Raw genomic sequence first — 56,988 nt, forward strand, 5'->3', positions numbered from 1 at the left:
CTTCACCTGCACGGCACGGCGGTGCTCGCGGGTGGTCTCGGCGCTGACGTCGATCGCAGGGCGCTCCTGGAGCTGCTGGTCCGCCAGGATCGCGCCGGCGGCGACGATCGCCTCGAGGTTGTCGAGGTGGGTGACGTGGTAGATCCGCTGCGCGGCGATGTCGACCTTCGGCAGGGGCTTCTCGCGCGCCGTGCCGCGGGCGGCGGCGCGGGCGGTGGCCGCACGGGAGGTGCCGGGCACGCGCGCGGGGGCGCGGGTGGCACGGCCGACCTGCTCGGGGAGCTTCTTGGGGGTGCAGACGTCGCAGAGCGCGATGTCGAGGCCGTGGATGCATTCGGTGGGCACTCTGGATTCCTTCTGCGCGCGGGCTCGGGGTTCCGCCGCAGGGTCGACGTTACGCGACCGGGGCCCCCGCGCGTCCCGGCGGCGGCGATCCGCGGAGCCGCGGCGCCCGCCGGGCATCCTCTGGGAGGCGCCGGAGCGCCGCTCCCCGCCGCGTAGCGTGAGCGGGATGAAGCGCGTGCCGCCCGCCGAGGGCCAGGAATCCGTCTGGGACTACCCGCGACCCCCCAGGGTCGAGACCACCACCGAGCACGTGGTCGTGCGGCTGGGCGGCGTCGTCGTCGCCGAGACCCGCGACGCGCTCCGCGTCCTCGAGACGAGCCATCCTCCCGTCTACTACCTCCCCGTGTCCTCGTTCGCGCCCGGGGCGCTCGAGCCCGCGCCGGGCCGCAGCATCTGCGAGTTCAAGGGCGCGGCCTCCTACCTCACCGTCCGCGGGGGAGGAGGAGCGGTCGCGGAGGCGGCGGGCTGGACGTACCCCGAGCCGATGGCGGGCTTCGAGGCCCTGGTCGACACGGTCGCCCTCTATCCCGGCCGGATGGACTCCTGCCTGGTCGACGGCGAGGCGGTCGAGCCGCAGCCGGGCGATTTCTACGGCGGCTGGATCACGTCGCGCGTGGTCGGGCCGTTCAAGGGCTCTCCGGGCACGATGTTCTGGTGATCCTGGCTCCGGGGGTCCGGCGGAGAGGGCTCTAGACGAGCGCCGCCCGTGCGGCGTCGAGCCCCGAGACCGCCAGCGTCCACTCCGGCCGCACCAGGGTCTCCGGGGTGACGCGGAACCGCAGCTCCTCGACCGCCGCCCCGTCCGAACCGACGATCCGGTGCGTCCCGTTCGGGCGATAGCCGAGGGCCTCCGACACCCGGATCGAGCGGGTGTTCCAGGCGAGGGCGGCGCTCTCGGCGACCTCGGCTCCGAGATGGTCGAAGGCCAGGAGGAGCACCGCGGCGCGCATCTCCTGCCCGAGGCCGCGGCCCTGCGCCGAGCGGGTGAGCCACGAGCCCGAGGTCAGGGTGCGCGTGGCGGCGAAGGACTCGGCGACCAGGTCCTGGCAGCCGACGACCCGGCCGTCCTCGACCACGGCGAACGCGACGCGCCACGACTCCCGCGTCGTCTGCGCGCGCTGCGACCAGTGGAAGCGGGCGAGCTCGCCGGGCAGGCGCTCCGCCGGCGCCTCCGCCCAGGGGGAGGGGAACGGCGAGCGGCCGCTCTCGTGCACGCCGGCGAGAGCGGCGTCGGCGAGAGGGCCGAGATCGGCGTCGCGGACCGGATGCAGCTCGAGCCGCGGCGTGCGCAGCTCCAGCGAGAACAGGGGCCAGGGGTCGGTGCTCATCCGACGACGCTAGCGAGCGGAGGCGCGCACCGCGCGACCCGGGGGTACCGGTGGTGGGACTCGAACCCACAAGCCCTCTCGGACAGAGCATTTTGAGTGCCCCGCGTCTGCCATTCCGCCACACCGGCTCAGCACCAGCCCGTCGAGAATACCGTAGGCTCATCGGCGTGACTGACCAGGAACCCTCGTCGACCGCACCCCGTCGGGTCGTCGTCGCCGAAGACGAATCCCTCATCCGCCTCGACATCGTGGAGATCCTCCGCGACAACGGCTTCGAGGTCGTCGGCGAGGCCGGCGACGGCGAGACCGCTGTGGCCCTCGCCACCGAGCTGCGCCCCGATCTCGTCATCATGGACGTCAAGATGCCCCAGCTCGATGGCATCTCGGCGGCCGAGCGCCTCTCGAAGGCGCACATCGCGCCGGTCGTCCTGCTCACCGCCTTCAGCCAGAAGGAGCTCGTCGAGCGCGCCAGCGAGGCCGGAGCACTCGCCTACGTCGTGAAGCCCTTCACGCCCAACGACCTGCTGCCCGCGATCGAGATCGCCCTCTCGCGGTACGCCCAGATCCTCACGCTCGAGGCCGAGGTCGCCGACATGGTCGAGCGCTTCGAGACCCGCAAGCTCGTCGACCGCGCCAAGGGCCTGCTCAACGAGAAGATGGGCCTCACCGAGCCCGAGGCGTTCCGCTGGATCCAGAAGGCCTCCATGGACCGCCGACTCACCATGCACGACGTCGCCCAGGCGATCATCGAGCAGCTGAGCCCGAAGAAGGCCTAGCGCGAGGTCTGGCCCGAGGGCCCACGGCCTCAGGGCCAGAGGCGGGTGCGCTCCCACGGGGAGCCGCCCGCCTCCGTCGTTCGCGGGCGGTACTCGAGACGCGTGTGGTCCTGCTCCGGCGCGGTCGAGCCCTGCCAGAACTCGATGCGCTCGGGGACGACGCGGTAGACGGCCCACTCCCGGTCGAGCGTCGCGGGCGAGCAGCCCACGGCGACGCTGGTCTGCAGCGTGACGAGGCCGAAGTCCTGCGCGCTGCGCATCGGCTCGCTCTGGCGTCCGACGAGCAGGGCGGTGCGAGCGGGCTCGGAGCGGCGGCGGAAGTCGTCGGCCGACTCCTGCGCGGAAGCGCGCTCGACTCGGCCCTCGACTCGGACCTGCCGGCCCTGGACCGGCCAGAAGAAGGTCAGCGCGGCATGCGGGTTCTCCTCCATGGCGCGTCCCTTGGGGCTGGTGGCGTGAGTGGAGAACGCCCAGCCCGCCTCGTCGATCTCGCGCAGCACGAGCACGCGCGCCGAGACGGTGCCGTCGTCGGAGGCAGTGGAGAGGGTGGCTCCGTGGGGGAGGAGCTGCCCCGCGTCCTTCGCCTCCTCGAGCCACTGCGCGAACAGCTCGAGAGGATCGGCGGGAGCCGCCTCCGCGTCGAACGACGGCAGCTCGGAGGGCATGGACGGAAGGCTCTTGAGGAGTTGGCGAAGGCTCACCCGCTCAGTGTCGCCCTTCGTGCGCCACGTGGCACAGTCGCGCGCCGTCGCTTGACAGCCCCGCTCGCTCCGGTGCAGCAAACCGTCCCGGGCCTCGCCCGGCGAGTCCGGTGTCCCCGCCCGCCCCTGTCAGCGGGCGTCGCGGATGATGTTGGTGATCCGCACGGTGGAAAGGCGGCGCCCCTCCTGATCGCGTACGACGATCTCGTGGGTGGTGAGGGTGGAGCCGAGGTGGATCGCGTCGCAGGTGGCGATCACGAAGCCGGAGTGGACCGAGCGGCTGTGGCTCGCGTTCAGCTCGATGCCCATCGCCAGCCGGCCCTCGCCGGCGTGCACGTTGGCCGCGATCGAGCCCATCGACTCGGCCAGCACGACGTGCGCGCCGCCGTGCAGGAGGCCGACCGGCTGCCGGTTGCCCTCGACGGGCATGGAGGCCACCGAGTGCTGCGGGGTGAGCTCGTGCCAGACGATCCCCATCCGCTCGGCGAGCTCGCCCATGCCGCGGCCGATCCCGGCGACCAGGTCGAGCGCGGGCGGGCGGATCCAGGCGGTCGTGGTGGGGGTCGGATCGGTCACGTCGCTCCTCGCGCTGGAGCCTCGGAGCGCCCTGACCGGCGGGCGCGAGCGGGCCGATCCGGTGTCGGAGGCGCTGTGTAGTCTGGCCCTGTGTCAGATCCGGAACAGCCTACCCTCCTGCTCGTCGACGGCCATTCCCTGGCGTTCCGGGCGTTCTACGCGCTCCCGGTCGACAGCTTCCAGACCCGCGAGGGCCAGCACACGAACGCCATCCACGGCTTCCTGTCGATGCTGATCCTGCTGCTGAAGAACGAGAAGCCGACCCACCTCGGCGTCGCGTTCGACATCTCCCGATACTCGTTCCGGACCCGCGAGTACCCGGAGTACAAGGGCACCCGCGGCGAGACGCCGCCCGAGTTCAAGGGCCAGGTCCCCCTCCTCGAGGAGGCGCTGCACGCCATGAACATCCGGACCGTCTCGAAGGAGGACTTCGAGGCCGACGACATCCTCGCGACGCTCGCGCGCCAGGGTGCCGAGGCCGGCTTCCGCGTGCTGGTCGTCTCGGGCGACCGCGACACCATCCAGCTGGTGACCCCGGACGTCACCCTGCTCTACCCCTCCACCCAGGGCGTCTCGCAGCTCACCCGCTACGACCGCGACAAGGTGTTCGAGAAGTACGGCGTCGAGCCGCACCAGTACCCCGAGATCGCCGCCCTCGTCGGCGAGACGAGCGACAACCTGCCCGGCGTCGACAAGGTCGGCCCGAAGACGGCCGCGAAGTGGGTCAACCAGTACGGCACGGTCGCCGACATCATCGCCCACGCCGACGAGATCAAGGGCGTGGTCGGCGAGAAGCTGCGCGAGCAGAAGGAGAACGCGCTCCGCAACCGCCGCCTCAACCGGCTGGTGACGGACGTGGAGCTCCCTCTCGGCCCGCACGACCTGACGCGCCGCCCGATCGATCCGGACGCGGTGCGCGAGATCTTCAGCCGCCTCGAGTTCAAGACCCTGCAGGAGCGCGTGCTCACGATCGCCGCGGAGGAGGGCGTCGACGGCGCCGCCGCGGCCCTGGCGGGAGACGTGGTCACGACCTCCGCACCCGCCGTCCGCACCCTGGTCGACGAGGAGCTCGCGCACTGGCTCGACCGGGTCTCGGCGACGGGCACCGCGCCCGTCGCCGTCCAGGTCCGGGTCGGAGCCGACGGGCTCGAGGGCGTCGGCCTCGCGGTCGAGAAGGAGACGGCGTTCGTCCCGTGGGCCGCCGAGAGGCCCGACTACACCGCGCTCGAGCAGTGGCTGGCCGGGCCCGCCCCCAAGTACTTCGCCGACGCGAAGCCCCAGATCAAGGCGCTCCGGCGAGCCGGCCTCCCCGTCGGGGGTCTCGCGTTCGACACCCGCGTCGCGTCCTGGCTGGTGCAGCCCACCGGGCATCCGGCCACGCTCGCGGCGCAGGTCGCGCAGCACCTCGACGAGACCATGGCGCAGGGCGACCCGAACCAGCTGGTCCCCACCGTCGAGCCGATGGGGCCCGCGATCGAGGCCTGGTACGCGTACCGGCTCGTCGCTCCGCTGCGCGAGCGCCTGGGCGAGGGGATGCTCTCGGTGCTCGTCGACATCGAGCTGCCGATCGTCCAGGTCCTCGCGACGATGGAGCTCACCGGCGTCGCGATCGACGCCGACGTGCTGGCGCGCCTCCGCGCCGAGCTGACCGTCTCCGCCGCCGACCTCGCGAGCCGCGCGTTCGCCGAGATCGGCCACGAGATGAACCTCGGCTCGCCGAAGCAGCTGCAGCAGGTCCTCTTCGAGGAGCTCGACATGCCGCGCACCCGGGCGACGAAGACGGGCTACACCACCGACGCCTCCGCCCTGGCCGACCTGCAGGAGTCGCACCCGCACCCGTTCCTCGGGCTGCTGCTCGAGCACCGCGACGCGACCAAGCTCAAGCAGATCATCGAGACGCTGGAGAAGTCGGTCACCGTTGACGGCCGGATCCACACCAGCTACGACCAGACCGGCACGGCCACCGGCCGCATCTCCTCCAACGACCCGAACCTGCAGAACATCCCCGTCCGCAGCGAGGTGGGCCGCCGCATCCGCACCGCCTTCGTCCACGGAGCAGAGGCGAGCACCCTCCTCACCGCCGACTACTCGCAGATCGAGATGCGGATCATGGCGCACCTCTCCGGGGACGCCGGCCTGATCGAGGCCTTCCACTCCGGCGAGGACCTGCACCGCTTCGTCGGATCGCGGATCTTCGGCGTCGATCCGGGCGACGTCACCTCGGCCATGCGCAACAAGGTCAAGGCGATGTCCTACGGCCTCGCCTACGGCCTCAGCGCCTTCGGCCTGTCGAAGCAGCTGCGCATCTCGAGCGCCGAGGCCAAGCAGCTGATGACCGATTACTTCGTGCGCTTCGGCGCGGTGCGGGACTACCTGCGCAGCGTCGTCGAGCAGGCCCGCGAGACGGGCTACACCGAGACGATCTTCGGTCGCCGGCGTCCGTTCCCCGACCTGCAGAGCGCGAACCGCGTCCTCCGCGACAACGCCGAGCGGGCGGCGCTCAACTCGCCGATCCAGGGGTCGGCCGCCGACATCATGAAGCGCGCGATGATCGGCGTGCAGGCCGACCTCGACGAGCAGGGGCTCGGCTCGCGGATGCTCCTCCAGGTGCACGACGAGCTGATCTTCGACGTCGCCCCCGGCGAGGAGGAGTCGCTCGAGGCGATCGTCCGCGGCCGGATGGCGGGGGCCGCCGACCTGAGCGTGCCGCTCGAGGTGCAGGTGGGACACGGGTCCGACTGGGACGTCGCCGCGCACTGAGCCGGCCGCAGCGCCTGGCTAGGCTCGGAGGCATGAGCACCGACCTCCCCCGCGAGCCCACCGCCGTCGACGCCGTCGCCGAGCGCTGGGTCGACACGCTCGTCGACCTCGACCCCACCCTCGGCACCGCGATCGGACGCAGCGGCGCGAACGACCGCCTGGGCGACTACTCGCCGGCCGGTCTGGAGCGCGCCCGTGCGGCGACCGCCTCGGCCCTCGCCGAGCTCGAGGCCGCCGATCCCGTGGACGAGGTCGACCGCGTCACGGTCGCCGACCTCGGCGCCGAGCTCCGGCTCTCCCTGGAGGGGCACGACGCCGGCCTGCCGCTGCGGGACCTCAACGTGATCGCGTCCCCGGCGCAGGAGCTGCGCGACGTCTTCGACCTGATGCCGACCGAGGGGGTCGCCGACTGGGAGGCGGTCGCCGAGCGGCTGCTGGCCGTGCCGGCCGCGCTCGAGGGATACGCGGAGACCCTGCGCGAGGGGATCCGCACCGGCGTGGTCCCCGCCCGCCGCCAGGTCGAGCTCGTCGCCGAGCAGGCGCGGAAGATCGCGGCTCCCCGCGGGTTCTTCGCCGAGCTGGCCGCGGAGGCCGCTCCCGCAGCGGGATCCCTGCCCGCGTCCCTCGCCCAGCGGCTGGAGGACGGCGCCCGCCGCGCCTCGGCCGCCTACGGGTCGCTCGCGCAGTTCCTCCGGGGCGAGCTCGCCCCTGCCGCGACCGAGCAGGACGCCGTCGGGCGAGAGCTGTACGCGCTGCACTCCCGCCGCTTCCTCGGCGCGGTCGTCGACCTCGACGAGACCTACGAGTGGGGGATCGAGGAGCTGGCCCGGATGACGTCCGAGCAGGAGGCGATCGCGCGGGAGATCCTGCCCGGCGCCTCCGTCGCCGAGGCGATCGCCCACCTCGAGGCCGACCCGGCCCGCACTCTGCACGGTGTCGACGCTCTGCAGGCCTGGATGCAGGAGACCAGCGACCGCTCGGTCCGCGAGCTCGCCGGCACCGCTTTCGACATCCCGGAGGAGGTGCGCCGCCTCGAGTGCCGCATCGCGCCGACCCAGGAGGGCGGCATCTACTACACCGGTCCGAGCGACGACTTCTCGCGCCCGGGGCGGATGTGGTGGTCGGTCCCGGCCGGGGTCACCGAGTTCGCCACCTGGCGCGAGCTGACCACCGTCTACCACGAGGGCGTCCCCGGCCATCACCTGCAGATCGGCCAGGCCGTGCACAACCGCGCCCGCCTCAACACCTGGCGCCGTCAGCTCGCCGGGACCTCCGGCCACGCCGAGGGCTGGGCGCTCTACGCGGAGCGCCTGATGGAGCGGTTCGGCTACCTCGACGACCCGGCCGACCGCCTGGGCATGCTCGACGGCCAGCGGATGCGCGCGGCGCGCGTCGTGCTGGACATCGGCGTGCACCTCCAGAAGCGGATGCCGGGCACCGACACCGTCTGGACCGCCGACTCCGCCCTCGACTTCATGCGCGCCAACGTGAACATGGACGACGCCTTCGTGCGCTTCGAGGTGAACCGGTACCTCGGCTGGCCGGGGCAGGCTCCGTCCTACAAGATCGGGCAGCGGATCTGGGAGCAGCTGCGCGACGAGGCGGAGGCGCGCGAGGGCGCCGCGTTCTCGCTCGCGGCTTTCCACCGGAGGGCGCTCGACCTCGGCGGAGTCGGTCTCGACACCCTCCGCTCCTCCCTCGCCGACTGACCCCGGCGCCCGCATCCGGACGGGCGCGGCGAGATTGCCGTGCGCCTCTCGGGGCGTCTAAGCTGGGGTGTCACATCTGTGGCGCCGCCGTGCCCGCGGCGCGCGAGGAAGGCCGGTCACCCGGTCGGCCGAGCGCGGCTCCCGGGCCGGAGGCACATCCCTCACCACCGCAGTGGTCACCACTCCGCCGAGCCGCGAGGCCCGCAGGCGGCCGCCGCCCGAGACCCATCCATCCTGGAGCATCCCTTAATGACAACCGCAACGACCGACAAGGCAACCAAGCAGGTCGCGATCAACGACATCGGGTCTGCTGAAGACTTTCTTGCCGCGGTCGAAAAGACTCTGAAGTTCTTCAACGACGGAGACCTCATCGAAGGCACCGTCGTGAAGATCGACCGCGACGAGGTCCTCCTCGACGTCGGCTACAAGACCGAGGGCGTCATCCCCTCGCGCGAGCTCTCCATCAAGCACGACGTCGACCCCTCCGAGGTCGTCAACGTGGGCGACAGCGTCGAGGCCCTCGTCCTCCAGAAGGAGGACAAGGAGGGTCGCCTGATCCTGTCCAAGAAGCGTGCGCAGTACGAGCGCGCGTGGGGCGACGTCGAGAAGATCAAGGAGTCGGACGGCGTCGTCACCGGCTCGGTCATCGAGGTCGTCAAGGGCGGTCTCATCGTCGACATCGGCCTCCGCGGCTTCCTCCCGGCCTCGCTCATCGAGCTGCGCCGCGTCCGCGACCTCACGCCGTACCTCGGACAGGAGATCGAGGCGAAGATCCTCGAGCTCGACAAGAACCGCAACAACGTGGTCCTGTCGCGTCGCGCGCTCCTCGAGCAGACCCAGTCCGAGAGCCGCACCACGTTCCTGAACAACCTGCACAAGGGTCAGGTCCGCAAGGGCGTCGTGTCGTCGATCGTCAACTTCGGTGCGTTCGTCGACCTCGGCGGCGTCGACGGTCTCGTCCACGTCTCCGAGCTCTCCTGGAAGCACATCGAGCACGCCTCCGAGGTCGTCGAGGTGGGCCAGGAGGTCACCGTCGAGATCCTCGAGGTCGACCTCGACCGCGAGCGCGTGTCGCTCTCGCTCAAGGCGACCCAGGAGGACCCGTGGCAGGTCTTCGCCCGCACCCACGCGATCGGACAGGTCGCGCCGGGCAAGGTCACGAAGCTGGTCCCGTTCGGTGCGTTCGTCCGTGTCGCGGACGGCATCGAGGGACTCGTCCACATCTCCGAGCTGTCGGGCAAGCACGTCGAGCTCGCCGAGCAGGTCGTGTCGGTCGGCGAAGAGGTGTTCGTCAAGGTCATCGACATCGACCTCGACCGTCGCCGCATCTCCCTCTCGCTCAAGCAGGCGAACGAGAACGTCGACCCCGAGGGCACCGAGTTCGACCCGGCGCTGTACGGCATGGCCACGGAGTACGACGACCAGGGGAACTACAAGTACCCCGAGGGCTTCGACCCCGAGACCAACGAGTGGCGCGAGGGCTTCGAGTCGCAGCGCGAGGCCTGGGAGCAGGAGTACGCCGCTGCTCAGGCGCGCTGGGAGGCCCACAAGGCCCAGGTCGCCAAGTCGCAGGAGGAGGCGGCCACCGTCTCCGAGGGCGTCTCGGTCGGCGCCGGCTTCACCAGCGAGTCGACCACCGGCGGCACCCTCGCCGACGACGAGTCGCTCGCCGCGCTCCGCGAGAAGCTGTCCTCGAACAACTGATCGCGAGCACATCGCATCGAACGGCCGGTCCCCTCGGGGGCCGGCCGTTCGGCGTTCCGGGCGACGGCGCTGGGTAGGGTGGCCGGGTGCATCTCGTCGCCCTCACCGGAGGCATCGCCTCGGGCAAGTCCACCGTCGCCCGCCGTCTCGTCGAGCGCGGAGCGGTGGTGGTCGACGCCGACGTCCTCGCGCGGCAGGTCGTCGAGCCGGGGGAGCCGGCGCTGGCGGCGATCGCCGAGCGGTTCGGCCCGGCCGTGATCCGCGCGGACGGAGCGCTCGACCGTCCGGCACTCGGCGCGATCGTCTTCTCGGATGCGGCGGCCCGCGCCGACCTCAACGCGATCACCCATCCGGCGGTGACGCTCCGCTCGCAGCGGCTGTTCGCGGCGGCCGCCGAGGCGGACCCGGACGCGGTGGTCGTCTACGACGTCCCGCTCCTGGCCGAGGGCCGCGGAGCGGGAGAGTTCGACGAGGTGGTCGTCGTGCACGCGCCGCGGCACATCCGCATCGAGCGCCTCGTCGCCCTCCGCGGAATGACCGAGGAGGAGGCGCGGGCGAGGGTCTCGTCGCAGGCGAGCGACGAGGAGCGCCTCGCCCTCGCCGACGTCGTGATCGACTCCTCCGGCACCCTGGAGGAGACGCTCGCTCGGACCGACGCGCTGTGGGAGCGGCTCGCCCGCTGACGGGCCTCCCCGGCACCCTCCCTCCGGGCGGAGCCGCCCGGTCGGGGAGCGCACCCCCGTTCGCCGCCAGCGCACGCGCCGCCCGGTGTCGGTGGTCGCGGCTACGCTTCGAACCATGGAGCCAACCCGTGCCGTGCACCCGTTCGAGGTCATCAGCGAGTACAAGCCGAGCGGTGACCAGCCCGGCGCGATCGCCGATCTGAGCGCCCGCATCAACGCCGGCGAGACCGACGTCGTCCTCCTGGGCGCCACCGGAACCGGCAAGTCCGCGACCACGGCCTGGCTCGTCGAGGCCGTGCAGCGCCCGACGCTCGTGCTCGCGCACAACAAGACCCTCGCCGCGCAGCTGGCCAACGAGTTCCGCGAGCTGTTCCCGAACAACGCCGTCGAGTACTTCGTCTCGTACTACGACTACTACCAGCCCGAGGCCTACGTCCCGCAGACGGACACCTTCATCGAGAAGGACAGCTCGGTCAACGCCGAGGTCGAGCGGTTGCGCCACTCCACCACGAACTCGCTCCTGAGTCGACGCGACGTGATCGTCGTGTCGACCGTCTCGTGCATCTACGGCCTCGGCCAGCCCGAGCAGTACCTCGAGGCGATGGTGGCGCTCCAGGTCGGCCAGCGCGTCGACCGGGACCGCCTCATCCGCAAGTTCGTGTCGATGCAGTACGCGCGCAACGACGTCGACTTCGCCCGCGGCACCTTCCGGGTGCGGGGCGACACGATCGAGATCATCCCGATGTACGAGGAGCTCGCGATCCGGATCGAGATGTTCGGCGATGAGATCGAGGCGCTCTACACGCTCCACCCGCTCACCGGCGACATCGTCCGGAAGCTCGACTCCGTGTCGGTCTTCCCCGGCTCGCACTACGTCGCGAGCCAGGACGTCATGCACCGCGCGATCGACACGATCCAGCAGGAGCTCGAGGTGCGCCTGGCCGACCTCGAGAAGCAGAACAAGCTCCTCGAGGCCCAGCGCCTGCGGATGCGCACGACCTTCGATCTGGAGATGATGCAGCAGATCGGCTTCTGCTCCGGCATCGAGAACTACTCCCGCCACATCGACGGCCGCGAGTCGGGCGAGGCACCGCACTGCCTGCTCGACTACTTCCCGGACGACTTCCTCGTCGTGATCGACGAGTCGCACGTGACGGTGCCGCAGATCGGCGCGATGTACGAGGGCGACGCGTCCCGCAAGCGCACGCTCGTCGAGCACGGCTTCCGCCTGCCCTCGGCGATGGACAACCGGCCCCTGAAGTGGGAGGAGTTCAAGTCGCGCGTCGGCCAGACCGTCTACCTCTCCGCGACCCCGGGCCGCTACGAGATGGGCATCGCCGACGGCATCGTCGAGCAGATCATCCGTCCGACCGGCCTGATCGACCCCGAGATCGTCGTCAAGCCGACGAAGGGCCAGATCGACGACCTGCTCGAGGAGATCAAGCGCCGCACCGAGCGCGACGAGCGGGTGCTCGTCACGACGCTGACGAAGCGCATGGCCGAGGAGCTCACCGACTTCCTCACGGAGGCAGGCGTCCGCGTCCGGTACCTGCACTCCGACGTCGACACCCTGCGCCGCGTCGAGCTCCTCTCGGAGCTGCGGGCCGGCGTGTACGACGTCCTGGTCGGCATCAACCTGCTGCGCGAGGGGCTCGACCTGCCCGAGGTCTCGCTCGTGGCGATCCTGGACGCCGACAAGGAGGGCTTCCTCCGCTCGTCCACGTCGCTCATCCAGACGATCGGCCGTGCGGCGCGCAACGTCTCGGGCGAGGTCCACATGTACGCCGACAAGGTGACGGACTCGATGCGGCTCGCGATCGACGAGACCGACCGCCGACGCGAGAAGCAGGTCGCCTACAACCTCGACCACGGCATCGACCCGACGCCGCTGCGGAAGAAGATCGCCGACATCACCGACGCCCTCGCCCGCGAGGGGGCCGACACCGCCAAGCTGCTCGCCGGGCGCGACTCCAAGAAGAAGAGCCCGACGCCGAACCTGCGTCGACAGGGTCTCGCCGCGAACGGCGGCAACGACCTGGAGGCGATCATCTCCGACCTCAACGGGCAGATGCTCCAGGCGGCGGGCGAGCTCAAGTTCGAGCTCGCGGCCCGCCTGCGCGACGAGGTCCAGGAGCTCAAGCGCGAGCTCCGCCAGATGGAGAAGGCCGGACACCTGTCCTGATCGGGGGCGCTGATCCGCAAGGGGAGGGGCCTGCGGATCAGCGCCCAGCGAACGCCACGGGCGATGTCGGTGGCTCCGCATACACTTTCGGAGTGTCGATCCTGAACGCCGTTACGGACCCCTCCTCCACCCCCTCTCCCTCGTTCCACCGCTTCGTCTCCTCGCTCGACGAGTCGTCCTCGAAGCTGGTGGTGAGCGGCGCGCGGGTGCACAACCTGCAGAACGTCGACCTCGAGATCCCGCGCGACTCGATGGTGGTGTTCACTGGTCTCTCGGGCTCGGGCAAGTCCTCCCTCGCCTTCGACACGATCTTCGCGGAGGGCCAGCGGCGCTACGTCGAGTCCCTCTCCGCCTACGCCCGCCAGTTCCTCGGGCAGGTGGACCGGCCGGACGTCGACTTCATCGAGGGCCTCAGCCCCGCGGTCTCGATCGATCAGAAGTCGACCAACCGCAACCCGCGCTCGACCGTCGGCACGATCACCGAGATCTTCGACTACATGCGCCTGCTCTGGGCGCGCATCGGCGTCCCGCACTGCCCCATCTGCAGCGAGCGGATCTCCGCGCAGACCGTGCAGCAGATCGCCGACCAGCTGATGGAGCTCGAGACCGGCACCCGGTACCAGATCCTCAGCCCCGTCGTCTCGCAGAAGAAGGGCGAGTTCGTCGACCTCTTCAAGGAGCTGACCGCGGGCGGCTACTCCCGCGCGATGGTGGACGGGAAGCTCATCCAGCTGAGCGAGCCGCCGGTGCTCAAGAAGCAGTACAAGCACGACATCTCCGTCGTGGTCGACCGGCTCGTCGCCGGCCCCGACATCCTCGGGCGCCTCACCGACTCGCTCGAGACGGCCCTGCGGCTCACCGACGGCATCGTGCAGATCAACTACGTCGACGGCGAGGGCGACGGCGCCTGGACCACCTACTCCGAGAAGCTGTCCTGCCCCAACAACCACCCGATCTCGCTCACCGAGATCGAGCCGCGGACCTTCTCCTTCAACGCCCCCTTCGGCGCCTGCCCGGAGTGCTCGGGCCTCGGCACCCGCATGTCGGTCGACGACGAGCTGCTGCTCGGAGACCCCGACCTGAGCATCGCCGAGGGCGTCATCATCCCCTGGACCACGCAGGGCAAGGGCCTCTTCCAGTACTACGAGAAGCTGCTCGACGGCCTCTCCCGCGACCTCGGCTTCAAGCTGACCACCCCGTGGAAGCGCCTCAGCACCGAGGTGCAGCAGGCCGTCCTCCACGGCGACAACTTCGAGGTCAAGGTCAAGTGGAAGAACCGCTACGGCCGCGAGATGAGCTACACCTCCGGCTTCGAGGGCGTCGTGCCCTACATCGAGCGCCAGTTCGTCCAGGCCGAGACCGACGTGCAGCGCACCCGCTGGTCCGAGTTCCTCCGCGAGGTGCCCTGCCCCGTGTGCAAGGGCTCCCGCCTGAAGCCCGAGGTGCTCGCTGTGCTCGTGCACGGGGCGAGCATCGCGGACGTCGCCGACCTCAGCCTCGGCGACGCCCAGGACTTCATGAGCCGGCTCGAGCTGACCGACCGCGAGGCGCACATCGCCGCGCAGGTGCTGCGCGAGATCCGCGCGCGCATCGACTTCCTCATCGAGGTCGGGCTCAACTACCTCAACCTCTCGCGCGCCGCAGCGTCCCTGTCGGGCGGCGAGGCGCAGCGCATCCGCCTGGCGACCCAGATCGGCTCCGGGCTGACCGGCGTGCTCTACGTGCTCGACGAGCCGAGCATCGGCCTGCACCAGCGCGACAACCGCCGCCTGATCGACACCCTCATCAAGCTGCGCGACCTGGGCAACACCCTGATCGTGGTCGAGCACGACGAGGACACCATCCGCACCGCCGACTGGATCGTCGACATCGGCCCGGGCGCCGGGGTCAACGGCGGCAAGGTCGTGCACTCCGGCTCCTACGAGTCGCTGCTCGAGAACACCCACTCGCTGACCGGCGACTACGTCTCGGGCCGCAAGGCGATCGAGGTCCCGAAGAAGCGGCGGAGGATCGACCGCAAGCGGATGATCAAGGTCGTCGGCGCGAACGCCAACAACCTGCGCAAGGTCGACGCGGAGTTCCCGCTCGGCACCTTCGTCGCGGTCACCGGCGTCTCCGGCTCCGGCAAGAGCACCCTCGTGAACGACATCCTCTACCGCGTGCTCGCCAACCAGCTCAACGGTGCCCGCAAGGTCCCGGGCAAGCACACCCGCGTCACCGGCCTCGAGAACCTCGACAAGGTCGTGCACGTCGACCAGAACCCGATCGGCCGCACGCCGCGCTCGAACCCCGCCACGTACACGGGCGTGTTCGACCGCATCCGCAACCTCTTCGCCGAGACCACCGAGGCGAAGGCGCGGGGCTACCTGCCCGGGCGCTTCAGCTTCAACGTCAAGGGCGGCCGCTGCGAGGCCTGCTCGGGCGACGGCACCATCAAGATCGAGATGAACTTCCTGCCCGACGTCTACGTCGCGTGCGAGGTCTGCGGGGGAGCGCGCTACAACCGCGACACCCTGACCGTGCACTACAAGGGCAAGAACATCGCGGAGGTGCTCGACATGCCGATCGCCGAGGCGGCCGACTTCTTCGAGCCGATCACGGCGATCCACCGCTTCCTCCGCACGCTGGTGGACGTGGGCCTCGGCTACGTCCGCCTCGGTCAGAGCGCGACGACGCTCTCCGGCGGCGAGGCGCAGCGCGTCAAGCTGGCCACCGAGCTCCAGCGCCGCTCCAACGGCCGCAGCGTCTACGTGCTCGACGAGCCGACGACCGGCCTGCACTTCGAGGACGTCCGCAAGCTCCTCCTGGTCCTCAACGGCCTGGTCGACAAGGGCAACACGGTGATCACCATCGAGCACAACCTCGACGTCATCAAGTCGGCCGACTGGCTGATCGACATGGGTCCCGAGGGCGGCGCCGGCGGCGGCCAGGTGGTCGCGGTGGGCACCCCCGAGCACGTGGCGAAGGTCGAGGGCAGCCACACCGGCATGTTCCTCGCCGAGATCCTCGGCTGACGCGAGCGAGAGGCATGACGCAGACAGTCGACTTCCGGCCGAAGCCGGGTGAGATCCCGACCCTCCCGGGCGTGTACCGCTTCAAAGACGCCCGGGGGCGGGTGCTCTACGTGGGCAAGGCCAAGAACCTCCGCGCGCGGCTGAGCAACTACTTCGCTCCGCTGCCGAGCCTGCATGAGCGCACCCGGCGGATGGTCACCTCGGCCTCCGGGGTCGAGTGGACCGTCGTCGGCACCGACGTCGAGGCCCTGCAGCTCGAGTTCACCTGGATCAATGAGTTCGATCCGCCCTTCAACGTCAAGTTCCGCGACGACAAGTCGTACCCCTACATGGCGGTGACGCTGGGCGACGAGGCTCCGCGGGTGATGGTCACGCGCAACGCGAAGATCCGGAAGGCCCGCTACTTCGGGCCCTACCCGAAGATCTGGGCGATCCACGAGACGATCGACCTGATGATCAAGGCGTTCCCGATCAGGACCTGCAACGACTCGAACTACAAGCGCGCGATGCAGAGCGGCAAGCCCTGCTTCGCGTCGCAGATCGGCCGCTGCGGCGGACCCTGCTCCCACCGCGTCACCTTCGCCGAGCACCGCGAGATGGTCGACCGCTTCGTGGCCTTCATGGGCAGCCACGACCGCCGGATGATCGGGGAGCTCGAGAAGGAGATGCGCGAGGCCGCCGCCGCGATGGAGTACGAGCGCGCGGGCAAGCTGCGCGATCAGGCCGCCGCCCTCGACGCCGTCCTCGCCAAGAGCGCGGTCGTGCTCAAGGACAACGTGGACGTCGACCTCTACGCGATCGTCCACGACGAGCTCGCCGCCTCCGTTCAGCAGTTCCGGGTCCGCGGCGGGCGCATCCGCGGCGAGCGGGGCTGGGTCGTCGACAAGGAGCTCGACATGAGCACGGCGGAGCTCGTCGACACGGCCCTCCAGGCCGCCTACGAGACCGGCGACGTCCCGCCCCGGGAGGTCGTCGTGCCGGAGCTGCCCGAGGACACCGAGGCGCTCGAGGAGTGGCTGAGCGGACTGCGCGGCACGAACGTCCGCCTCCGAGCGGCCCAGCGCGGTGACAAGGCCGCCCTCCTCGAGACGGCGACGCAGAACGCGAAGCACTCGCTGATGCTCTACAAGACCCGCCGCTCCGCGGACTTCACCGCTCGGACGCAGGCCCTCGAGGACATCCGAGACGCCCTCGGCATGAGCGAGGCGCCGCTCCGGATGGAGTGCTACGACGTCTCCCACCTCAGCGGCACCAACATCGTCGCCTCGATGGTGGTCTTCGAGGACGGGCTCGCGCGGAAGGACCAGTACCGGCGGTTCTCCATCGCGGAGTCGACGGACGACACCGAGTCGCTACATCAGGTGCTCACCCGCCGGCTCGCCTACCTCCGCGAGCCGGCCGAGCCCGCTGCCGTCGACCCCGAGACCGGCGAGGCCAGGCGACGGAAGTTCTCCTACCCCCCGCAGCTGCTGATCGTCGACGGGGGCCAGCCGCAGGTCGCAGCGGCGCAGCGCGCGCTCGACGAGTCGGGCGTGACCGGCATCACCCTCTGCGGGATCGCCAAGCGGCTCGAGGAGATCTGGCTGCCGGACTCCGACTTCCCCGTCATCCTGCCGCGGAACAGCGATGCGCTGTTCCTCTTCCAGCGGATCCGTGACGAGGCGCACCGCTTCGCGATCACCCACCAGAGGACGCGTCGCAAGCGCGACATCTCCTCCCAGCTGGCCGAGGTGCCCGGGCTCGGAGGCACGCGCGTGCGCGATCTGCTGAAGCACTTCGGATCCGTCGCGCGGCTCCGCGAGGCGGGCGAGGCCGAGATCGCCGAGGTCAAGGGCATCGGCCCGACGCTGGCGGGCGCGATCCATGCGCACCTGCACCCGGACGGGCTCGCCGTCAGGGGCACGCCCTAGGCTGGAGGCCCGCGCTCCGGGGGAGAGCGGCCGGTGCCCGGCACCGCGGACACGAGCAGACACGAGCACGGAGAGCGCATGAGCACGGAGAGCGAGCAGCAGGACGTGCTGATCGTCACGGGGATGTCCGGAGCGGGCCGGTCCACGGCCGCGAACGCGCTGGAGGACCTCGGCTGGTACGTGGTCGACAACCTGCCGCCGCAGATGCTCCGCCCGCTGGTCGATCTCGCGCAGCGTGCGGGCGACACGCTGCCGAAGATCGCGGCGGTCGTCGACGTCCGCGGACGCGACTTCTTCGAGGACCTCGGCGACATCGTCCGCGAGCTGCGCGCCGGGGTCGACCTGCGCGTGGTGTTCCTCGAGGCCACCGACGCCGCGCTCGTCCGCCGCTTCGAGCAGGTGCGCCGTCCACACCCGCTGCAGGGCCGGGGGACCCTCCTCGACGGCATCTCCGCCGAGCGCGCGCGCCTCGCGCAGCTGCGGGAATCGGCCGACATCGTCATCGACACCTCGGACCTGAACATCCACCAGCTGGCCACGAGCATCACCGAGCGCTTCGCCGAGGCCGGCCGCGCGGGCCTCCAGGTCACGGTGATGAGCTTCGGCTTCAAGTACGGGCTTCCGACGGACGCCGACATGGTGGCCGACGCGCGGTTCCTGCCCAACCCGTACTGGATCCCGGAGTTGCGTCCGCATACGGGTCTCGACGAAGAGGTGAGAGACTACGTGCTGGCCCAGCAGGGCGCCGAGGAGTTCATCGACTCCTACTCCCGGGCTCTGCGCCCCGTGCTCGACGGCTACCAGCGCGAGAACAAGCGCCACGCGACCATCGCGATCGGCTGCACGGGAGGCAAGCACCGCTCCGTCGCGGTCGCGGGCCGTGTCGCGGCCCGTCTGGCCGAGCTGCCGGGCGTCGCCGTCAACGTGGCGCACCGCGACCTCGGCCGAGAATGATCCCCGCGCGCTCCGCCGCGCACCCGACGTAAGGAAGACTCCGTGGCCCTCACCGCAGACGTCAAGGGCGAACTGGTCGCGATCGTCTCGCGCAAGAACACCGTCCGTGCCGCCGAATTGGCGACCATCCTCCGCTTCTCCGGAGGACTGCACATCATCTCCAACCGACTCGCGGTCGAGGTCGAGCTCGACTCCGCCCCGCTCGCGACCCGTGTGCGCCGCGACCTCGCCGAGCTGTACGGCGTGCGCAGCGAGGGCAGCATCGTCTCGGCCGGCGGATCCCGCCGGACCACGAGCTGGCTGGTGCGCGTCGTCGAGGGCGGGGACACCCTCGCGCGGCAGACCGGACTCCTCGACCAGCGGGGCCGGCCCGTCCGCGGCCTCCCCAACCGGCTGACCACGGGCTCCCGCGAGGAGCTCGCCGCCCTGTGGCGCGGTGCCTTCCTCGCCCAGGGCTCGCTGACCGACCCGGGCCGCTCCGCAGCGCTCGAGATCGTCTGCCCCGGCAACGAGGCGGCCATGGCGATCGTCGGAGCGGCCGGACGCCTGGGTGTCCAGGCCAAGTCCCGCGAGGTGCGCGGCGTCCACCGGGTCGTCATCCGCGACGGCGAGAGCATCAGCGCGATGCTCACCCTGATGGGCGCGACCGCGACCGTCGCGAGCTGGGAGGAGCTGCGCCAGCGCCGCGAGGTGCGGGCGACCGCGAACCGCCTCGTCAACTTCGACGACGCGAACCTCCGCCGCTCCGCTCAGGCCGCCGTCGCGGCGTGCGCCCGCGTCGAGCGCGCGATGGAGATCCTCGGCGACGACATCCCCGAGCACCTCCGCTACGCCGGGCGCCTGCGCCTCGCCCACCGCGACGCGAGCCTCGACGAGCTCGGCCACCACGCCGATCCGCCGATGACGAAGGACGCCGTCGCCGGCCGCATCCGCCGCCTCCTCGCGATGGCCGACAAGCGGGCGTCCGACCTCGACATCCCGGGCACCGACGCGAACCTCCCGGCCGAGCTGCAGGACCTGTAGGCCCGGCCGCACGGCGCGCCCCGCCCGGCGAACGCTGAGTGTCTCCTGGTCGAACAACGCAAGCCCTCCGAACGCGGAGGGCCTCCCTCGCTAGACTGGTCGGGTCGCTCAGGACACTCCCGGCCCTCCTCCTCCTCCTCGCGGAGGACGCCGAGACACCGGCGGGTCGCACGGGAGCGACGACCACGAACAGGAGATCGCACATGGCTGACTACACGCTCGCCGAACTGCCCTACGACTACTCGGCCCTCGAGCCGAACATCAGTGGGCGGATCATGGAGCTCCACCACGACAAGCACCACGCGACGTACGTGGCCGGGGCGAACACGGCCCTCGCCTCGCTGCAGGAGGCTCGCGACAGCGAGAACCTCGCGAACGTGAACAAGCTCCAGAAGGACCTCGCCTTCAACCTCGCCGGTCACGTGAACCACACCGTGTTCTGGAACAACCTCTCGCCGGACGGCGGCGACAAGCCCATCGGCGAGCTCGCCGCGGCCATCGACGACAACTTCGGGTCGTTCGACAAGTTCCGCGCCCACTTCACCGCCTCGGCCCTCGGCATCCAGGGCTCCGGCTGGTCGATCCTCGCCTGGGACTCGCTCGGCGAGAAGCTCATCATCGAGCAGCTCTACGACCACCAGGGCAACCTCGCCGCGGCGACCGTCCCGGTCCTCCTCCTCGACATGTGGGAGCACGCCTTCTACCTCGACTACGTCAACGTGAAGGCCGACTACGTCAAGGCGTTCTGGAACATCGTGAACTGGGCCGACGTCTCCGCGCGCTTCGAGAAGGCCCGCGAGAAGACTTCGGGCCTGCTGCTACTGTCGTAGCGATCTCGGCGTCCCGGGCCCCGCGTCCGGGACGCCCTGTCGTCGGCTTCCACCCCTCCACTGCACCGTCGAGGTGCCTTTCCTCACCAGGAGATATCTGTGTCCGTCAAGATCGGCATCAACGGCTTCGGCCGTATCGGCCGTAACTTCTTCCGTGCAGCCCTCGCCAAGGGCAGCGACCTCGAGATCGTCGCGGTCAACGACCTCACCGACAACAAGGCCCTCGCGCACCTCCTGAAGTACGACTCCATCACGGGCCGCCTCGACGCGACCGTCGAGCTCGACGGCGACCGCATCGTCGTCAACGGCAAGCCGATCATCGTCCTCGAGGAGCGCGACCCCGCGAACCTCCCCTGGGGCGAGCTGGGTGTCGACGTCGTCATCGAGTCGACCGGCCGCTTCACCAAGTCGGAGGATGCGCGCAAGCACATCACCGCGGGTGCCAAGAAGGTCATCGTCTCCGCTCCCGCCACCGGCAGCGACGTCGCGACCCTGGTCCTCGGCGTGAACGAGAACACCTACGACCCGGCGACGCACGACATCATCTCGAACGCCTCGTGCACCACGAACTGCCTCGCGCCGCTCGCCAAGGTGCTGCTCGACAACTTCGGCATCGAGCGCGGACTGATGACCACGGTCCACGCCTACACCGCCGACCAGAACCTCCAGGACGGCCCCCACAGCGACCTGCGTCGCGCGCGCGCCGCCGCCGTCAACATCATCCCGACCTCGACCGGTGCCGCCAAGGCGCTCGGCCTGGTCATCCCGGAGCTCGTCGGCAAGCTCGACGGCTACGCCCTCCGCGTCCCGGTGCCGACCGGCTCGATCACCGACCTCACCGTCGAGCTGACCAAGCCCGCCACCGTCGAGGAGATCAACGCGGCGTACAAGGCGGCCTCCGAGGGCGACCTCAAGGGCATCCTCAAGTACACCGAGGACCCGATCGTCTCGAGCGACATCGTGACCGACCCGCACTCGTCGATTTTCGACGCGGGCCTCACGAAGGTCATCGGCAGCCAGGTCAAGGTCGCGTCCTGGTACGACAACGAGTGGGGCTACTCCAACCGCCTCGTCGACGTCACCGAGTTCGTCGCCGGCAAGCTCTAAGGGCTGCGCGCAGTGACGCTCCGCACTCTGGACTCACTGGGCTCCCTCGCAGGCAAGCGCGTCGTCGTCCGCTGCGATCTGAACGTCCCCCTGAAGGACGGAACGATCACGGACGACGGCCGCGTGCGCGCGTCGGTGCCCACGCTCCAGCGTCTGGTCTCCGAGGGCGCCCGAGTCGTGGTCGTGAGCCACCTCGGGCGCCCCGAGGGGAAGCCCGAGGCGAAGTACAGCCTCGCTCCCGTCGCCGCCCGTCTCGGCGAGCTGCTCGACGCTCCGGTGGCCTTCGCCGAGGACACCGTCGGCGAAGCGGCCTCCGCCGCCGTCGACGCGCTCGAGGACGGCCGGGTCGTCGTTCTGGAGAACCTCCGGTTCAACGCCGGCGAGACGAGCAAGGACGAGGCCGAGCGCCGCGCCTTCGCCGAGAAGCTCGCCGCCTACGGCGACGCCTTCGTCTCCGACGGGTTCGGGGTCGTGCACCGCAAGCAGGCGAGCGTCTACGAGCTCGCCGAGCTGCTTCCCAGCGCGGCCGGCACGCTGATCGCGGCCGAGCTGGAGGTGCTGGAGCGCCTCACCGAGAAGCCCGAGCGCCCCTACGCGGTCGTCCTCGGCGGCTCGAAGGTCTCGGACAAGCTCGGCGTGATCGAGCACCTGCTGCCGAAGGTCGACTCGATCCTCATCGGCGGCGGGATGCTCTTCACCTTCCTCAAGGCCCAGGGCCACGAGGTCGGCGCCAGCCTGCTGGAGGCCGACCAGGTCGACACCGTGCTCGGCTACCTCGCGAAGGCGGAGGAGCTGGGTGTGGAGATCGTCCTGCCGACCGACGTCGTCGTGGCGTCCGAGTTCGGCCCCGACGCCGAGCACCAGGTCGCCTCGGCCGACGCGATCGAGGGCACGCCCTTCGGTGACAAGGGCCTCGGCCTGGACATCGGACCGGACACCGCCGCGCACTTCGCCGAGATCATCGCGGCGTCCAGGACGGTGTTCTGGAACGGTCCCATGGGCGTCTTCGAGCTCGCGCCGTTCGCGGCGGGCACGAAGACCGTCGCGCAGGCGCTCACCGAGGTCGACGGTCTCAGCGTCGTCGGCGGAGGCGACTCCGCCGCGGCCGTCCGCGCCCTCGGGTTCCGCGACGACCAGTTCGGCCACATCTCGACGGGAGGCGGAGCGAGCCTCGAATTCCTCGAGGGCAAGCGCCTCCCCGGACTGGAGGTCCTCGGATGGTAGACACCACCGCACGCATCCCGCTCATCGCCGGCAACTGGAAGATGAACCTGGATCACCTCCAGGCCATCGCCTTCGTGCAGAAGCTGGCGTGGAGCCTCAAGGACGCCGATCACGACTTCGACGGCGTCGAGGTCGCGGTGTTCCCGCCCTTCACGGACTTGCGCCCTGTGCAGATCCTCGTCGACTCGGACAAGCTGCCGCTCAAGTACGGTGCGCAGGACGTGTCGAAGTACGACAGCGGCGCCTACACCGGCGAGATCTCAGGCCAGTTCCTGAAGCAGCTCGACTGCGACTACGTGATCGTCGGCCACTCGGAGCGGCGCACGCTGCACGGGGAGACGGACGCGGACATCGCGGCCAAGTCCGCTGCGGCCATCACCCACGGCGTCGCTCCGATCATCTGCGTCGGCGAGACCGCGGAGGACCTCGAGAAGCACGGCCCCTCGGCCGTGCCCGTCGCGCAGCTGAAGGAGGCCCTCACCGGCCTCCCCGCGGATGCCGACCTCGTCGTCGCCTACGAGCCGGTCTGGGCCATCGGCTCCGGACAGGCCGCGACGCCCGAGCAGGCCCAGCAGGTCTGCAAGGCGCTCCGCGGTGTCGTCGCCGACGTCCTCGGCGCCGACACCGCCGCGAAGACCCGCATCCTCTACGGCGGCTCCGTGAAGTCCGGCAACATCGCCGGCTTCATGCGCGAGCCCGACGTCGACGGAGCACTCGTCGGAGGCGCCAGCCTCCAGGTCGACGAGTTCGCGGCGATCGCACGATTCCGGAACCACGTCGGGGTCTGAGCTGCTGCGACGAAAGGGCGGGCCCATCGGCCCGCCCTTTCGTCGTCCACGCCGCTCCCTGCGTGGCGTGGCGCGGTCGGCTTTCAAGCATGGTCGCTTCCCGGAGAGCGTCCTGCGTCCGGCTACGCCGATCCGCTTGCACGCGGATCGTCGGTTCGCCGTGCTGTCGTCCACGCCGCTCCTTGCGTGGCGTGGCGCGGTCGGCTTCGCGACGGGGTGCGCTCTCAGAGCGGGGTGCGTTCGGCTACGTCGATCCGCTCCGATGCGGATCACGGGTTCGCCGTGGACAGTCCCGCGCCGGTCTCCTTCGTAGGGCGGCGCCACACTGTCGGCTCGGTCGCGCGGGGCGTTCCGGGGAGCGGGGTGCGGTGGGCGGCGTCGATCGGGTGGGACGTCGATCAGCGGTTCTCGGCGCACCGCTGCGGACGCAGGGTCGAGGGCAGCGGTCAGCGGCGGTCACCGCGAACGAGGCCGCCCCCTCCGCCCCCTCGCCGGACAGCCGTATACATCGCCCCGAACACGGGACGACGCATTCCTCGCGGATTCGCAGGCGCCGTTATACTCGTCGGGGCGCGCAACGCGCCAGAACTTCGAAAGGTACCGCGTGGACATCCTCCAGGTCGTGCTCCAGGTCATCCTGGGCATCACGAGCCTCCTGCTCACCATGCTGATCCTGCTCCACAAGGGGCGCGGCGGCGGTCTGTCCGACATGTTCGGGGGCGGAGTCACCTCCAACCTCGGCGCCTCGGGCGTCGCCGAGCGCAACCTGAACCGCATCACCGTGATCCTGGGCCTCGTCTGGCTCGCCTGCATCGTGGTGCTCGGCCTCATCACCAAGTTCACCACCGGAGCATAGGGGTACTCGCAATGGCATCAGGCGGCAGTGCAATCCGCGGTTCGCGCGTCGGCGCAGGACCCATGGGCGAGCAGGACCGGGGCTTCCACGCGGAGCGGGTCGCGATCTCCTACTGGGACGCTCTCGGCAACGAGACGGTGCGCCACTTCTCGGCGGCCCTCCCCGAGGACGAGATCCCCGAGGTGATCGACTCGCCGCAGTCCGGTCTTCCCGCGGGCCGCGACCGGGCGAACCCGCCCCAGGTCGCGAAGACCGAGCCCTACAAGACGCACCTCGCCTACGTGAAGGAGCGCCGCACCGAGGCCGAGGCGGCTCAGCTCCTCGAGGAGGCGCTGCAGCAGCTGCGCGCCCGCCGGGGGACCGCGACCCCGTCCTGATCCTCATCGGATCACGAACGACGGAAGGCCCGCCCCCTCGGGGGACGGGCCTTCCGTCGTCTCCGCGCCGGGCTCAGTAGCTGGGAGCGATGAGCGACTCCGGGACCTCGGCAGCAGCCTCCTGGTCGACGAAGAACACCGTGCGCTTGCGACCGAAGGCGCCGGACGCAGGCACCTCGTTCGTGCTGGCACCCGCGAGCGCGAGGCCCAGAGCCGAGGCCTTGTCGGCGCCGGCGAGCACCATCCAGATGCGGTCCGACTGGTTGATCAGCGGCAGCGTGAGCGTGAGGCGCTCCGGCGGCGGCTTCGGCGAGTTGCGGACCGCGAGGACGCCCGGCGTCGTCGAGCGGATCGCGGAGCGCTCGGGGAACAGCGAGGCGATGTGCCCGTCCGGCCCGACGCCGAGGAAGGTGATGTCGAACCGCGGGTACTCGCGCCCCTCGGAGGCGTGCTCGCGCAGCGCCGCGTCGTAGGCGGCAGCGGCGCCGTCGAGGTCCAGGCCCTCGTCCGAGGCCGGGTAGGAGTGCACGTTCGCCGCCGGCACGTCGAGGACGCTGAAGAGGTCTCCCGCCTGCACGTCGTTGCGGTCCTCGTGGCCGCGGGGCACCCAGCGCTCGTCGCCCCACCAGAAGTGCACGCGCGACCAGTCGACGTTGCCGGCGGCGGAGGAGGAGCCGATCTCCTTGAGCGTGGCGGCTCCCATGGTCCCTCCGGTGAGCACGACGTTCGCCGACCCGAGGTCGTCGAGGACGTCGATCGTCTTGGTGAGGAACCGGGCGGCGACCGAGCCGGCGAGGGTCTGCTTGTCGCGGTGGACCAGCACGCGGCGTTCGGTGGTCATCTCAGGGGACTCCTTCGGGTTCGGGTGCCGATCGGCAGGGTTCGGCTCCGTGTCGGGAAGCTCTGAGGCGTGGGCGCCCCGGGACGGGCGCCCACGCCTCAGGAGGCGCTGCGGGCCTCGGCCTTCTCGGTGAGCATGTCGACCCCGCGCGAGATCACTTCACCGTACAGGTCATCCGGGTCGAGCCGGCGCAGCTCCTCCGCCAGGCAGTCCCGGAGGCTGCGGCGGGGGAGCGAGATGTCGTGGACCGGCTGATCGGGCTGCGTGAGCGTCGCGACGTTGGGCACCGAGCGCTCGAGCTCGATCACTCCGGAGTCGCGGATGAGCCGCACGCCGTGGATCCCGCTGGACCCGGTGGCGCTGATCGTGAGCTCGTGGTCGACGGGGATGTCGAGCTCGAGCTGCAGCCAGGCGGCGAGCAGGATCGTCGAGGGGGAGTCGGGCGCACCCGAGACCTCGACGGCCGTGATCGGCTCGTAGGGCGGCTGGTCGAGCACGGCGGCGAGCTGCGCGCGCCAGAGGGTGAGGCGGGTCCAGGCGAAGTCGGTGTCGCCGGGGGCGTAGGTCGAGGCGAGGTGGTGCAGCGCCTCCGCCGGGTTCGACTGGGCCGACGCGTCGGTGATCCGGCGGGTGGCGATCCGGCCGATCGGGGACGCCGAGGCGTTGTCCGGAGCGCTGTTCGGCCACCAGGCGACGACGGGGGCGTCGGGGAGGAGCAGGCCCGTGACCAGGCTCTCCTCGTCCTCGGCCGCGTCCCCGTAGGGGCGGAGCACGACGACCTCGCTCGCGCCGGCGTCGCCTCCGACCCGGATCTGCGCGTCGACGCGGGCCGTCGCGTCGACCGGGACGGTGGTGGTGCCGTCGTCCTTCGAGACCACGATGACGCGCATCGGGTGCTCGCGGGACGCGTCGTTCGCGGCCTCGATGGCCTCCTCCTCGTGACCCCGGGAGGTCGCGATGATGAGGGTGAGGACGCGGCCGAGAGCGACGGCGCCGCCCTCCTCGCGGATCTTGACGAGGGTCTTCGAGACCTCGCTCGTCGTGGTGTCGGGCAGATCGACGATCATGGACGCCTCCAGGTGCGGCCGTCGCGGGCGAGGAGCTCGTCGGCGGAATCGGGGCCCCAGGTTCCGGGGCGGTACTGCTCGGGCTGGCCCTGCGTGGCCCAGAACTCCTCGATCGGGTCGAGGATCTTCCAGGACAGCTCGACCTCCTCGTGCCGCGGGAAGAGCGGCGGCTCGCCCAGGAGGACGTCGAGGATGAGGCGCTCGTAGGCCTCGGGGCTCGCCTCGGTGAACGCGTGGCCGTAGCCGAAGTCCATCGTCACGTCGCGCACCTGCATGCCGGCGCCGGGCACCTTCGAGCCGAAGCGCATGGTGACGCCCTCGTCGGGCTGGACCCGGATGACGAGCGCGTTCTGACCGAGCGACGTGGTCTGGCTCTCGGCGAAGAGCTGCTGCGGTGCCCGCTTGAACACGACCGCGATCTCGGTGACGCGGCGGCCGAGGCGCTTGCCGGCCCGCAGGTAGAAGGGCACGCCGGCCCAGCGGCGGGTGCCGATGTCCAAGCGCATGGCGGCGTAGGTCTCGGTGGTCGAGGTGGGGCTCATGCCGTCCTCCTCGAGGAAGCCGAGCACCTTCTCGCCGCCCTGCCAGCCGCCGGCGTACTGCCCGCGGGCGGTCGCGGTGGAGAGGTCGGCGGGAAGGCGGACGGCCGCGAGGACCTTCTCCTTCTCCGCGCGGAGGTCGGCCGCGTCGAACGAGATCGGCTCCTCCATGGCGGTCAGGGCGAGCAGCTGCAGCAGGTGGTTCTGGATGACGTCGCGCGCCGCTCCGATGCCGTCGTAGTAGCCCGCGCGTCCGCCCACGCCGATGTCCTCGGCCATGGTGATCTGCACGTGGTCGACGTAGTTCGAGTTCCAGAGGGGCTCGTACATCATGTTGGCGAAGCGCAGGGCCAGGATGTTCTGGACCGTCTCCTTGCCCAGGTAGTGGTCGATCCGGAAGACGGAGTCGGGGGGGAAGACCGACTCGACGACGTCGTTCAGCTCGCGGGCCGTCTTCAGGTCGCTGCCGAACGGCTTCTCGATGACGACGCGGCGCCACTGGCCGTCCTTCTGCTCGGCGAGGCCCGAGCTGCGCAGCTGCTCGGTGACCTGCGGGAAGGACTTCGGGGGGATCGAGAGGTAGAAGGCGAAGTTGCCGTTCGTGCCGCGCTCGCGGTCGAGGTCGTCGACGGTCGTCTTCAGGCGGGCGAACGCCTCCGGGTCGTCGAACTCGCCCTGCACGAAGCGGATGCCCTGCGCGAGCTGCGACCAGACCTCCTCGTGGAACTCGGTGCGGGCGTGCTTCTTCACGGAGTCGTGGACGACCTGCTCGAAGTCCTGGTCGTCCCAGTCGCGCCGGGCGAACCCGACGAGGGCGAAGCCGGGAGGCAGGAGGCCGCGGTTGGCGAGGTCGTAGACCGCGGGCATGAGCTTCTTGCGGGAGAGGTCGCCGGTCACGCCGAAGATGACGAGCCCGCTGGGCCCGGCGATCCGGTTCAACCGGCGGTCGAAGCTCAACCTCAGCGGGTTGAACTCGGGGGTGATGTCCACAGACATGTGCAGTGTCCTTCTGTGTGCCGGTGGGACCGGCGCACTGCTATCGGTGAGGGAGGGGGAGGAGCGGGCGCTGCCGGCTCCTGCCCCGGGAAGTGGTCGCGGGACGACCGAGGGCACGCCGCCGCGCGCTCGAGAGCGCGGCGGCGGCGTGCCCCTCGGATCAGGTGTTGAGCGCCTCGAAGAGCGCCTCGAGGTCGGCCTCGGGGTCGGTCAGCGTGAGGGTCAGCACCGGCCGGCCGTGCTCGGCGAGCACGCTCGCGTCGCCGGCGGCCTGGGCCAGGATGAGCTGGCCGAAGGTGAACGGGCTGTCCGGAATCTCGAGGTCCACGTCGGAGCGCTCGGTGATCTGGAGGAACACGCCGGTCGGCGCCCCGCCCTTGTGGTACTGCCCGGTCGAGTGCAGGAAGCGCGGGCCCCACCCGAAGGTGACGGGGCGCTGAGCCTGCGCGGCGAGGAGGTCGCGCACGCCCTCGAGCTGCGGGAGCGCGAGGCGGTCGACGTACGCCTGGATCGACACGTAGCCGCCGTCGCCCAGCTGGGCGAGGAGGCGGTCGACAGCGGCAGCGACGGTCGAGACGCCCTCGGTGACGCTGCTGGTGCCGGTGACCTCGATGCCCGCGTCGGTGAACGCGGGGGCCTCGGGCTCGGGGCGCTTCTCGAGCAGGGCCCGGGTCGCGACCTTCGCCGACTCGACGTCGGGCTGGTCGAACGGGTCGATGCCCAGGAGGCGTCCCGCGACGGCGACGGCGTACTCCCACGTCAGCATCTGCGCGCCGAGCGAGCCGGAGAGGAGGATCTCGCCCTCGTGGCGGTCGCGCGGGAACAGGTGCAGCGCCGTGGCGTCCTCGACCAGGCGGACGACCTGCACGTCGGGCAGATCCTCCGAGAGCTCGGGGGCCAGCGTGCCGAGGACGACGGGGAGGATGCCCGTGCCGTCCTTGCCGGTGGACTCGGCGATGAGCTGCTCCGCCCAGTCGGCGAAGCCGACGATGTCGGTCCCGTCGGCGACGATCGCGAGCTTGTCGCGGCGAGGGCTGGTCGCGGCGATCGCCGCTCCGAGGATCAGACCCGGGTTCTCGGGGGAGTCCACGGCGAGCCCGAGGGAGGCCTCGGCCGCCTCGTCGAGGAGGGCCTCGATGTCGGCGCCGGCGAGCCCGGACGGCACGAGGCCGAACGCGGAGAGCGCCGAGAAGCGCCCGCCGATGTTCGGGTCGGCGTTGAACACGCGGTAGCCGGCCTCGCGGGAGGAGGTGTCCAGCGGCGACCCCGGGTCCGTCACGATGACGATGCGGTCGAGCGGGTCGATGCCCGCCTCTGTGAACGCCTTCTCGTAGGCCTTCTTCTGACTCGCGGTCTCGACGGTCGAGCCGGACTTGGAGGAGATGACGACCGCGGTCGACGCGAGCCGGTCGTTCAGGGCCGCGAGGACCTGGCCGGGCGCCGTCGAGTCGAGCACGGTGAGCTCGACGCCGGCGGTGCGGGTGATGACCTCGGGCGCGAGCGAGGAGCCGCCCATGCCGCCGAGGACGATGTGGTCGACGCCCTGGGCCCGGAACTCCTCGCGCAGGGCGAGGATCTGGGGGATCAGGGGGCGGGAGACGGTGGTCGACTCGGTCCAGCCGAGGCGCTTGGCCGCCTCCTCCTCCGCCGCGGTGCCCCACAGGGTGGGGACCTGGGCGGTGATGCCGGACGCGACCTCGTCGGCGACGAGCTCCGGGACGACGCGGTCGACGGCCTTCTCGGCGTCTCCGCTGACGTGGATCTGGATGGCCATGATCAGGCCTGCGCCTTCGCGCCCTCGAGCGCCGCGGTGACGGTGTCGAGCAGCTCGTTCCAGGAGACGATGAACTTCTCCACGCCCTCCTTCTCGAGCAGCTCGGTGACGTCGGCGTACGAGACGCCCTGCGCCGCGACGGCGTCGAGGACGGCGTTCGCGTCGGCGTACGAGCCGGTGACGGTGTCGCCGGTGATGACGCCGTGGTCGAAGGTCGCCTCGAGGGTCTTCTCGGGCATCGTGTTGACCACGCCGGCCGCGACGAGCTCGGTCACGTAGAGGGTGTCGGGGAGGTCGGTCGACTTGACGCCGGTCGAGGCCCAGAGGGGGCGCTGGCGGTTGGCGCCGGACTCCTGGAGCAGCAGCGCGCGCTCGGTGGCGAACGCCTCGACGAAGACCTCGTAGGCCAGCTGCGCGTTGGCGACGCCGGACTTGCTCTTCAGGGCGCGGGCCTCGTCGGTGCCGACGGCCTCGAGGCGCTTGTCGATCTCGGTGTCGACGCGCGAGACGAAGAACGAGGCGACGGAGTGGATGGTCGACAGGTCGATGCCGGCGTCCTTGGCCTTCTCGAGGCCGGCCAGGTACGCGTTGATGACGGCGCGGTAGCGGGCGAGCGAGAAGATCAGGGTGACGTTCACCGAGATGCCCGAGCCGATGACCTCGGTGATGGCCTCGAGGCCCTCGACGGTCGCGGGGATCTTGATCATCGCGTTGGGGCGATCGACCTTGGTCCAGAGGGCTCTGGCCTGCTCGATGGTGCCCTGGGCGTCGTGCGCCAGGCCGGGCTCGACCTCGATCGACACTCGGCCGTCGTAGCCGTTGGTCGCGTCGTAGATCGGGCGGAAGATGTCGGACGCCGCGGCGACGTCGTCGGTGGTGATCTCGAAGACGGCGTCGGTCACCGAGGTGCCGGCGGCGGCGAGCTCGCGCACCTGGGCGTCGTAGGACTCGCCGTTGGTCAGGGCCGCGGCGAAGATCGTGGGGTTCGTGGTGACTCCGACGACGTTCTTCTCCTCGATGAGCTTCTGCAGCCCTCCGGTGGAGATGCGCGAGCGGGAGAGGTCGTCGAGCCAGATGCTGACGCCGGCGGCGGAGAGCTCTGCGGTGGGGGTGTTCTCGGTCATGTCTCTTCTTCTTCTGCGTAGGTGGTGCGTGGTGTGAGGGGGAGCCGCTGCTCCGACGGCGAAGGCCGCGTCCGTGGTGGACGCGGCCTTCGGGTCAGGAGGCTGCGAGCGACTCCTTGGCGGCGGACAGTGCCGCCTCGGTGGTGATCCCGAACTCGCGGAACAGGGTCTTGTAGTCGGCCGAGGCGCCGAAGTGCTCGATCGAGACGGAGCGGCCGGCGTCGCCGACGTACTTCTGCCAGCCCAGGCTCAGGCCGGCCTCGATCGAGACACGGGCCTTCACCGAGGACGGCAGGACCTTCTCGCGGTACTCGGCGTCCTGCTCCTCGAACCACTCGAGGGACGGAGCCGAGACGACGCGGGCGTTGACGCCCTCGCTCTTCAGGGCCTCGCGCGCCTCGACGGCGATCTGGACCTCGGAGCCGGTCGCGATGAAGATCACGTCCGGGGTGCCGCCCGGCGCCTCGGCCAGGATGTAGGCACCGCGGGCGACGTTCGCGGCGGAGGCGAAGGTCTCGCCCTCCGCGTCGCCCTCGCCGCGCTCGAACACCGGGATGTTCTGACGGGTGAGCGCGAGGCCGGCGGGGCCCTCGCGGCGCTCGAGGATGGTCTTCCAGGCGTAGGCGACCTCGTTCGCGTCGCCGGGGCGGACGATGTCCAGGCCCGGGATCGCGCGGAGGGTCGACAACTGCTCGACCGGCTGGTGCGTCGGGCCGTCCTCGCCGAGAGCCACGGAGTCGTGGGTCCAGACGTAGATGGCCGGCGCCTTCATGAGCGCGGCGAGACGGACGGCCGGGCGCATGTAGTCGGAGAAGATCAGGAAGGTGCCGCCGAAGGGGCGGGTGTTGCCGTGCAGGACGATCCCGTTGAGGATCGCGCCCATGGCGTGCTCGCGGATGCCGAAGTGCAGCACGCGGCCGCCCTTCTTCCCGGTCCACTCGTGGGTCGAGAACTCCGTCGGGACGAAGGAGCCGGCTCCCTCGATCGTCGTGTTGTTCGACTCGGCGAGGTCGGCGGAGCCGCCCCACAGCTCGGGGATCACGCCGGCGAGGGCGTTGATGACCTTGCCGGACGCGGCGCGGGTCGAGACCTCATTGCCGGGCTCGAAGACGGGGAGCGCCTCCTGGACGCCCTCGGGCAGCTCGCCCGAGAGAACCCGGTCGAGCAGCTCCTTCTTCTCGGGGTTCGCGGACGCCCAGGCGGCGAGCTGCTCGTCCCACTCGGCGTGCTGGGCCTGGCCGCGCTCGACGGCCTTGCGGGTGTGCTCGATGACCTCGTCGGCGACGTCGAAGGTCTTCTCGGGGTCGAAACCGAGCACCTCCTTGAGTCCGCGGAGCTCGTCGGCGCCCAGGGCGGAGCCGTGGATCTTGCCGGTGTTCTGCTTCTTCGGCGACGGCCAGCCGATGATGGTGCGCAGGATGATGAGCGACGGCTTGTCGGTCTCGCCCTTCGCGGCCTCGATCGCGGCGTGCAGCTCGGCGACGTCCTCGTGGTACTCGCCGGTCTTCTTCCAGTCGACGACCTGGACCTGCCAGTCGTAGGCCTCGTAGCGGGCCTTGACGTCCTCGGTGAAGGCGATGTTGGTGTCGTCCTCGATCGAGATCTGGTTGGAGTCGTAGATGACGACCAGGTTGCCGAGCTTCTGGTGGCCGGCGAGCGAGGAGGCCTCGCTGGTGACGCCCTCCTGCAGGTCGCCGTCGCCGGCGATGACGTAGACGAAGTGGTCGAACGGGGAGGTGCCCGCGGCGGCCTCCGGGTCGAACAGGTCGCGCTCGAAGCGCGAGGCGTAGGCGAAGCCCACGGCGGAGGCGAGGCCCTGGCCGAGCGGCCCGGTGGTGATCTCGACGCCGTCGGTGTGGCCGTACTCCGGGTGGCCCGGGGTCTTCGAGCCCCAGGTGCGCAGCGCCTTGAGGTCGTCGAGCTCGAGTCCGTAGCCGCCCAGGTAGAACTGGACGTACTGCGTCAGCGAGGAGTGGCCGACCGACAGGATGAACCGGTCGCGGCCGATCCAGGTCGCGTCGGACGGATCGCGTCGCATGACCTTCTGGAACAGGAGGTACGCGGCGGGCGCGAGGCTCATGGCGGTTCCGGGATGGCCGTTGCCGACCTTCTCGACCGCATCCGCGGCGAGAACCCTCGCCGTGTCGACTGCCTTCTCGTCAATGGATTCCCATTGCAGTTCTGACACTTGGTACTGACCCTTCTCGAGACGTGGGGCAGACGGGGACCGTCCGCCCTCTCGCATGGTGGAGCACGCCGCATGACGACTTCGACACGATGCTCCGGCGACGGCCCTCTCGGCCCCGTGCCGACGACGGTCGGGCGGGCTCGGGTGCGTGCCGGGCGCTCTGGCGAGCAGTCCCGAGTATACGGAGGGGGGTGCGCCGGGGACCGGGGGTTGCGTGGTCGCATATGTCTGCGCGCGATTGGACAAGCGTGCACGCCGGGCCCGGCTCCCGGACGGGCGCATTACACTCGTTCGGGATCATCGAATCGTTAGAGGAGCAATGGACGCAGTCGTGGAGACCACCGCCGTCGAGCGGGACGGGGCGTCGACGACGACCCTCTCGCGCAAGGTGAAGGCCTTCGTCGCTCTGACGAAGCCCCGCGTGATCGAGCTGCTCCTCGTGGTGACCGCTCCGACGATGATCCTGGCGCAGGGCGGGATCCCGAACCTGCTGCTGGTCCTCAACGTCCTGATCGGCGGCGCCCTGAGCGCCGGCTCCGCGGGCGCGTTCAACTGCTACTTCGACCGGGACATCGACCGGATCATGAACCGGACGAAGAACCGGCCGCTCGTGACCGGGGAGATCTCGGACCGTTCCGCGCTCGTCTTCGCGACCACGATCGGCGTCCTGTCGATCGTCTGGCTCGGCCTCACGGCCAACTGGCTCTCCGCCGGCCTGTCGCTCGCCGCGATCCTGATCTACGTCGTGTTCTACACCCTCTTCCTCAAGCGCCGGACGCCGCAGAACATCGTCTGGGGCGGCATCGCGGGCTGCATGCCGGTGCTGATCGGCTGGGCGGCGGTCACGGACTCGCTCGACTGGGCCCCTGTCATCCTCTTCTCCGTCATCTTCCTCTGGACGCCGCCGCACTACTGGCCGCTGTCGATGAAGTACCGGGACGACTACCAGGCCGCCGGCGTGCCGATGCTGGCCGTCGTCCGCGGACGCACGATCGTCGGGCTCCAGGTCATCCTCTACGCCTGGGCGACCGTCGCCTGCTCCCTCCTGCTGATCCCCGTCGCCGGGATGGGCGTGCTCTACACGATGGTCGCCCTCGGCAGCGGAGTCTGGTTCATCGCCGAGACGCACCGCCTGTACAGCCTCGCGATCCGTCACGAGCACGTCTCGCCGATGCGCGTCTTCCACGGGTCCATCGGGTACCTCACCCTGCTCTTCCTCGCCGTCGGCATCGACCCGCTGCTGCCCTTCTGATGGTGACCCCGTTCTCCCTCCTCGCCGAGCGGGTGACCCTGGGTCCGCGCGCACTGCGCTGGGGGACCACCGCGGCGCTCGTCGCGAGCATCCTGATCATCTTCTTCGGGGGCGTCGTCAGGCTGACCGGCTCGGGCCTCGGCTGTCCCACCTGGCCGGCGTGCGAGCCGGGCTCGCTCACCTCGACGCCCGAGCTCGGCATCCACGGCTTCATCGAGTTCACGAACCGCGCGTTCACCGGCGTCCTCGTGGTCGCGGTGGGCTGGGCGATCACGGCAGCCCGCCTGCAGAAGCCGCGCGACCGCACCATGACCCGGCTCGCCTGGTCGCAGTTCTGGCTCGTCGTCGCCAACGCGCTCGCGGGCGGCGCGACCGTGCACTCCGGTCTCAACCCGTACATCGTCGCCGGGCACTTCGTGCTCGCCATCGCCCTGCTCACCACCACCGCCCTGACCTGGCACCGCGCCCACCGCTCGCAGTCCGTGGCCTTCGAGCCCGACCGCACGACGCGGGCGCTCAGCATCGGGCTCGTCGGCCTGACCCTCCTCGTGATCCTCGTGGGGACCCTCGTGACGGGCACCGGGCCGCACGCCGGCGACTCCGCCGAGGTGCCCCGGATGCAGTTCCACTGGGAGAGCGTGACCGTCGTGCACGGCGTGCTCGGCACGGCGGTGCTCGTCGCGGGTGCCGCACTGCTCCAACGCCTGTCGCGGGCGGCGGGCTCGGAGCTCGCCCGGCGGCGCGTCGTCACCTTCCTCGTCGTCGTCGTGCTGCAGGCGCTGGTCGGAGTCGCGCAGTCGCTCACCGCGCTGCCCGAGACGCTCGTCGCAGTGCACCTCCTCGGCTCGGCTCTGGTCTGGGTCGGCGCGGTCCGCGTGCTGCTCGACGTGAACCCGAGGCTCTTCACCGTGCGCGCCCAGCGCCGGGACGCCGCTCAGGAGCTCCAGGCCGCCGTCTGACCGCGGGATCCGGCTCGGCGGAGAGCAGGTGCCGCCGGAGGCGCAGGAGCACCCGGGGGAGTGCCCGCAGAGGGAGGTCCGCCGCAACGGCGCGGGCGAGAGGACCGAACGCCCGAGCGGGTCCGGCCGGCAGGCCGGCGCCCATCAGTGCGGTCACGAGTCGGGCGGGGAGCGGGATCGATCCGTCGTTCGTCATGGAGGAACCGAATCACGGACCACTGACACCGGTATGGTCATGCGCGTCTGGCGATCGCTCCCCGGTGCCCGGCCGACACCCAGGTGCGGAGGTTCCGCTGAAGGGCGGACGCCGGTAGAATGAGAAGCTGGTCACGGTTCGACGCACCCTGCGCACGTGATCCGCACACGGCTCGATGGGGCGCCGACGCACACCTCCGGAACCCCAGGGACGCACACCATCCGCTCCGCGCATCAGATCGATCGCGCGACCGGCCGGAGAGCACCCGCGGGCCATCCCCGGGGGAATGACTCCGGGACCCGACCGGTTAGCAGTGGGTAGGAAACGAGGTACACATGTCAGACATCCTGATCGACCGCCCCGAGCTCGAGAGCCTGGGCGTCTACGAGTTCGGCTGGTCCGACTCGGACTCCGCCGGCTCCTCCGCACGTCGCGGCATCTCGCCCGAGGTCGTCTCCGACATCTCCGCGCTCAAGAACGAGCCCGCCTGGATGCGCGACCGCCGCATGAAGGCCCTGAAGCTCTTCGAGCGCAAGCCCATGCCGACCTGGGGCGCCGACCTGTCGGAGATCGACTTCGACAACATCAAGTACTTCGTCCGCTCCACGGAGAAGCAGGCTCAGACCTGGGACGACCTCCCGGACGACATCAAGAACACGTACGAGAAGCTCGGCATCCCGGAGGCGGAGCGCCAGCGCCTCGTCGGCGGCGTCGCGGCCCAGTACGAGTCCGAGGTCGTCTACCACCAGATCCGCGAGGACCTGGAGGAGCAGGGCGTCATCTTCATGGACACGGACACTGCCCTGCGCGAGCACCCTGAGATCTTCGAGGAGTACTTCGGCACCGTCATCCCCGCGGGCGACAACAAGTTCGCGGCGCTGAACACGGCTGTCTGGTCCGGCGGCTCCTTCGTCTACGTCCCGAAGGGCGTCCACGTCGACATCCCGCTGCAGGCCTACTTCCGGATCAACACCGAGAACATGGGCCAGTTCGAGCGGACCCTGATCATCGCGGACGAGGACAGCTACGTCCACTACATCGAGGGCTGCACGGCGCCGATCTACAAGTCGGACTCGCTGCACTCCGCCGTGGTCGAGATCATCGTGAAGAAGAACGCCCGCGTGCGCTACACGACGATCCAGAACTGGTCGAACAACGTCTACAACCTCGTCACCAAGCGCGCGATCGCGCACGAGGGCGCGACGATGGAGTGGATCGACGGCAACATCGGCTCCAAGGTCACCATGAAGTACCCGTCGATCTTCCTGGTCGGCGAGCACGCCAAGGGCGAGACCCTCTCCGTCGCGTTCGCAGGCCCCGGCCAGCACCAGGACGCCGGCGCGAAGATGGTCCACATGGCGCCGTACACGCAGTCGTCGATCGTCTCGAAGTCGATCGCCCGCGGCGGCGGCCGCGCCGGCTACCGCGGCGAGGTCCGGGTGGACGCGAACGCGCACCACTCGGCGAACACCGTGCGCTGCGACGCACTCCTGGTCGACACCATCTCGCGGTCCGACACCTACCCGGCGATCGACATCCGTGTCGACGACGTGCAGCTCGGCCACGAGGCGACGGTGTCGAAGGTCAGCGAGGAGCAGCTCTTCTACCTGATGTCGCGCGGCCTGCCGGAGGACGAGGCCATGGCCATGATCGTCCGCGGCTTCATCGAGCCGATCGCGCGCGAGCTGCCCATGGAGTACGCCCTCGAGCTGAACAAGCTGATCGAGATGGGGATGGAGGGCAGCGTCGGTTGACGCCCGCCTCCCCCCTCGAAGGGGCGCCCGGACGGGGCGCCCCGCACCCATCGAAAGGAACCACCGCCAGATGACGGTCCCCACGAGCGCCGCGACCCCCGAGATCGACGGCGCGGCCGCCGCTGAGCGCCTGGGCATCAGCGCCCACTCCGACGGGGCGTTCACGCCCGTGCAGACGCGATCCGAGCGCTTCGCCTCGGCCGACGTCGAGGCCTTCGAGGCCGTCACCGGCCGCGAGATCGCCTGGAAGCTGACGCCCGTCGCCCGCTTGGGCGACCTGATCGACGGCACGCTCGACGGCTCGCCCGCCCCGCTCGAGCACGCGGCGGTGGACGGCGTGGACGTCTCGTGGGTCGGCCGCGACGACCAGCGGATCGGCACCGCCGGCCTCCCCGAGGACCGCGCCGCCGCGAACGCCTGGTCGAGCTTCGAGAAGGCCCTCGCCGTCCGCGTCACGGGAGAGGACGAGAAGGTCGCCACCCTCGTCCGCTCCGGCCTCGGCTCCGCGCCCCGCGCCGCGCACACGATCATCGAGGCGGCGCCCTACGCCCGCGCCGTCGTCGTACTGCAGAACGAGGGCGACGCCTCCCTCGCGGAGAACGTGGAGATCCTCGTCGGCGAGGGCGCCCAGCTCACCGTCGTGACCGTGCAGGAGTGGGCGGACGACGCCCGGCACCTGGCCAACCACTTCGTGCGGGTCGGACGCGATGCGAAGGTGAAGCACATCGTGGTCACCCTCGGCGGGTCCATCGTCCGGGTGAACCCCTCGGCGCACCTCGTCGAGCGCGGAGCGGACGGCGAGCTCTTCGGCCTGTACTTCGCCGACGGCGGCCAGCACCTCGAGCAGCAGGTGTACGTGGACCACGACGCCCCCGACACCCGCAGCCGCGTGACCTACAAGGGCGCGCTGCAGGGCGAGGGCGCGCGCACCGTCTGGATCGGCGACGTCCTGATCCGCAACAGCGCGACCGGCACCGACAGCTACGAGCAGAACCGCAACCTCGTCCTCTCGGACGGCACGCGGGCCGACTCCATCCCGAACCTCGAGATCGAGACCGGCGACATCGCCGGAGCGGGGCACGCCTCGGCGACCGGCCGCTTCGACGACGAGCAGCTCTTCTACCTGCAGTCCCGCGGGATCCGTGAGGACGAGGCGCGACGCCTGGTCGTGCGCGGGTTCCTCAGCGAGATCGTGCAGCAGATCAAGGTCGCCGAGCTCGAGGACCGCCTGCAGCTCGCGATCGAGGCGGAGCTCGCCGGCAGCGCCGGCCAGACCGGCTCCTCCCGCGGAGCGGCGGTCACCGCATGAGCAACGCCGCGATGATCTGCTCGGTCTCCGAGCTGGTCCCCAACCAGGCCATGCGGGTCGAGGTCGACGGAGTCGCGATCGCGGTCGTGCAGGACTCCGCCGGCGAGATCCACGCGATCGGCGACACCTGCACCCACGGCGAGATCTCGCTCTCCGAGGGCTTCGTCGAGGGCGAGAGCCTCGAATGCTGGGCGCACGGCTCCCAGTTCTCCCTCCGCACCGGCACCCCGCTCAACCTCCCGGCCTACGAGCCGGTCCCCGTCTTCGTCGTCGAGATCATCGACGGCGACGTCTACATCGACCCGACCGTCACGAAGGAAGTCTGAATGTCCGTTCTCCAGATCAGCGATCTCCACGTCAGTGTCGAGACCGAGCAGGGGACCAAGCAGATCCTCCGCGGTGTCGATCTCACCATCAACCAGGGTGAGATCCACGCGATCATGGGCCCCAACGGGTCCGGCAAGTCCACCCTCGCGTACACGATCGCGGGACACCCCAAGTACCACGTCGACGGCGGCTCGATCACCCTCGACGGCATCGAGGTCCTCGACATGTCCGTCGACGAGCGCGCTCGCGCGGGCCTCTTCCTCGCCATGCAGTACCCGGTCGAGATCCCCGGCGTGACCAACACCAACTTCCTCCGCACCGCCAAGACCGCGATCGCCGGCGAGGCGCCCGCGATCCGCACGTGGACGAAGGACGTCAAGTCCGCGATGGCGAACCTCCGCATGGACTCGTCCTTCGCGGCTCGCAACGTCAACGAGGGCTTCTCGGGCGGCGAGAAGAAGCGCAACGAGATCCTCCAGCTCGAGCTGCTCGCCCCGCAGTTCGCCGTGCTCGACGAGACCGACTCCGGCCTCGATGTCGACGCGCTCAAGATCGTGTCGGAGGGCGTCAACCGCGCCCACCAGAGCACGGGCCTCGGCGTGCTGCTGATCACGCACTACACGCGGATCCTTCGCTACATCCAGCCCGACTTCGTCCACGTCTTCGTCGCCGGCCGCGTCGCCGAGCAGGGCGGCAAGGAGCTCGCCACCCGGCTCGAGGACGAGGGCTACGACCGCTTCCTGACCTCGGCGACGGTCTGATCATGGCGGTCACCACTCTCGAGCCGAAGCTCTTCGACCAGGTCGAGGAGGCGCTCAAGGACGTCATGGACCCCGAGCTCGGGGTCAACGTGGTCGACCTGGGACTCATCTACGACCTGGGCTGGGACGACGAGAACGACGCCCTCGTCATCCACATGACCCTCACCTCGGCGGGCTGCCCGCTGACCGACGTGCTCGAGGAGCAGACCGCCGAGTCGCTCGACGGCATCGTCGAGGCGTTCCGGATCAACTGGGTCTGGATGCCGCCGTGGGGTCCCGACCGGATCACCGAGGACGGCCGCGACATGATGCGCGCACTCGGCTTCTCGATCTAGCCGCTGCACGCCGACGCCGAAGGGCCGGGAGGAATCGTCCTCCCGGCCCTTCGGCGTCCGTGCGACCGCTCAGCGCGAGCGGCGCGAGAGCATCGCCCAGGTGGTGGGCAGCAGCGCGGCGGCGACCAGCGCCTTGAGCGCGTCGCCGACCAGGAAGGGCACGAGCCCCGCGGAGAGGACGGAGCCGAGGTCGGCGGGCAGCCCCAGCGAGGCGAGGGCGGCGGCCAGCCAGGGCAGGCCGACGAGGTAGATGGTGGCGGTGCCGGCGAGGAAGGTCACCAGCGTGCCGAGGACGCGGCGGTCCCACTGCCGCTGGGCGAGCCATCCGGTGACGACCGACGCGAGGACGAAGCCGACGATGTAGCCGCCGGTGGGACCCGCGAGGACGGCCCAGCCGTGCGAGCCCTCGGTGAAGACCGGGGCGCCGAGAGCGCCGACGAGCGCGTACACCAGCATGGAGAGCGCGCCGCGGAGCGCGCCGAGCGTCGTGCCGACCAGGAGGACCGCGAAGGTCTGGCCCGTGAAGGGGACCGGCCACATCGGGATGAACAGCTGCGCCATCGCCGCGGTGAGACCCGCACCCGCGAGCACCAGCAGGGCGTCGGTCGCGACGGAGCGGGTGACGAGCCGGTCGGCGAGGACCGGGCGCGGAAGGGCGGAAGAGGAAGGGGACATGGGTGATCTCCGAGAGTCCTGGTCGCCCGAGAGCGAGGAGCGAGCGCGTCCGCGGTGAGCGGACGTGGATCCGCCCCGCGGCTCAGGAAATATACTAGGGGGCTGCCGCATCGCGGCCCCTTGCCCCACTCCTCCCGAACCGAACGCCATTTCTTGGCGGGAACGGACAGCACTGTGCTCAGCGTGCACGATCTCGAACTCCGAGTCGGCGCCCGACTCCTGATGGAGAACGTCTCCTTCCGGGTGGGCGACGGCGACAAGGTCGGCCTCGTCGGCCGCAACGGGGCGGGGAAGACGACGCTGACCAAGGTCCTCGCGGGCGACCTCATCGCCTCGAAGGGCACTGTCGACCGCGGCGGCGAGATCGGCTACCTCCCCCAGGACCCGCGCTCGGGCGACCCGGAGGAGCTGGCGCGCACCCGCATCCTCGACGCCCGCGGGCTGGGGCAGCTGGTGCTCGGCATGCAGGAGGCGACGATCGCGATGTCGAGCAGCGACACCTCCGTGAGCGAGGCCGGCATGAAGAAGTACGGGAACCTCACGGACCGCTTCCTCTCCCTGGGCGGATACGCGGCGGAGGCGGAGGCCGCGTCGATCGCGAGCAACCTCAACCTCCCCGACCGGATCCTCGACCAGCCGCTCAAGACGCTCTCCGGCGGCCAGCGGCGCCGGATCGAGCTCGCACGCATCCTCTTCTCCGACGCGAGCACGCTGATCCTCGACGAGCCGACGAACCACCTCGACGCCGACTCCGTCGTCTGGCTCCGCGAGTTCCTGAAGAACTACCGCGGCGGCTTCATCGTGATCAGCCACGACATCGAGCTGGTCGGCGAGACCGTGAACCGCGTCTTCTACCTCGACGCCAACCGCCAGGTCATCGACGTCTACAACATGAACTGGAAGAACTACCAGCGCCAGCGCGCCGCGGACGAGGAGCGCCGCAAGAAGGAGCGGGTCAACGTCGAGAAGAAGGCCGGCGCCCTCCAGCTGCAGGCCGCCAAGTTCGGCGCGAAGGCCTCGAAGGCGGCGGCGGCGCACCAGATGGTCGCACGTGCCGAGCGCATGCTCAGCGGACTCGAGGAGGTCCGCGCTGTCGACCGCGTCGCGAAGCTCCGGTTCCCGACTCCGTCCGCCTGCGGTCGCACCCCCCTGCAGGCCCAGAACCTGTCGAAGAGCTACGGCTCGCTCGAGATCTTCACCGCCGTCGATCTCGCGATCGACCGCGGCTCCAAGGTCGTCATCCTCGGGCTCAACGGAGCGGGCAAGACGACGCTCCTGCGCATCCTGGGCGGCGTCGACCAGCCCGACACCGGAGTGATCGAGGCCGGGCACGGCCTCCGTATCGGCTACTACGCGCAGGAGCACGAGACGATCGACGTCAAGCGATCGGTGCTCGAGAACATGGTCTCCTCGAGCCCGAACCTCACCGAGACCGAGGCGCGCCGGGTCCTGGGCTCGTTCCTCTTCACTGGAGACGACTCGCACAAGCCGGCCGGGGTCCTCTCGGGCGGGGAGAAGACCCGCCTCGCCCTGGCGATGATCGTGGTCTCGGGCGCGAACGTGCTCCTGCTCGACGAGCCCACCAACAACCTCGACCCCGCGAGCCGCGAGGAGATCCTCGACGCGCTGGCGCACTACGAGGGCGCCGTCGTCCTGGTCAGCCACGACGAGGGAGCAGTCGAGGCGCTGAACCCCGAGCGCGTCCTGATCATGCCGGAGGGCACCGAGGACCACTGGGCGGCCGACTACCTCGACCTGATCACGCTCGCCTAGCGGGCGTCGAGCAGCTCGTCCTCGACCTCGGAGTCGCTGCGGCCGCGGCGTCGGCGGCGCTCCTCGCGCCGCTCCTCGGCCGCCATGACCTCGGGGTCGTCGGCGTTGCGGATGCGGTACTCGTGGCGGATCGCCCAGCCGAGCCCGCCGAAGCCCATGACCGCGAACAGCACCCACTGGATGGCGTAGCTGATGTGCAGGCCCTCGTCGGCGACCGGCTTGATCGCGGCCAGAGGGGGAGCGTCGATCGGCGCCGGCGCCTCGGCGACCAGCAGGCCGTACGCCGAGGTCCGCAGGGGCTCGTCCAGCTGCGCCGACAGGTCGTCGAGCTGGATCGTGGCGATCTGGCCGGCCGGTGCGGAGCGTCCGTCGATCCGCCCCTCCGCGGGCTTCAGGCGGGCGACGACGGTCACCTCTCCCTCGGGCGGCGCGGGGACGGCGTCGGGGGAGTCCTGGGTCGAGCCGACGGGCACCCAGCCGCGGTCGACGACGAACACGCTGCCGTCGTCGAGCCGCAGCGGCGTCAGGATCTCGAAGCCGGGGTTGCCGTTGTAGGGCCGGTTGCGGACGAGGGTCTGCCCCTGCGTCTCGTAGACGCCGGTGACCTCGACCGGGCGGTACTCGAGCGCGTCGTCCCAGGAGGAGTCGGCGGGGAGCAGTCCGTCGAGGGCGACCGGGTCGGCGGTCCAGTTCGCGGTGACCAGCCTGTTGGTCGAGGCGGCCTGGTCGAGCCGCGCGACCTGCCAGCGCGAGAGCAGCACGCACGCGACGGCGAAGACGATCGCGAGGGCGAGGTAGCCGCACCAGCGCCGGGAGAAGACGAAGCGCCAGGAGGGACGGGGCGCGTCGCCGCTCACCGTTCCGCTCCGCGATCGACCGTGTAGAGCGGCTTCACCTCGAGCGGGAAGTCGCGGGCGAGGAGGAACTCGCGCAGGAACTCCAGGTGCTCGCCGCAGGCCAGCCAGGTCTTCCGGCGGTCCTCCGCGTGGATCCTCGGGTTCCGCCACTCGATCGCGTAGGTCGCCGTCCTCGGGCAGCCCGCTCGGGAGCAGGCGTGTGCATCGGGGACCCGGCCGAGGGGGATCACGGCCGGTCTCCCCGCGGGTCGCCGCCCTCGGGGCCGGTCGGCGCCTCGGAGTCGGGGGCGGGGGCCGGAGCCGGCGGGACCGGCCGGGAGAGGACGATCGCGCCCGGCCGCTCGACGTTGCCGCGCTCGCCCGCGCTGCCGACGTTGGCCAGTACGACGGCGAAGTAGGGCAGCACCACGGCGCCGATGGCGAAGAACAGCAGCCACCAGCCGTGGGCGAAGAGGAGGCAGATGACGCAGAGCATCCTGATGCCCATGGCGATCGAGTACTTGATCGCGCGGGAGCGCCGCTCGGCGCTCGGCGACGGCGGTAGGGAGGTGAGTGTCTCGCGTGGTTTCACAGCCCTGCAAGCCTACGTCGCGGCGGGCGGGTGGAGGCCGGGAGGGCCTCATCCCGGAATCTGTTGCGCGACGCGCCTCTAGGATGTACGGGTCGCCCGGCGCCGCACGAGCGCCGGCAGGAGGGACACCATGACCACGCCGCGCACCGTCCTCGTCACCGGGGGCAACCGGGGGATCGGCTTCGCCATCGCCCAGGAGTTCGTGGCCGCCGGTCACCGGGTCGCCGTGACGGCGCGCTCGGGCTCGGGTCCGGAGGGCTCCCTCACCGTCGTCGCGGACGTGACCGACGCCGCCTCCATCGACGCCGCGTTCACGCAGGTCGAGGCCGAGCTGGGCCCCGTCGAGATCCTGGTGGCGAACGCGGGCATCACCCGCGACACCCTGCTGCTGCGCATGACGGAGGAGGACTTCACCTCCGTCGTCGACACGAACCTCACGGGGGCGTTCCGCGTCGTCAAGCGCGCGTCGAAGGGGATGCTCAAGCAGCGCTTCGGCCGCGTCGTCCTCATCTCCAGCGTGGTCGGCCTCTACGGGTCGCCCGGCCAGATCAACTACGCCTCGTCGAAGGCCGCCCTCGTGGGCTTCGCCCGCTCGCTGACCCGCGAGCTCGGAGCTCGGAACATCACCGCCAACGTCGTCGCTCCCGGCTTCATCGAGACCGACATGACCGCCGAGCTCTCCCCGGAGCAGCAGGCGGAGTACCGCACGAGCATCCCGCTCGCCCGCTACGGCACCGCTGCCGAGGTCGCGAAGGTCACGCGCTGGCTGACCAGCGATGAGGCGGCGTACATCTCCGGCGCCGTGATCCCGGTCGACGGCGGCCTCGGGATGGGCCACTGACCGATAATCCCTGGGCTTATATCGGTGGGATATAAGCTCTAGGCTTATGCGATGACCTCCTCCGACGTCGTCGCCGTCCTCCTGGACCTGGTGACCTCCCGCTCCCTCGCCGACCGCGCGGGTGCCCAGCGCGAGATCGAGCGCGGCTTCGCCGACGTGGAGGCCGCGGTTCCGGCGATCCAGCCCCTGCATCCGACGGTCGGGGACGAGTTCCAGGCGATCTACCCCTCCGTCCACGCCGCGCTCCGTGCGACGCTGCAGGCGCGCCTCTCCCTCCCGGCCGGAGTCGACTGCCGCGCGGGCATCGGCCTGGGCGAGGTGCGGGTGGTCGGGTCCGGGGTCGCCGGGGACCTCGAGGACGGCTCCGGCTGGTGGCGAGCGCGCGAGGCCATCGATCGCGCCCACGCCCTCGAGGACGGTGCGGTGCCCACGGCGCGCGGGTGGTTCGTCGCCGGGGACGCAGACGGGAGGTCCGGCGAGGCGGCGGTCAACGCCTACCTCCTCTCCCGCGACGCCCTGGTCGGAGCGCTCAGCGCGCGCGATCGCCGGCTCGTGCTCGGGAGCCTGCGCGGGGCGTCGCAGAAGGAGCTGGGCGAGCAGGAGTCGATCTCCCAGCCCGCCGTCTCGCAGGCGCTGCGGCGCGCGGGAGCGGGCGCCCTCCTCGCCGGAGCGCGTCTGCTGGAGGAGGCGTGCTGACGGCGCTGCTGCTCGCCGTGATCGGCCTCGGCGACCTCGCGCGCACGCACCTCCGCCGTCGTGCGGCGCTCCTCGCGATCCCCGTGCTCGCCGCCGCCGCCGTGACCGCGGCGCTCCTCGTCGGAGCCCCGCCGCTCGGTGCGGCCATCGTCCTCGTCCTGGTCGGGGCCTGGCTGCTCACGACCACGACCGTCGAGAACGCTCGGCCGCCCGGGGGCCTGCGTCCGGCCGTCGCCCTCGTCGCGGCGGTCCTGGTGCTGACCGCTGTCGACCGCGCCGCCGGCGTCCCGACGGGGCTGCTCACGCCCACCGCCGTCGCGGGTCGGCTCCCGCCGCTCGCACAGCTCGCCCTGGCGGTCGGAGCGGGGCTCTTCCTGCTGGAGAGCGGCAACGTGATCGTGCGGGCCGCGCTGTTCCGCGAGCTCCCGCAGCCCGAGCCCGCGCCGCGTCCCCGCTGGAGCGAGCGGTTCGCCCGCCGGGAGCCGGCGGACGCCCGCCTGCCGGACCTCCAGGGCGGGCGCACGATCGGGCCGCTGGAGCGGCTGCTGATCGCCGGCCTCACGCTCGCCGGAGCGTTCGGCCTCGCCGGTGCCGTGCTCGCGGCCAAGGGGATCGTGCGCTTCCCCGAGATCTCCCGCGACGGCGGCAGCGGGGAGAAGGCGGAGTACTTCCTCGTGGGCTCGCTCGTCAGCTGGGCGCTGGCGCTCGGCTGCGCCGGGCTCGTCGCGATCGCGGGGCGCTGACCGCCCTGAGGGCGAGGGGCGGGGGCGGCGTCAGCCGCGGAGGCCGAGGACGGGCAGCAGCTGCGAGAGATCGAGACCGCCGACGACGAGGTCCGCGCGCTCGCGGACCAGGGGCTTGGCGTTGAAGGCCACGGCGAGGGCGGCGACCGCCATCATCTCCAGGTCGTTTGCGCCGTCGCCGACGGCGATCGTGCGCTGCGGGGGGACGCCCGAGAGTGCCGCCCACTCGCGGAGCGCGTCCGCTTTGGCAGCGGCGTCGATGACCGCCCCGTCGACCACTCCGGTGAGCAGGCCGCCCCGGCAGCAGAGGCGGTTGGCCCGGACGAAGTCGAGACCGAGCGCGCCGGCGACCGGGTCGAGGACCTCGTGGAAGCCGCCGGACACCACTCCGATGCGGCCGCCCGCGGCGTGCACGCCGGCCACGAGCTCGGCCGCGCCGGGCGTGACGCGGACGCCCGAGCTCACGCTCGGGAGCACCGACTCCGGGACCCCGGTGAGAGTGGCGACGCGCTCGCGGAGGCTCTCGCCGAAGTCGAGCTCGCCGCGCATCGCCCGCTCGGTGACGGCGGCGACGCGGCCCTCGGAGCCGGCGTGCACCGCGAGGAGCTCGATCACCTCGTCCTGGAGGAGGGTGGAGTCCGCGTCGAGGACGACGAGGAAGCGGGCAGGCGTCGCAGGACGCTCACTCATGGGCCGGTCCGATCGGTCGGGTGGGCGCGCCGGGGCGCAGAGCTCGACCCGCGGGGGTGCTACGGGTGGACGACGACGCCCTTGCCGACGACGGTGATGCCCGACTCGGTGACGGTGAACCCGCGCTCGCGATCGCGGTCGTGGTCCACGCCGACTCGAGCACCGGGCTCGACGACGACGTCCTTGTCGAGGATAGCGCGGACGACCAGCGCGTCCGGGCCGATGCGGACCTTGTCGAAGACCACCGAGTCGGTGACCGTCGCGTTCGACTCGATGACCGTCCAGGGCCCGACGACGCTGCGCTCGATGTGCGCACCCGAGATGACGGCCCCGAGCGAGACGACCGAGTCGACCGTCGATCCCATGTTGCCCTTGCCGTCGCGGACGATCTTGGCGGGAGGGGAGTTCAGCTGCGACGAGAAGATCGGCCACTGCTGGTTGTAGAGGTTGAAGACCGGCAGCGCCGAGATGAGGTCCTGGTGGGCCTCGAAGAAGGAGTCGATGGTGCCGACGTCCCGCCAGTAGTAGCGGTCGCGGTCGGTCGAGCCGGGGACGTCGTTGAGCTTGAGGTCGTAGACGCCGGCCTCGCCGCGCGCGACGAAGTCGGGGATGATGTCGCCGCCCATGTCGTGATCCGACGTGGAGGACTCGCCGTCGCGGATGACCGCGTCGATCAGGGCGTCGGCGTCGAAGACGTAGTTGCCCATGGAGGCGAGGACCTCGTGCGGCGAGTCGGCCAGGCCGACCGCGTCCTTGGGCTTCTCGAGGAACTCGGAGATCATCGTCGGGACGATGCCGTCCCCCGCCTCGTCGCCGGCGAGCTGGATGACGCCGAACTGATCCGCGAGCTCGATCGGCTGACGGATGGCCGCGACGGTCGCCTTCGCACCCGACCTGATGTGCGCGTCGATCATCTGCGAGAAGTCCATGCGGTAGACGTGGTCGGCGCCGACCACGACGACAATGTCGGGCTTCTCGTCGCGGATCAGGTTGAGGCTCTGCAGGATCGCGTCGGCTGAGCCGCTGAACCAGCGCTTGCCCAGGCGCTGCTGCGCGGGGACCGAGGCGACGTAGGAGTTCAGGAGCCCGGAGAGGCGCCAGGTCTGCGAGACGTGGCGGTCGAGCGAGTGCGACTTGTACTGCGTCAGCACGACGATCTGGGTCAGACCGGAGTTGATCAGGTTGGACAGCGCGAAGTCGATGAGCCGGTACTGCCCGCCGAACGGCACCGCGGGCTTGGCCCGGTCCGCCGTGAGGGGCATGAGGCGCTTTCCCTCGCCGCCGGCGAGGACGATGCCGAAGATCTTCTTTGACTGCATGGCACCACAGTAGGGGCTCGGGCTTTCCCGTGGACCCCGGCTGTCGCCGGGGGAGTGCCCTGTACTACGGTTCGGGGGTGCGAGTCGATCTGCTGACCAAGGAATACCCGCCCGAGGTGTACGGGGGAGCCGGTGTCCACGTGGCCGAGCTCACCAAGGCGCTGCGCAGCGACCTGGAGGTCGTGGTGCGCTGCTTCGGCGCGCCGCGCGAGGAGGAGGGCACGTTCGCGTACTCCGTCCCCGCAGAGCTCGCCGAGGCGAACGGCGCCCTGCAGACCCTCGGGGTCGACCTGCAGATCGCGCAGGACGCGGCAGGGGCCGACCTGGTCCACTCCCACACCTGGTACGCCAACGCCGCGGGGCGTCTCGCCCAGCTCCTGCACGGCATCCCGCACGTGGTCTCGGCGCACAGCCTCGAGCCGCTGCGTCCGTGGAAGGCCGAGCAGCTCGGCGGCGGCTACCGCGTCTCGAGCTGGATCGAGCGGGAGGCGTACGAGAACGCCGACGCCGTGATCGCGGTGTCCGGCGGCATGCGCGAGGACATCCTCCGTTCCTACCCGGCCCTGGACCCGGCGAAGGTCCACGTCGTCTACAACGGCATCGACCTCGACGCCTGGCACCCCGTCGAGGACGAGGCGGTCCTCGCCGAGCTGGGCATCGACCCCTCGCGCCCCTCCGTCGTCTTCGTCGGCCGCATCACCCGGCAGAAGGGCCTGCCCTACCTGCTCCGTGCCGCGGCGACCCTGCCGCCCGAGGTGCAGCTCGTGCTCTGCGCCGGCGCCCCCGACACCCCCGAGATCATGGCCGAGGTCACCTCGCTCGTCCGCAGCCTCCAGGAGGAGCGCACCGGCGTCGTCTGGATCGACCGGCACCTGCCGCGCCACCAGCTCTCCGCGGTCCTGACGAACGCGACCACGTTCGTCTGCCCCTCGATCTACGAGCCGCTCGGCATCGTCAACCTCGAGGCGATGGCCTGCGGTGCAGCGGTCGTCGGGACGGCGACCGGCGGCATCCCGGAGGTCGTCGACGACGGAGTGACCGGTCGGCTCGTCCCGATCGAGCAGGTCACCGACGGCACCGGCACCCCCGTGGACCCGGATCGCTACGTCGCGGACCTGGCCGCCGCCCTCGCCGAGGTCGTCGCGGACCCGGAGGCGGCGAAGCGGATGGGTGCCGCGGGCCGCGAGCGTGCGCAGAGCCACTTCAGCTGGACGCAGATCGCGCGGGACACCCGGGCGATCTACGACTCGCTCGTCTGAGCCTCCCGGCCGCCCCCTTTAGAATGGCTCCCATGCCCAGCGTTGTCTCGTTCGTCGATGTGTCCTTCGTCCGGAACGGCAAGCGGATCCTCGACCACGTGTCGTGGGACGTGGCCGAGGACGAGCGATGGGTGATCCTCGGCCCCAACGGGGCGGGCAAGACCTCGATCCTGCAGATCGCCGCCGCTCAGAACTACCCCTCGACCGGCGCCGCGCACCTGCTCGAGGAGACCCTCGGCCGCGTCGACGTGTTCGAGCTGCGGCCGCGCATCGGCTACGCCTCGACCGCGATGGCCCGCCGCCTCCCGGCCGGCGAGACCGTGCTCGACGTCGTCATGACCGCCGCCTACGCCGTCACCGGCCGCTGGAACGAGGGCTACGACGCGATCGACGAGCGCCGTGCCCGCCGGGTGCTGTCCGAGTGGAAGCTCGAGCACCTCGCCGAGCGCACCTTCGGGACGCTCTCGGACGGCGAGCAGAAGCGCGTCCAGATCGCCCGCGCGATCATGACCGACCCCGAGCTGCTCCTGCTCGACGAGCCGGCCGCGAGCCTCGACCTCGGCGCCCGCGAGGAGCTCGTCCAGCTGCTGGGCGGCTTCGCGAAGGACCCGGCGTCGCCCGCGATCGTGATGGTGACCCACCACGTCGAGGAGATCCCCGACGGCTTCACCCACGCCCTGCTCCTCCGCGACGGAGCGGTGGTGGCGGCGGGCCCGCTGGCCGAGTCCCTGACCGAGGCGACGCTCGCCGAGACCTTCGGGCTCGACATCGCGCTGACCCGCGAGAACGGGCGCTTCTCGGCCCGCGCCCGCGGCTGACCCCGGCTCCGGGATCCGGGCGCGGCGCGACTTCTGCACGCGCTGCCGGTCTGGTATCCTCGGTAGCTGGTTCGGGCCCGTTCGCGGTGCGCCCGCCCTCCTTCCACCCGTTCCCGTCGACGACAGGTGCGGTTCAGGACCATCGACGACAGGACACGACCATGAAGACCGACATCCACCCCGAGTACTCCGCGATCGTCTTCCGCGACCTCGCGTCCGGTGAGACCTTCCTCACCCGATCGACCGCGAAGAGCAGCAAGACGATCGAGCTCGACGGCGTGACCTACCCCGTCATCGACGTCGAGATCTCCTCCGCCTCGCACCCGTTCTACACGGGCAAGCAGCGCATCATGGACTCGGCCGGCCGTGTCGAGAAGTTCAACAGCCGCTACAAGAACTTCGGCAAGTAGCACTTCTCGAAGGGCCCTCGACCTCACGGTCGGGGGCCCTTCGTCGTTCCCGCAGGGCGTCGGCCTCAGTAGCGGTAGAAGCCCTCGCCGGTGGCCGTGCCGAGGCGGCCGCGATCGAGGTACTCCGTCTTGAGATGGGCGGCGAACGCCTGGGAGGCCTCGTCCGGTGCCGCGGCGGCGATGTTGTACGCGGTCCGCAGACCGACGACGTCGAAGATCTGGAAGGGCCCGAGCGGGGCTCCTGTGCCGATCCTCCAGGTCTTGTCGATGGTCTCGTGATCGGCGTAGCCGCCCATGAGCAGACCCGACGCGGCGTTGAGGAGCGGCACCAGCAGGGAGTTCAGGACGTAGCCGGCCTTCTCCTTCTGCAGCCGGATCGGCTCGAGGCCGCTGGAGACGGCGAACTCCACGACGGCGTCGACGACTGCGGGGTCCGTGTCCGCCGTCCCCATGATCTCGGCGGTGTTCTGCGCCCAGACGTGGTTGGCGTAGTGCAGGGCGAGGAACCGGTCGGGCCGGCCCGTCGCGGCCTTCAGATCGCTGGGGAGCAGCGTGGACGAGTTGGTCGCGAAGACCGTGCGCTCGGGAGCGAGCGCGCCCAGCCGGCCGTACAGCTCCTGCTTCAGGCTCAGGTCCTCGGGGACGGCCTCGATCACGAGGTCGGCGTCGGCGACCGCCTCCGCCAGGTCGGACGTGAGACGGAGGGAGTCGAGCGCCTCCTGCGGTCCGCCGGCGACGCCGCCGGGCACCGACTCGTAGACCCCCGCGAGACCGCGGAGCCGCTCGCGCGCCGACTCGAGGACCTCGTCGGAGAGGTCGTAGACGGTGACGGCGAAGCCGTGGAAGGCCGACTGGAAGGCGATCTGGGAGCCGAGCACTCCGCTGCCGAGGACGGTGACCGTGCGGATCGTGGGCATGACTTCTCCTTGCGAGAGGGGGTGGGGGGACACGTGGTCCTTCGATCCCACAGCGCCCGGGTCCGCGGAGCGAGGGCTTGCGCCGACGGGCCGCCCGTGGCCGTCGGGGAGTCGACGCGGTAGCGTCCCGGCATGGTGTCCTTCGCCGACAAGCCGATCCTGCCGTTCACGACTCCCGAGGAGTGGGACGCCTACCTCCGCGGCGAGCCCGACCCGGACGGGGTCCGGCTGAAGCTGCGCAAGAAGGCCGCCGTGGATCCGGGGATCACCTACGCCGAGGCGCTCGACGTCGCGCTCTGCCACGGCTGGATCGACGGTCAGGCGGGAGCGTTCGACGAGCAGTTCAAGCTCCAGGCCTTCACCCCGCGGCGTCGGGCGAGCCCGTGGTCCAAGGTCAACCGCGACCATGTCGCGCGGCTGCTCGCGGAGGGACGGATGCTGCCGGGCGGCCTGGCCGAGGTCGAGCGGGCACGCGCCGACGGGCGCTGGGACGCGGCCTACCGGCAGCGCGACGCGGAGGTGCCGGACGACTTCCAGCGGGCGCTCGATACGGATCCACAGGCCCTGGCCTTCTTCGCGACCGTCGGCGGGCAGAAGCGGTTCGCGTTCCTCTTCCGCCTCTCGCAGCTGAAGCGGGCGGCGACGCGGGAGCGGCGGATCGCGGAGTACGTGGCGCTCCTGCGCGAGGGGCGCACACTGACCTGAGGCGTCAGCGGCGGACCGGCCAGCCCCCGTCGGCGACGAAGGACTCGTCGCGGACGCGGCGCATGTACTCCTGGAAGGACTCGGCCTGGGTGCGGCACCAGTCGACCTGGAGCGCGTGCAGGGCCTCCGCACCGACTCCGAGCTCGTCGGCGAAGGCCCGGCCCAGCGCCTGTGCGACACGGCCCGCCGCGACCGCGTCCGCGCCGGCGTCGTGCGCCTCGGTGAGGGCGACGCCGTAGTGCTCGGCGGCGAGGGTCAGGGTGCGCTTGCCCTTGCGGTAGCGGTCGACCGCCTTGTCGATCACGAGCGGATCGACGACCGGGCTCGGGTCGAGCAGCACGGGCACGCCCCAGCGCCGCGCCTCGTGGGCGAGGAGCGAGAGGTCGTAGGGGGCGTTGTAGACGACGACCGGGATGCCGCGCGCGAAGAGCGAGCGCAGCGCCTCGGAGATCTCGGCCACGACCTCGCCGGCGGGGCGGCCGTGCGCACGGGCGTGCTCGGTGCTGATGCCGTGGACGGCGGAGGCGCCGGCCGGGATCTCGACCCCGGGATCGGCGAGCCAGCTCGTGCCCTCGATCGGCTCGCCCGCCGCGTCGATCACGCCGACGTGCGCCGTGACGATGCGGCTCGTGCGGACGTCGATGCCGGTGGTCTCGAGGTCGAACACGGCGAGCAGGTCGAACCAGCGCGCCCTCTCGGAGGGGACGAGCGCCTGCTCGGGGTCGTCGAACAGCATCGGCTCGGTCTGCGTCTCGGTCGTTCCGGTGGTGCTCACGCGGACAGCCTAAAGGGGGCCTCCGACATCGGCCGGAGGCCCCTCGGCGTGCTGCCGGGTCAGCGGGCCTCGTGCGCCTTGGCGACGTGGAGCCAGAAGAAGCCCTGCGTGCCGAGCGTCATCGTCAGCGTGCCGTCGTCCGAGAATCCGGGGAAGCGGCCGCCGCCGAACAGGTCGCTCAGCGTCGACCCGGGGTTCTCGGGGTCGGTGATGGTGACCGAGACCGGGTTGTGGTTGAAGCTGAAGACGCAGAGCACCTCCTCCGGCTGGTCGCCCATCGCCGTGCCCGAGCCCGCGTAGTCGCGCACGAACGCGAGGACCGACTCGTGGTCCGTCTCGAGGACGCGCATCGACCCGAGGCCGAACGCCGGGTGGCCGCGGCGCACGTGTAGGACGTTCCGCATCCAGTGCAGCAGGGAGCGCGACTGCGCCAGCTGCGCCTCCACGTTGACCTGGTTGTAGTGGTAGACGAGCGACTGGACGATCGGCTGCACGAGCTTGCCGGGGTCGGCGGCCGAGAAGCCGGCGTTGCGGTCGGGCGTCCACTGCATCGGCGTGCGCGACGCGTCGCGGTCGTTGAGCCAGATGTTGTCGCCCATGCCGATCTCGTCGCCGTAGTACAGGAACGGGCTGCCGGCGAGGGAGAACAGCAGGGCGTTGATCAGCTCGAGCTCGGCGCGCGAGTTGTCCAGCAGCGGCGCGAGCCGGCGGCGGATGCCGATGTTGGAGCGCATCCGCGGGTCGTAGGCGTACCAGCCGTACATGGCCTGGCGGTACTCCTCGGACACCATCTCGAGCGTGAGCTCGTCGTGGTTGCGGAGGAACACGCCCCAGGCGGCGCCGCTGGGGATGTCGAACGTCTCGGAGAGCACCTTCTTCAGCTCGTTCGCCGTCTGCGCGCGGAGGGAGTAGAAGATGCGCGGCATCACCGGGAAGTCGAACGCCATGTGGCACTCGGGCTCCTCCTCCGTGCCGAAGAACGCGGCGACCTCGCGCGGCCACTGGTTCGCCTCGGCGATCAGGATGCGGCCCGGATAGTCGCGGTCGACCATGGTGCGGAGGTTCTTGATGAACTCGTGCGTCGGCGGCTCGCCCTCGCCGTTGCCCTCGTCGGACTCGTAGAGGTAGGGGATCGCGTCGAGCCGGATGCCGTCGACGCCGAGGTCGAGCCAGAACTTGACCACGTCGTGGATGGCCTCGTGCACGGCGGGGTTCTCGAAGTTGAGGTCCGGCTGGTGCGAGAAGAAGCGGTGGAAGTAGAACTGGCGCCGCTCGGCGTCGAAGGCCCAGTTCGAGTCCTCGGTGTCGACGAAGATGATGCGGATGTCCGGCCACTTGTCGTCGGTGTCGTTCCAGACGTAGAAGTCGCCGTAGGGGCCCTCGGGGTCGGAGCGCGACTGCTGGAACCACTCGTGCTGGTCGCTGGTGTGGTTGAGCGGGAAGTCCATCACGATGCGCATGTTGCGCTCGTGGGCCTTCCGGACGAGGTCGCGGAAGTCCTCCATGGTGCCGAACTCGGGGAGGATCGCCTTGAAGTCGGAGACGTCGTAGCCGCCGTCGCGCAGCGGCGACATGTAGAACGGCGGGAGCCAGAGGGCGTCGATCCCGAGCCACTGCAGGTAGTCGAGCTTGGAGGCGAGCCCGTTGATGTCGCCGGCGCCGTCGCCGTTCGAGTCGTAGTACGACCGGATCATCACCTCGTAGAACACCGCCCGGCGGTACCACTGGGGGTCGAGGGCGAGTCCGGGGAGTTGGATCGGCGACGTGAAGCTCACGGTGCTCCTTCTGCTGCTGCCTGAGCGGATGACCGTCTCGCGAGACGGGTGGGCGGTGCGCCGTGTTGCGAGCGCGTGATCATGCTCCCGGCTCGGATCGAGGCCACGCAAGGCGTTGCGGCCAGATCTTCGACGGGCTTTCCCTACGATAAGGAACGCGATGACCACTCCCTCTCCCTACGCCTCCGATCTCGGCCGTGTCCCCGTCCGCGAGGCCGCGGTGGACGTCGCCGGATCCCGCACCGCCTACTGGACCTACGGCGCCCCGGACGCGTCGAGCGTCCTCGTGCTGGTGCACGGGTTCCGCGGCGAGCACCACGGCCTCGAGCCCGTCGTCGCCCGCCTCCTCGCCGGGGGAGCGGATGTGCGGGTCGTCGCCCCCGACCTTCCCGGCTTCGGCGCCTCGACCCCGATGACGCGCGTGGCGCACGACGTGGACGGCTACGCCTCCTGGCTCGGCTCCTTCCTCGACGCGCTGGGGCTCCGGGGCGGGGCGGCCGTCCTCGGCCACTCCTTCGGCTCGATCGTCGCGGCCGCGGCCGTCGCCGACGGGCTGCCCGCTCCGCTCCTGGTCCTGGTCAACCCGATCGGCGCGCCCGCCCTGCAGGGTCCGCGCGGCGTCCTGACCCGGCTCGCGGTCCTCTACTACCGGCTCGGCGCGCTCCTGCCGGGGCCCCTCGGACGCCGCCTCCTCAGCGACCCGCTGATCGTGCGGGTGATGAGCCTGGCCATGGTGAAGACGAAGGAGCCGGCGCTGCGCCGCTTCGTCCACGACCAGCACGACCGCTACTTCAGCGCGTTCGCCTCCCGCGACACGGTCCTCGAGGCGTTCCGCGCCTCCGTCTCGCACGACGTCGGCGAGTACGCGGCCCGGATCGGGGTGCCGACGCAGCTGATCGCCGCGGCGCAGGACGACATCACTCCGCTCTCGGCGCAGTACCGGCTGCTCGAGAGGCTGCCGCACGCCCGCCTGCACGTCATCGACGGAGTCGGCCACCTGATCCACTACGAGACGCCGGACGAGGCCGCCGCCGTGCTGCGGACGGCTCTCGAGGAGGGGATCGACCGATGAGGATCGTCGTCGACTGCCGGTACACCCGGCTCGAGCGGCACGACGGGATCAGCCGCTACACCGCGGAGCTCGTCCGCGAGCTCGCGAAGCTGCACGACGTGACCATGCTGATCAGCGACCGCCGTCAGCTCGCGATGCTCCCGTCCCTCCCGTGGGAGCGCGTGACCGGGCCGACCAGCCCGTTCGAGCCGTTCGTCGCGCTGCTGGTGAACCGGCTGCGGCCCGACGTGGTCTTCTCGCCGATGCAGACCATGGGCTCCCTCGGCCGCCGCTACCGGCTCGTGCTGACTGTGCACGACCTGATCTACTACCGCCACCGCACTCCGCCGCGCGACCTGGCCGCTCCCGTGCGCGCGATCTGGCGGCTCTACCACCTCGCCTGGTGGCCGCAGCGGAGGCTCCTCCAGCGCGCCGACGCGGTCGTCACCGTCTCCGAGACGACCCGCGACCTGATCCGCTCCCACCGCCTCACCACGCGGCCGGTGGTCGTCGTGTCTAACGCGGCGACCGAGCCCGACGAGGCGAGCGTCGCTCTGGCGGGATCGCTGCCCGACCGATCGGCCGCGCGCTCGCTGGTCTACATGGGCTCCTTCATGCCCTACAAGAACGTCGAGACGCTGGCGCGCGCGATGCGGCTGCTGCCCGACTACGAGCTGCACCTGATGAGCCGGGCGAGCGACGAGACCGTCGAGACGCTGCGGGCCCTGGCGCCGACCGCGAAGCTGGTGTTCCACCAGGGGGCGCCGGATGCGGAGTACCGCGCGGTGCTCGCGCGGGCGACCGCCCTCGTGACGGCCAGCCGCGACGAGGGCTTCGGGATCCC

General features: G+C 70.8%; 53 protein-coding genes and 1 tRNA gene (2 of these 54 running past the window's edge). 34 read left to right on the forward strand and 20 right to left on the reverse strand.

The window, feature by feature from the left end:
* Positions 1-345, reverse strand: partial view of a DarT ssDNA thymidine ADP-ribosyltransferase family protein gene (locus GSU45_RS07570; protein WP_159913964.1) — the start only. 441 nt of this gene lie to the left of the window's left edge; 345 of the gene's 786 nt are visible here — the first part of the coding sequence; it begins with the start codon at positions 343-345; its stop codon lies off the left edge, out of view.
* A gap of 166 nt (positions 346-511) precedes the next feature.
* Here GSU45_RS07570 and GSU45_RS07575 point away from each other — a divergent pair, with 166 nt between their 5' ends.
* Positions 512-1,003: a DUF427 domain-containing protein gene (locus tag GSU45_RS07575; RefSeq protein WP_159913966.1), complete on the forward strand. Its 492-nt coding sequence runs from the start codon at positions 512-514 to the stop codon at positions 1,001-1,003.
* Between the two features lie 31 nt (positions 1,004-1,034).
* Here the strand turns inward: GSU45_RS07575 and GSU45_RS07580 are convergent, their stop codons facing one another.
* Together GSU45_RS07580 and GSU45_RS07585 are read right to left on the reverse strand one after the other, a co-directional pair.
* Positions 1,035-1,673 carry a GNAT family protein gene (locus GSU45_RS07580; protein WP_159913968.1) on the reverse strand — a complete coding sequence of 213 codons (639 nt, stop codon included), beginning with the start codon at positions 1,671-1,673 and terminating at the stop codon, positions 1,035-1,037.
* A 45-nt stretch (positions 1,674-1,718) separates the two neighbouring features.
* Positions 1,719-1,801: transfer RNA gene (locus GSU45_RS07585), tRNA-Leu, on the reverse strand.
* 39 nt (positions 1,802-1,840) lie between these two features.
* Here GSU45_RS07585 and GSU45_RS07590 point away from each other — a divergent pair.
* Positions 1,841-2,449 (forward strand): response regulator, encoded by a 609-nt coding sequence (locus tag GSU45_RS07590; protein WP_104275582.1) that lies wholly within the window; start codon positions 1,841-1,843, stop codon positions 2,447-2,449.
* A 29-nt stretch (positions 2,450-2,478) separates the two neighbouring features.
* Here GSU45_RS07590 and GSU45_RS07595 read toward each other — a convergent pair whose 3' ends face one another.
* Positions 2,479-3,114: a pyridoxal 5'-phosphate synthase gene (locus GSU45_RS07595; RefSeq protein ID WP_159913970.1), complete on the reverse strand. Its 636-nt coding sequence runs from the start codon at positions 3,112-3,114 to the stop codon at positions 2,479-2,481.
* Positions 3,115-3,279: 165 nt separating this feature from the next.
* Positions 3,280-3,648, reverse strand: coding sequence for a hotdog fold thioesterase (locus GSU45_RS07600; protein WP_159916963.1), 369 nt, complete (start codon positions 3,646-3,648; stop codon positions 3,280-3,282).
* Between the two features lie 168 nt (positions 3,649-3,816).
* Here GSU45_RS07600 and polA point away from each other — a divergent pair, with 168 nt between their 5' ends.
* The 15 genes from polA (at position 3,817) to GSU45_RS07675 (ending at position 24,847) form a co-directional block, all read left to right on the forward strand.
* A complete protein-coding gene (gene polA / locus GSU45_RS07605) occupies positions 3,817-6,486 on the forward strand; it encodes a DNA polymerase I (protein WP_159913972.1) in 2,670 nt (889 codons plus the stop codon).
* 32 nt (positions 6,487-6,518) lie between these two features.
* Positions 6,519-8,195 (forward strand): DUF885 domain-containing protein, encoded by a 1,677-nt coding sequence (locus GSU45_RS07610; RefSeq protein ID WP_159913974.1) that lies wholly within the window; start codon positions 6,519-6,521, stop codon positions 8,193-8,195.
* 249 nt (positions 8,196-8,444) lie between these two features.
* Positions 8,445-9,899, forward strand: a complete 1,455-nt coding sequence (rpsA, locus tag GSU45_RS07615; protein ID WP_104221897.1) for a 30S ribosomal protein S1 — start codon at positions 8,445-8,447, stop codon at positions 9,897-9,899.
* An 86-nt stretch (positions 9,900-9,985) separates the two neighbouring features.
* On the forward strand, positions 9,986-10,582 hold the full coding sequence (coaE, locus tag GSU45_RS07620) for a dephospho-CoA kinase (RefSeq protein ID WP_159913976.1): 597 nt from the start codon (positions 9,986-9,988) through the stop codon (positions 10,580-10,582).
* Positions 10,583-10,697: 115 nt separating this feature from the next.
* Positions 10,698-12,764 (forward strand): excinuclease ABC subunit UvrB, encoded by a 2,067-nt coding sequence (gene uvrB, locus GSU45_RS07625; RefSeq protein WP_159913978.1) that lies wholly within the window; start codon positions 10,698-10,700, stop codon positions 12,762-12,764.
* A 188-nt stretch (positions 12,765-12,952) separates the two neighbouring features.
* Positions 12,953-15,778, forward strand: coding sequence for an excinuclease ABC subunit UvrA (gene uvrA, locus GSU45_RS07630; protein WP_244248288.1), 2,826 nt, complete (start codon positions 12,953-12,955; stop codon positions 15,776-15,778).
* A gap of 14 nt (positions 15,779-15,792) precedes the next feature.
* Positions 15,793-17,688, forward strand: a complete 1,896-nt coding sequence (gene uvrC / locus GSU45_RS07635; protein WP_159913980.1) for an excinuclease ABC subunit UvrC — start codon at positions 15,793-15,795, stop codon at positions 17,686-17,688.
* 78 nt (positions 17,689-17,766) lie between these two features.
* Positions 17,767-18,642 (forward strand): RNase adapter RapZ, encoded by an 876-nt coding sequence (rapZ, locus tag GSU45_RS07640; RefSeq protein ID WP_159913982.1) that lies wholly within the window; start codon positions 17,767-17,769, stop codon positions 18,640-18,642.
* Between the two features lie 42 nt (positions 18,643-18,684).
* Positions 18,685-19,665, forward strand: coding sequence for a DNA-binding protein WhiA (gene whiA, locus GSU45_RS07645; RefSeq protein ID WP_104237489.1), 981 nt, complete (start codon positions 18,685-18,687; stop codon positions 19,663-19,665).
* A gap of 203 nt (positions 19,666-19,868) precedes the next feature.
* Positions 19,869-20,495: a superoxide dismutase gene (locus GSU45_RS07650; RefSeq protein WP_159913984.1), complete on the forward strand. Its 627-nt coding sequence runs from the start codon at positions 19,869-19,871 to the stop codon at positions 20,493-20,495.
* Between the two features lie 99 nt (positions 20,496-20,594).
* On the forward strand, positions 20,595-21,602 hold the full coding sequence (gene gap / locus GSU45_RS07655) for a type I glyceraldehyde-3-phosphate dehydrogenase (protein WP_104221909.1): 1,008 nt from the start codon (positions 20,595-20,597) through the stop codon (positions 21,600-21,602).
* A gap of 12 nt (positions 21,603-21,614) precedes the next feature.
* Positions 21,615-22,826 (forward strand): phosphoglycerate kinase, encoded by a 1,212-nt coding sequence (locus GSU45_RS07660; protein WP_159913986.1) that lies wholly within the window; start codon positions 21,615-21,617, stop codon positions 22,824-22,826.
* Entirely contained in the window at positions 22,820-23,614 is a 795-nt protein-coding gene (tpiA, locus tag GSU45_RS07665) for a triose-phosphate isomerase (protein WP_159913988.1), read from the forward strand. Before GSU45_RS07660 ends, tpiA begins: the two co-directional genes overlap by 7 nt.
* Positions 23,615-24,218: 604 nt before the next feature.
* On the forward strand, positions 24,219-24,470 hold the full coding sequence (secG, locus tag GSU45_RS07670; RefSeq protein WP_068207965.1) for a preprotein translocase subunit SecG: 252 nt from the start codon (positions 24,219-24,221) through the stop codon (positions 24,468-24,470).
* Positions 24,471-24,481: 11 nt separating this feature from the next.
* On the forward strand, positions 24,482-24,847 hold the full coding sequence (locus GSU45_RS07675) for an RNA polymerase-binding protein RbpA (protein WP_159913990.1): 366 nt from the start codon (positions 24,482-24,484) through the stop codon (positions 24,845-24,847).
* Between the two features lie 73 nt (positions 24,848-24,920).
* On the opposite strand, the gene pgl is transcribed toward GSU45_RS07675, so the two are convergent.
* The 6 genes from pgl to tkt all read right to left on the reverse strand — a co-directional run bounded on the left by pgl (position 24,921) and on the right by tkt (position 33,376).
* On the reverse strand, positions 24,921-25,688 hold the full coding sequence (gene pgl, locus GSU45_RS07680; protein WP_159913992.1) for a 6-phosphogluconolactonase: 768 nt from the start codon (positions 25,686-25,688) through the stop codon (positions 24,921-24,923).
* Positions 25,689-25,786: 98 nt separating this feature from the next.
* On the reverse strand, positions 25,787-26,755 hold the full coding sequence (locus GSU45_RS07685) for a glucose-6-phosphate dehydrogenase assembly protein OpcA (RefSeq protein ID WP_104232638.1): 969 nt from the start codon (positions 26,753-26,755) through the stop codon (positions 25,787-25,789).
* Positions 26,752-28,290 (reverse strand): glucose-6-phosphate dehydrogenase, encoded by a 1,539-nt coding sequence (gene zwf / locus GSU45_RS07690; protein WP_159913994.1) that lies wholly within the window; start codon positions 28,288-28,290, stop codon positions 26,752-26,754. The genes GSU45_RS07685 and zwf overlap by 4 nt, the downstream gene beginning before the upstream one ends.
* 160 nt (positions 28,291-28,450) lie before the next feature.
* On the reverse strand, positions 28,451-30,064 hold the full coding sequence (locus tag GSU45_RS07695; RefSeq protein WP_159913996.1) for a glucose-6-phosphate isomerase: 1,614 nt from the start codon (positions 30,062-30,064) through the stop codon (positions 28,451-28,453).
* 2 nt (positions 30,065-30,066) lie between these two features.
* On the reverse strand, positions 30,067-31,188 hold the full coding sequence (gene tal, locus GSU45_RS07700) for a transaldolase (protein ID WP_159913998.1): 1,122 nt from the start codon (positions 31,186-31,188) through the stop codon (positions 30,067-30,069).
* A gap of 94 nt (positions 31,189-31,282) precedes the next feature.
* Positions 31,283-33,376, reverse strand: coding sequence for a transketolase (gene tkt / locus GSU45_RS07705; protein WP_159914000.1), 2,094 nt, complete (start codon positions 33,374-33,376; stop codon positions 31,283-31,285).
* Positions 33,377-33,695: 319 nt separating this feature from the next.
* Here tkt and GSU45_RS07710 point away from each other — a divergent pair, with 319 nt between their 5' ends.
* From GSU45_RS07710 to GSU45_RS07740, 7 genes are all read left to right on the forward strand, one after another.
* Entirely contained in the window at positions 33,696-34,628 is a 933-nt protein-coding gene (locus GSU45_RS07710) for a heme o synthase (RefSeq protein ID WP_159914002.1), read from the forward strand.
* A complete protein-coding gene (locus GSU45_RS07715; RefSeq protein ID WP_159914004.1) occupies positions 34,628-35,587 on the forward strand; it encodes a COX15/CtaA family protein in 960 nt (319 codons plus the stop codon). The genes GSU45_RS07710 and GSU45_RS07715 overlap by 1 nt, the downstream gene beginning before the upstream one ends.
* 531 nt (positions 35,588-36,118) lie before the next feature.
* Positions 36,119-37,537, forward strand: coding sequence for a Fe-S cluster assembly protein SufB (sufB, locus tag GSU45_RS07720; protein ID WP_159914006.1), 1,419 nt, complete (start codon positions 36,119-36,121; stop codon positions 37,535-37,537).
* Between the two features lie 70 nt (positions 37,538-37,607).
* Positions 37,608-38,846 (forward strand): Fe-S cluster assembly protein SufD, encoded by a 1,239-nt coding sequence (sufD, locus tag GSU45_RS07725; RefSeq protein ID WP_159914008.1) that lies wholly within the window; start codon positions 37,608-37,610, stop codon positions 38,844-38,846.
* Positions 38,843-39,172, forward strand: a complete 330-nt coding sequence (locus tag GSU45_RS07730; protein WP_208543510.1) for a non-heme iron oxygenase ferredoxin subunit — start codon at positions 38,843-38,845, stop codon at positions 39,170-39,172. The genes sufD and GSU45_RS07730 overlap by 4 nt, the downstream gene beginning before the upstream one ends.
* Complete coding sequence (sufC, locus tag GSU45_RS07735; protein ID WP_159914010.1) at positions 39,173-39,934, forward strand: Fe-S cluster assembly ATPase SufC; 762 nt, start codon at positions 39,173-39,175, stop codon at positions 39,932-39,934.
* Positions 39,935-39,936: 2 nt separating this feature from the next.
* Positions 39,937-40,269 (forward strand): metal-sulfur cluster assembly factor, encoded by a 333-nt coding sequence (locus GSU45_RS07740; RefSeq protein ID WP_104221939.1) that lies wholly within the window; start codon positions 39,937-39,939, stop codon positions 40,267-40,269.
* Between the two features lie 69 nt (positions 40,270-40,338).
* On the opposite strand, the gene GSU45_RS07745 is transcribed toward GSU45_RS07740, so the two are convergent.
* Positions 40,339-40,944: a biotin transporter BioY gene (locus GSU45_RS07745; RefSeq protein WP_159914012.1), complete on the reverse strand. Its 606-nt coding sequence runs from the start codon at positions 40,942-40,944 to the stop codon at positions 40,339-40,341.
* Positions 40,945-41,118: 174 nt separating this feature from the next.
* Here GSU45_RS07745 and GSU45_RS07750 point away from each other — a divergent pair, with 174 nt between their 5' ends.
* Positions 41,119-42,717 (forward strand): ABC-F family ATP-binding cassette domain-containing protein, encoded by a 1,599-nt coding sequence (locus GSU45_RS07750; RefSeq protein ID WP_159914014.1) that lies wholly within the window; start codon positions 41,119-41,121, stop codon positions 42,715-42,717.
* On the opposite strand, the gene GSU45_RS07755 is transcribed toward GSU45_RS07750, so the two are convergent.
* Genes GSU45_RS07755 through GSU45_RS07765 form a run of 3 tightly spaced genes read right to left on the reverse strand, consistent with a single transcriptional unit; the run spans position 42,714 to position 44,145 of the window.
* Entirely contained in the window at positions 42,714-43,574 is an 861-nt protein-coding gene (locus tag GSU45_RS07755; RefSeq protein ID WP_159914016.1) for an SURF1 family protein, read from the reverse strand. The two genes, GSU45_RS07750 and GSU45_RS07755, sit on opposite strands and share 4 nt — an antisense overlap.
* The gene (locus tag GSU45_RS07760) at positions 43,571-43,804 is read right to left on the reverse strand and encodes a hypothetical protein (protein ID WP_159914018.1); all 234 of its coding nucleotides are present in this window, start codon (positions 43,802-43,804) and stop codon (positions 43,571-43,573) included. Before GSU45_RS07760 ends, GSU45_RS07755 begins: the two co-directional genes overlap by 4 nt.
* On the reverse strand, positions 43,801-44,145 hold the full coding sequence (locus GSU45_RS07765; RefSeq protein WP_159914020.1) for a DUF3099 domain-containing protein: 345 nt from the start codon (positions 44,143-44,145) through the stop codon (positions 43,801-43,803). Before GSU45_RS07765 ends, GSU45_RS07760 begins: the two co-directional genes overlap by 4 nt.
* A gap of 130 nt (positions 44,146-44,275) precedes the next feature.
* Here GSU45_RS07765 and fabG point away from each other — a divergent pair, with 130 nt between their 5' ends.
* The 3 genes from fabG to GSU45_RS07780 are packed head-to-tail and all read left to right on the forward strand — an operon-like array spanning position 44,276 to position 46,425.
* A complete protein-coding gene (fabG, locus tag GSU45_RS07770; RefSeq protein ID WP_159914022.1) occupies positions 44,276-44,986 on the forward strand; it encodes a 3-oxoacyl-ACP reductase FabG in 711 nt (236 codons plus the stop codon).
* 51 nt (positions 44,987-45,037) lie between these two features.
* Positions 45,038-45,682, forward strand: a complete 645-nt coding sequence (locus tag GSU45_RS07775) for a SatD family protein (RefSeq protein WP_159914024.1) — start codon at positions 45,038-45,040, stop codon at positions 45,680-45,682.
* Positions 45,676-46,425, forward strand: coding sequence for a hypothetical protein (locus GSU45_RS07780; protein ID WP_159914026.1), 750 nt, complete (start codon positions 45,676-45,678; stop codon positions 46,423-46,425). The genes GSU45_RS07775 and GSU45_RS07780 overlap by 7 nt, the downstream gene beginning before the upstream one ends.
* Positions 46,426-46,455: 30 nt before the next feature.
* Here GSU45_RS07780 and serB read toward each other — a convergent pair whose 3' ends face one another.
* Together serB and GSU45_RS07790 are read right to left on the reverse strand one after the other, a co-directional pair.
* On the reverse strand, positions 46,456-47,115 hold the full coding sequence (gene serB / locus GSU45_RS07785) for a phosphoserine phosphatase SerB (protein WP_159914028.1): 660 nt from the start codon (positions 47,113-47,115) through the stop codon (positions 46,456-46,458).
* Positions 47,116-47,174: 59 nt separating this feature from the next.
* Positions 47,175-48,434, reverse strand: coding sequence for a glucose-1-phosphate adenylyltransferase (locus GSU45_RS07790; RefSeq protein WP_159914030.1), 1,260 nt, complete (start codon positions 48,432-48,434; stop codon positions 47,175-47,177).
* A 77-nt stretch (positions 48,435-48,511) separates the two neighbouring features.
* On the opposite strand from GSU45_RS07790, the gene glgA reads away from it, so the two are divergent.
* From glgA to GSU45_RS07805, 3 genes are all read left to right on the forward strand, one after another.
* Entirely contained in the window at positions 48,512-49,693 is a 1,182-nt protein-coding gene (gene glgA / locus GSU45_RS07795; protein ID WP_159914031.1) for a glycogen synthase, read from the forward strand.
* Between the two features lie 32 nt (positions 49,694-49,725).
* The gene (locus tag GSU45_RS07800) at positions 49,726-50,511 is read left to right on the forward strand and encodes an ABC transporter ATP-binding protein (RefSeq protein WP_104232626.1); all 786 of its coding nucleotides are present in this window, start codon (positions 49,726-49,728) and stop codon (positions 50,509-50,511) included.
* A gap of 161 nt (positions 50,512-50,672) precedes the next feature.
* Positions 50,673-50,921 carry a type B 50S ribosomal protein L31 gene (locus tag GSU45_RS07805; protein ID WP_068253003.1) on the forward strand — a complete coding sequence of 83 codons (249 nt, stop codon included), beginning with the start codon at positions 50,673-50,675 and terminating at the stop codon, positions 50,919-50,921.
* Positions 50,922-50,986: 65 nt separating this feature from the next.
* Here the strand turns inward: GSU45_RS07805 and GSU45_RS07810 are convergent, their stop codons facing one another.
* Positions 50,987-51,838, reverse strand: a complete 852-nt coding sequence (locus GSU45_RS07810) for a 3-hydroxyacyl-CoA dehydrogenase (protein WP_159914032.1) — start codon at positions 51,836-51,838, stop codon at positions 50,987-50,989.
* Between the two features lie 132 nt (positions 51,839-51,970).
* Between GSU45_RS07810 and GSU45_RS07815 the strand changes: the two genes are divergently transcribed.
* Positions 51,971-52,543: a YdeI/OmpD-associated family protein gene (locus GSU45_RS07815; protein WP_159914033.1), complete on the forward strand. Its 573-nt coding sequence runs from the start codon at positions 51,971-51,973 to the stop codon at positions 52,541-52,543.
* A gap of 4 nt (positions 52,544-52,547) precedes the next feature.
* Here GSU45_RS07815 and GSU45_RS07820 read toward each other — a convergent pair whose 3' ends face one another.
* Positions 52,548-53,279: a 3'-5' exonuclease gene (locus GSU45_RS07820; RefSeq protein ID WP_159916966.1), complete on the reverse strand. Its 732-nt coding sequence runs from the start codon at positions 53,277-53,279 to the stop codon at positions 52,548-52,550.
* 98 nt (positions 53,280-53,377) lie between these two features.
* Positions 53,378-55,093: a maltose alpha-D-glucosyltransferase gene (treS, locus tag GSU45_RS07825; protein WP_159914034.1), complete on the reverse strand. Its 1,716-nt coding sequence runs from the start codon at positions 55,091-55,093 to the stop codon at positions 53,378-53,380.
* A gap of 160 nt (positions 55,094-55,253) precedes the next feature.
* Between treS and GSU45_RS07830 the strand changes: the two genes are divergently transcribed.
* The gene (locus GSU45_RS07830; RefSeq protein ID WP_159914035.1) at positions 55,254-56,165 is read left to right on the forward strand and encodes an alpha/beta hydrolase; all 912 of its coding nucleotides are present in this window, start codon (positions 55,254-55,256) and stop codon (positions 56,163-56,165) included.
* Positions 56,162-56,988: the 5' portion of a glycosyltransferase family 1 protein gene (locus GSU45_RS07835; protein ID WP_159914036.1), read on the forward strand. 256 nt of this gene lie beyond the right edge of the window; the window shows 827 of its 1,083 coding nt (coding positions 1-827); the start codon lies at positions 56,162-56,164; its stop codon lies beyond the right edge, outside the window. The genes GSU45_RS07830 and GSU45_RS07835 overlap by 4 nt, the downstream gene beginning before the upstream one ends.

Source organism: Rathayibacter sp. VKM Ac-2801 (genome assembly GCF_009834245.1).
Taxonomy (GTDB): domain Bacteria; phylum Actinomycetota; class Actinomycetes; order Actinomycetales; family Microbacteriaceae; genus Rathayibacter.

Coding starts and splice junctions, on each gene's coding strand:
- sufD (WP_159914008.1), top strand. CDS start 37,608: ATGACGGTCCCCACGAGCGCCGCGACCCCCGAGATCGACGGCGCGGCC.
- GSU45_RS07745 (WP_159914012.1), bottom strand. CDS start 40,944: ATGTCCCCTTCCTCTTCCGCCCTTCCGCGCCCGGTCCTCGCCGACCGG.
- sufC (WP_159914010.1), top strand. CDS start 39,173: ATGTCCGTTCTCCAGATCAGCGATCTCCACGTCAGTGTCGAGACCGAG.
- GSU45_RS07695 (WP_159913996.1), bottom strand. CDS start 30,064: ATGGCCATCCAGATCCACGTCAGCGGAGACGCCGAGAAGGCCGTCGAC.
- serB (WP_159914028.1), bottom strand. CDS start 47,115: ATGAGTGAGCGTCCTGCGACGCCTGCCCGCTTCCTCGTCGTCCTCGAC.
- GSU45_RS07740 (WP_104221939.1), top strand. CDS start 39,937: ATGGCGGTCACCACTCTCGAGCCGAAGCTCTTCGACCAGGTCGAGGAG.
- GSU45_RS07830 (WP_159914035.1), top strand. CDS start 55,254: ATGACCACTCCCTCTCCCTACGCCTCCGATCTCGGCCGTGTCCCCGTC.
- tpiA (WP_159913988.1), top strand. CDS start 22,820: ATGGTAGACACCACCGCACGCATCCCGCTCATCGCCGGCAACTGGAAG.
- GSU45_RS07595 (WP_159913970.1), bottom strand. CDS start 3,114: ATGCCCTCCGAGCTGCCGTCGTTCGACGCGGAGGCGGCTCCCGCCGAT.
- GSU45_RS07805 (WP_068253003.1), top strand. CDS start 50,673: ATGAAGACCGACATCCACCCCGAGTACTCCGCGATCGTCTTCCGCGAC.
- GSU45_RS07715 (WP_159914004.1), top strand. CDS start 34,628: ATGGTGACCCCGTTCTCCCTCCTCGCCGAGCGGGTGACCCTGGGTCCG.
- rpsA (WP_104221897.1), top strand. CDS start 8,445: ATGACAACCGCAACGACCGACAAGGCAACCAAGCAGGTCGCGATCAAC.
- GSU45_RS07685 (WP_104232638.1), bottom strand. CDS start 26,755: ATGATCGTCGATCTGCCCGACACCACGACGAGCGAGGTCTCGAAGACC.
- tal (WP_159913998.1), bottom strand. CDS start 31,188: ATGACCGAGAACACCCCCACCGCAGAGCTCTCCGCCGCCGGCGTCAGC.
- GSU45_RS07790 (WP_159914030.1), bottom strand. CDS start 48,434: ATGCAGTCAAAGAAGATCTTCGGCATCGTCCTCGCCGGCGGCGAGGGA.
- uvrC (WP_159913980.1), top strand. CDS start 15,793: ATGACGCAGACAGTCGACTTCCGGCCGAAGCCGGGTGAGATCCCGACC.
- GSU45_RS07775 (WP_159914024.1), top strand. CDS start 45,038: ATGACCTCCTCCGACGTCGTCGCCGTCCTCCTGGACCTGGTGACCTCC.
- zwf (WP_159913994.1), bottom strand. CDS start 28,290: ATGTCTGTGGACATCACCCCCGAGTTCAACCCGCTGAGGTTGAGCTTC.
- GSU45_RS07730 (WP_208543510.1), top strand. CDS start 38,843: ATGAGCAACGCCGCGATGATCTGCTCGGTCTCCGAGCTGGTCCCCAAC.
- GSU45_RS07815 (WP_159914033.1), top strand. CDS start 51,971: ATGGTGTCCTTCGCCGACAAGCCGATCCTGCCGTTCACGACTCCCGAG.
- GSU45_RS07600 (WP_159916963.1), bottom strand. CDS start 3,648: ATGGGCGAGCTCGCCGAGCGGATGGGGATCGTCTGGCACGAGCTCACC.
- sufB (WP_159914006.1), top strand. CDS start 36,119: ATGTCAGACATCCTGATCGACCGCCCCGAGCTCGAGAGCCTGGGCGTC.
- GSU45_RS07800 (WP_104232626.1), top strand. CDS start 49,726: ATGCCCAGCGTTGTCTCGTTCGTCGATGTGTCCTTCGTCCGGAACGGC.
- GSU45_RS07820 (WP_159916966.1), bottom strand. CDS start 53,279: ATGCTGTTCGACGACCCCGAGCAGGCGCTCGTCCCCTCCGAGAGGGCG.
- GSU45_RS07575 (WP_159913966.1), top strand. CDS start 512: ATGAAGCGCGTGCCGCCCGCCGAGGGCCAGGAATCCGTCTGGGACTAC.
- GSU45_RS07710 (WP_159914002.1), top strand. CDS start 33,696: ATGGACGCAGTCGTGGAGACCACCGCCGTCGAGCGGGACGGGGCGTCG.
- GSU45_RS07810 (WP_159914032.1), bottom strand. CDS start 51,838: ATGCCCACGATCCGCACGGTCACCGTCCTCGGCAGCGGAGTGCTCGGC.
- GSU45_RS07580 (WP_159913968.1), bottom strand. CDS start 1,673: ATGAGCACCGACCCCTGGCCCCTGTTCTCGCTGGAGCTGCGCACGCCG.
- rapZ (WP_159913982.1), top strand. CDS start 17,767: ATGAGCACGGAGAGCGAGCAGCAGGACGTGCTGATCGTCACGGGGATG.
- GSU45_RS07675 (WP_159913990.1), top strand. CDS start 24,482: ATGGCATCAGGCGGCAGTGCAATCCGCGGTTCGCGCGTCGGCGCAGGA.
- pgl (WP_159913992.1), bottom strand. CDS start 25,688: ATGACCACCGAACGCCGCGTGCTGGTCCACCGCGACAAGCAGACCCTC.
- fabG (WP_159914022.1), top strand. CDS start 44,276: ATGACCACGCCGCGCACCGTCCTCGTCACCGGGGGCAACCGGGGGATC.
- uvrB (WP_159913978.1), top strand. CDS start 10,698: ATGGAGCCAACCCGTGCCGTGCACCCGTTCGAGGTCATCAGCGAGTAC.
- GSU45_RS07610 (WP_159913974.1), top strand. CDS start 6,519: ATGAGCACCGACCTCCCCCGCGAGCCCACCGCCGTCGACGCCGTCGCC.
- GSU45_RS07650 (WP_159913984.1), top strand. CDS start 19,869: ATGGCTGACTACACGCTCGCCGAACTGCCCTACGACTACTCGGCCCTC.